Genomic DNA, 56618 nt, shown 5'->3' with positions numbered 1-56618 from the left:
CGGACGCCCCCGCGAGAGCCGGGTCGACACCGCGATCGCGGCGGCGGTGACCGGGGTACTGGCGGAGTCCGGGTACGCGGCGCTCACCGTCGACGCGGTCGCGGCGCGGGCCGGGGTGAGCAAGGCGACGATCTACCGCCGCTTCGCCACCAAGCAGGAGATGACGTTCGCGGTCGTGTTGCACGACCTGGACGAGGCCCCGCCCGCCGACACCGGCACGCTCGAGGGCGACCTGGGCGCGCTGATCGAGCGGATCGGCGAGCAACTGCGTCGCTCCGGCTCCGACGTGATGACCGGGCTGCTCGCCGATATCCGGGCCGATGCCACGCTGACGGAGCGCTTCACCACCACCTACCTGGCGGTGGAACGCTCCGTCATCGGTGAGCTGCTCGACCGCGCGATCGCCCGCGGCGACCTGACCCGGCGCCCCGATCCGGCGATCACCCAGGCATTGCTGCTCGGTCCGCTGTTCGCCTGGATCGTCGTGCTCGACGAAGATCCGGCGCGCGCACCCGAACTCGCGCGCATCGTCGCCCGGATGGTCAGCGACGCGCTCGTGGCGGGCGTGGTGCCCGCCGATCCGGCCTAGCGACGGCGCTCCGCTCAGCGGCGCGGGTGCTCCACCGACAAGCGGCCGCGCCGGATGAGATCGTGGCGGGTGGTGGCCGACATCGGCGGCAGCGGCTGCTCGCCGCCCGCCTCGTCGGGGTTCGGGCGCACGAGCAGGGTGACGGTCGCGGCGGGCACGAAGCCGGTGCTGGTCATCAGGGCGGCCGAGGCGCTGTTGCGGTCCTCGACATCGGTGACGATATGGCGGGCGCCGCGCGCGAACAGCGCCTCCGAGCACACGTTCACCAGCCGCCGCGCGATGCCGTGCCCCTGCATGTCGGGGGCGACCGCGATCCATTCCAGATAGGCCCAGTCGTCGCGGTGCTCGAATTCCATCGAGCCGAGCACGAAGCCGACGACCCGATCGGAGTCCAGGGCGACCCAGCAGGCGTTGTCGGGGCTGTCCAGATGCTCGGCGACCGCCGTGAGCGACCACGAGGTGTAGGGCTTGGTGGTCGTGTCGAACACCTGGTGGCCGAGGTCGAGGACTTGCCGCAGATGTCCCAGCCCCATCGGCACGACAGCGATCGAGGAGTCCATGCGGGCCAGTCTGCCCTATGCGCCCTTGCGCGCCGCGGTCTTGCCGTCCGTGGATTTCTTCGCCGCGGCTTTGCGTGGCGCCGCTTTCTTGGCCGGCGCTTTCTTCGCCGCCTTCTTCGCGGGCGCCGGCGTCGCGTCGGCGTCGCGGCGACCGCTGGCCTCGAGGCTGCGCTGGAGCGCCGCGACCAGATCGACGACCTCGGCATCGGGTTGTTCGGCGGGTTCGGCCGAGGCGGCGGTCTCGACCTTGCCGGATCCGCTGGCGATCGCCTCGTCGAGCAGTTTCTGCAATTCGATCTGGTATTCGTCGGTGTATTCGGTGGGATCGAAATCGCCCGACATCGACTCGACCAGGGTTTCGGCCATCTTCAATTCCTGCGGGCGCGGCGCGGGGGCGTCGTCGAGGGCAGGGAAGTCGACGGCGCGCACCTCGTCGGGCCACAGCAGAGTTTGCAGCACGAGCACGCCGTCGCGCACCCGCAGCGCCGCCAGCCTGGTCTTCTGCCGCAGCGTGAAGTGCACCAGCGCGGTCTTGTCGATGCGTTCGAGTGTGGCGGCCAGCAACTGATAGGCCTTGGGTGTGGCCGAATCCGGTTCGAGGTAGTAACTCTTGTCGAACAGCACCGGATCGATCTGCTCGGAGGGCACGAATTCCAGCACCGGGATCTCGTGTTTCTCCGCCGCCGGGAGTTTCGCGAAATCGGCGTCGGTGAGCACGACCTGGTCGCCGTCGGCGGAGACGTAGGCCTTGTCGATGTCGGAATACTGGACGGAATTGCCGCACACCTGGCAGACACGGTCGTATTTGATCCGGCCGCCGTCCTTGGCGTGGACCTGATGGAACCGAATATCGTGGTCCTCGGTCGCGGTGTAGACCTTGACCGGGACATTGACCAGCCCGAATGCGATCGAGCCCTTCCAGATCGATCTCATTTCCCCATGATGGCCGATAGATCGCGCGGGGGCGAGCCGACGCCGCCGAACCGGTGCGCGGCCGTGACGCGGCGGTGCTTGAAATCGTGGCGTCTGATCCAATCGACGGGTGCACGCCGAGGTGATCATCTGCGGACTCGGCCCCGCGGGCCGGGCGGTGGCCCATCGCGCCCTGGCCCGTGGCCTGCCGGTGACGGTGATCGACCCGCACCCAGAGCGCGGCTGGACGCCGACCTACGCGGCCTGGGCCGACGAACTCCCGGACTGGCTGGACCCCGCCGTCGTCGCCGCGACCGTCGCCCGGCCGACGGCCTGGGCGGTGGGGGAGCACCGGCTCGAGCGCGCGTACCAGGTGTTCGACACCGTGGCGTTGCAGCGCTCGCTGACCCTCGACGGCGCGCGGGTGATCGCCGACCGGGTCGTCGACCTGGACGCGCGCATCGTGCGCACGGCCGCCGGACGGACACTGACCGGCCGGGTGCTCGACGCGCGCGGCCTGGCCCGATCGCCGCGCCGGGCCGAACAGACCGCCTACGGGATGATCCTGCGCCGCGACACCCTCGCCCCCGATCAGCCGACGCTGTTCATGGACTGGCGCCGCGACAACGGCACCGGCCCCGACGATCCGCCGTCGTTCCTCTACGCGGTCCCGCTCGGCCCGGACACGATCCTGGTCGAGGAGACCTGCCTCGCGGGCCGACCCGCGCTCGATCCGGCGGTCCTGCGTGAGCGGCTGGAAAATCGTCTGCGCGCCCGCGGCATCCCGTTCGCCGGGACGGAACCGGTCGAGCGGGTGCGTTTTCCGGTGCAGGGCGGTACGCCCGGCCGGGGCCGGATCGGGGCGGCGGGCGGGATGATCCACCCCGCCACCGGCTACAGCGTGGCGGCCGCGCTGCGCGCCGCGGACACCGTCGCGCTGGGCGGCACGTCCTGGACGGCACAGGCGCGCGCCGTCGCCGCCCTGCGCCGGGCCGGGCTGCGCGCGCTGCTCGCGCTCCCGCCCCGCGACCTGCCGATCTTCTTCGAGGCGTTCTTCGCGCTCCCTGCCCCGCTGCAGCGCGCGTACCTGTCCGGGAACGCCGATCTGCGCGGTACCGCGGCGGCGATGCGGGGGCTGTTCGCCGCGCTCCCACCGCGTCTGCGCCGCACGCTCGCGACCTCGGTGGCCGGAGTCGGCGGGCGAGCAACCGCCTAGCGTCCGCGGGGTCGGCCCGAGGCCCGGCGGCGCCGCCACGAAGTTGCTACCATCGCCGAGCGAACGCGCCGACCCGCCAACAGATTCGGGCCGACGAGGCGGACCGGCCGGGAGTTCCCCCAGCCCCGCGCGTCGACGTGCGTGCCGCCCAGTTGCGTGACTAGTTAGGGGAATATCGGTGTTCGAATTCACCAAGCGGCGCAGCCGCTGGGTGCTCGGCGTGTTCGCGGTGCTCGCGGTGGTGCTCGGCGCACTCGGCGCCACGCTGTTCGAGCGGGTGGAGGGCGGCGGATACACCGACCCGGACAGCGAATCCAGCCGGGCGCTGGCGGTACTGCGCGACGAGTTCGGGCAGTCACCGCCGAACCTGCTGCTGCTCGTGGAGACCGAGTCCTCGGTGGAGGACCCCGAATCCACCGCGGCCGCCACGGCCCTGGTGGCCAACCTGCAGGAACGGCCCGGCGTCACCGATGTGGCCTCCTACTGGACCACCCACCAGCCCGCGCTGCGCAGTGTCGACGGCAAGCAGGGCCTCATCGTGGCCAGCGTGCTCGGCACCGAACGCGAGATCGACGACCGCGTCGCCACGATCGCCGACGAGCTCAGCGGCACCCACGGGACGCTGCAGGTCAGGGCGGGCGGCTTCGCCATGCTCATGCACGAGACCGTCGAACAGGGCAAGGCCGACATCGCCAAGGGTGAGGCGATCGCCTTCCCGCTCACGCTGATCGCGCTGCTGTTCGTCTTCGGCGGACTGGTCGCCGCGAGCCTGCCGCTGCTGGTCGCGTTCCTCACCGTGGTGACGACCATGGGGGCGCTGTGGGTGCTCACCCTGTTCACCCCGCTCTCGGTGAGCGCGACCAATGTGGCCACGCTGCTCGGTCTCGGTCTCGCCATCGACTACAGCCTGCTGATCGTCAACCGCTATCGCGACGAGCTGTCCGAGGGCCGCACCCCGGCCGGTGCGGTGGCGACCACCCTGCGCACCGCGGGCCGCACCGTCGCGTTCTCGGCGCTGACCGTCGCCGTCGCGCTCGCGGGCCTGCTGTTCTTCCCGCTGCTCGCCATCCGGTCGATGGGATACGCGGGCATCGTCGTCGCGGCGCTGGCCGCGACGGTCTCGCTGACCGTGCTGCCCGCCACCCTGCTGCTGCTCGGCACCCGCATCGACAAGGGCCAGATGGGCTGGTGGTTCCTGCGGGCGCCGCGCCCGGCCCCCGGCGAGGGCGCCTGGCACAAGCTGGCCACCGCCGTGATGCGCAGGCCGATCCCGATCGGCCTGGCCGTGACCGCGCTGCTGCTGATCCTGGGCGCGCCGTTCCTCGGCGTGCAGCTCGGCTTCCCCGACGAGCGGAGCCTGCCCGCGTCGATGCCGTCGCGCCAGGTCACCGAGATCGTGCAGGCCGACTTCGGCGAGAGCGATCAGAGCCCCCTCGTCGCCGTACTGCCCGAGAGCGCGTACAGCGCGGCCGGCGTGGACGCGATCGCCCGGCAGATGTCGGATCTGGCGCACGTGCGCCGGGTCGACACCGCGACCGGCAGCTACGCCCAGGGCGGTCTGCTCGCCGGTCCCACCGCGGCCAACGCCCGGTTCCGGGCGGATCGGGCCGTCTACCTGTCGATCGTGCCCGCCACCACCGAGAGCGCGGCGCTGGCGGACCTGGTCGGGCAGGTGCGGGCCGTCGAGACCCCGAGCGAGCTGCTGGTCGGCGGCGTACCCGCCGCGAATGTCGACTCCATCGGTGCCATCGAGGACGCGCTGCCCTGGGCGCTCGGCTTCGTGGTGATCGTGATGCTGATCGTGCTGTTCGCGCTCACCGGCAGCGTGGTGCTGCCGGTGCTCGCGGTGGTGCTGAGCGCGCTGAGTCTCACCGCGACCTTCGGCGCGCTGGTGTGGATCTTCCAGGACGGGCACCTGTCCGGGCTGCTCGGTTTCACCGTCACCGGCGATCTGGCCGCGACGGTGCCGGTGATGCTGTTCGCCGCGGCGTTCGGCCTGGCGATGGACTACCAGGTGTTCCTGCTCTCGCGTATCCGCGAGGAGTACGACCGGACCGGTAAGAACGACACCGCCGTCGCGCTCGGCCTGGAACGGGTCGGCCGCATCGTCTCCGCCGCCGCGGTCCTGATCTCGGTGGTGTTCCTCGGCTTCCTGGCCTCCGACATCACCTTCATGAAGGCCTTCGGCATCGGCCTGCCGCTGGCGGTCATCGTCGACGCCACCCTGGTGCGCGGGTTCCTGCTGCCCGCCGCGATGAAGGTGCTCGGCGACGCCAACTGGTACGCGCCGGAATTCCTGCGCCGCCTGCACGATCGATGGGGCCTGGACGAGGGCGGCGCCGGCCGGTCGCTGAGTCACGATGTCCCCGTGCGTGATCCGCTGGGCGTCACCACCGGCAGGCCGGTGGCCGAGGCCGAACCGCTGGTCAACGATCCGCTCGCGCGCGCCGAAGCGGCCCGCGCCGAGGAGGGCCTCGCCGCCGCCGGACGGGAGTCCACGGACTGACCCCGGCGACGTAGTTCCGCTGGGCGGCATCGGTTTCCGTGCGACACCGATGCCGCCCTCGGCGTGTGCGGGGGTGGGTCAGATACCGCCGGTGGCGAGCAGACCGCCGTCGACCCGGACGCAGTCGCCGGTGATCCAGGCGGCTTCGTCGGAGACCAGGAACGCGATCAGCCTCGCCACGTCCTCCGGGACGCCGAGGCGCTTGAGCGGATACACGCTGGCGGCGCGGTCCTCGTCGGCGGAGTACAGGGCGTCGGCGAACTTGGTCTTCACCACGCCCGGCGCCACCGCGTTGACGCGGATGTTCGGGCCCAGCTGCCAGGCCAGTTCCTCGGTGAGCCGGATCAGCGCCGACTTGGAGGCGCCGTAGGCGGAGATGACGCCCGAGGACCGGATCCCGGCCACGCTGGCCACATTGACGATCGCGCCGCCGTGCTCGGCCATCCACGCGCGATAGGCCTGCTGGACGTAGCCGAGCGAGGCCACCACGTTGACGTCGAAGATCTTGCCGACCGCGCCCAGGTCGGCGTCCATCAGCGCGCCGTAGACCGGGTTGATGCCGGTGTTGTTGACCAGGATGTCCAGCGAACCGAACTCCGCGACCGCCCTGGCCACGGCCTCGGCGCGGGCATCGGCGTCGCCCGCGTTGCCCGCGAGCGCGCTCACCTGCCCCGGGTGCCCGAGCGCCCGCAGCTCGGTCGCCGCGGCCTCCAGCGGTTCGGGCTTGCGCGCGGTGATCAGCACGTTGGCCCCCCGGCGCAGGAGTTCGGCGGCGGTGGCGAGGCCGATGCCGCGGCTCGCTCCGGTGACGAGGGCGGTCCTGCCAAGTAGATCGGTAGTCATGCGACGAGAGTAACCACGCTCACACCCGGCGGCGCCGGTTCGGCCGCCGCGTCGGCGGACGGTAAAATGGGTGGTTCTTGCCGAGGCCGACGGTGCACGATGGGTCGGTTCGGCGCTCACCATTCTGTGCGACACGAGGAGAAGCCCTGTGATCACGGCGACCGACCTGGAGGTCCGGGCCGGAGTCCGCACCCTGCTCGCGGCCCCCGGGCCGGCGCTGCGGGTGCAGTCCGGCGACCGGATCGGACTGGTCGGCCGCAACGGCGCCGGCAAGACCACCACCCTGCGCATCCTCGCGGGGGAGGGTGAGCCGTACGCCGGCAAGATCACGCGCTCCACCGAGATCGGCTACCTGCCGCAGGACCCCAAGGAAGGCGATCTCGACGTGATCGCCCGCGACCGGGTGCTCTCCGCGCGCGGCCTGGACACGCTGATCCGGGACATGGAGAAGCAGCAGGCGCTGATGGCCGAGGTGGTCGACGAGAAGGAACGCGAGAAGGCGATCCGCAAGTACGGCCGCCTCGAGGACCAGTTCTCCTCGCTCGGCGGGTACGTCGCCGAGAGCGAGGCCGCCCGCATCTGCAACAGCCTCGGCCTGCCCGACCGGGTCCTCGGCCAGCAGCTGCGCACCCTCTCCGGTGGTCAGCGCCGCCGGATCGAGCTGGCCCGCATCCTGTTCTCGGCCTCCGACGGTTCGGGCGGTCGCTCCGACCGCATCCTGCTGCTCGACGAGCCGACCAACCACCTCGACGCCGACTCCATCACCTGGCTGCGCGGGTTCCTGCAGAACCACGACGGCGGCCTCATCGTGATCAGCCACGATGTCGAACTGCTCGAGGCCGTGGTCAACAAGGTGTGGTTCCTCGACGCGGTGCGCGGCGAGCCCGACGTCTACAACATGGGCTGGAAGAAGTACCTCGACGCCCGCGCCACCGACGAACAGCGTCGCGTCCGCGAGCGCGCCAACGCCGAGAAGAAGGCGAGCGCGCTGCGGCAGCAGGCCGCCAAGCTCGGCGCCAAGGCCACCAAAGCCGCTGCGGCACACCAGATGGTGCGCCGGGCCGAGCGGCTGATGGCCGAGCTCGACGACGTGCGCGTGGCCGACAAGGTCGCCCGCATCCGCTTCCCCGAGCCCGCGCCGTGCAGCAAGACCCCGCTCATGGTGAACAACCTGACCAAGCTCTACGGGTCGCTGGAGATCTTCACCGGCGTCAACTTCGCCGTCGACAAGGGCAGTCGCGTCGTGGTGCTCGGCCTCAACGGCGCGGGTAAGACGACCATGCTCAAGCTGCTGGCCGGCGTCGAGACGCCGACCTCCGGCGGTGTCGAGCAGGGCCGTGGCCTCAAGGTCGGCTACTTCGCCCAGGAGCACGACACCCTCGACGATCAGGCGACGGTGTGGGAGAACATCCGGCACGCGTCCCCGGACGCGGGCGAGCAGGAGCTGCGCAGTCTGCTCGGTGCCTTCATGTTCACCGGCCCGCAGCTCGAGCAGCCCGCGGGCACGCTGTCGGGCGGTGAGAAGACCCGGCTGGCGCTGGCCGGGCTGGTGTCCTCGGCGGCCAACGTGCTGCTGCTCGACGAGCCGACCAACAACCTCGACCCGATCTCGCGCGAGCAGGTGCTCGAGGCGCTGCGCACCTACGCCGGCGCCGTCGTCCTGGTGACCCACGACCCGGGCGCGGCCGAGGCACTCAACCCCGAACGCGTCATCCTGCTGCCGGACGGCACCGAGGACCACTGGTCGAAGGAATACGCCGAGCTGATCGACCTCGCCTGAGCCGTCGGGGGCTTGCGGCGGTCGCGCCGATGCCGGGACAGCGGTGTGTCGCGCGTGAAACGCTGTGTCGGGAGGGAACTCGCGGCACTCGCGTGAGTTTCATCACTGTTTTCGTTGATCACCGACTCCGGAGTGTCTAGCCTGGAATCAGCTGCTCGGCGACTCGGAGGAAGCCATGAGCGACAGTGCGAGACAGGCCGCTAGGTCGGCCAAGGGCAAGACGACGATCGGCAAGGCCGCGCTGGGAAAGGGCACCCGGGTCACGGGCAAGTCCCGCGACCGGCTGCAGTCCCAGCTGAAGAAGCAGTACGAGGCGGGCGCGAGCATCCGCTCACTGGCCAGGGCCACCGGCCGCTCGTACGGCTTCATTCACAATGTGCTGGTCGAATCGCACGTCGAGTTGCGCGGCCGCGGCGGCGCCAACCGGCGCAAGAATCCGGCCGACTGAGGCGCGCTCACCAGCCGGGGACGGCACCGTCCCCGCGCACCAGCAGGTTCGCCAGGCTGGCGAACAGCGGCAGGCCCGTCTTGATCTCGAGATAGGCGAACTGCCCCTGCGGATTGACCTCGAGGAAGTAGTACTCCCCGTCGGTGCCAAGCCGCAGGTCCACGACGCCGAAGCTCAGCCCGAGGGCGCCCATCAGGGTGGCCAGCGACTTGCTGACCGGGGCGGGCAGCCGGTCGCGGGCGAAGCCGACCGAGGTGTCGAGCCGGGAATCGACCCGGCCGACGCCGGCCTGCGAATCGATGCGCACCGACCACTCGATGCCGTCGACCCACACCACCCGCAGATCGCAGCTGGCCTCGACGTAGTCCTGGAACGTGGTCGGGGTCGACCGGATCGTGCCGAGCCTGCTCAGCTCCGGCCTGGTGATGATCCTGGTCTCGGAGAACTCGCCGCGCCCGGTGCCGGTGCGCTTGTACACCACTGGGCCGGAACGGGATTCGACGAAACTGCGGGCCTCGTCCGGGTCGTTGGTGATCAGCGTCTCCGGGATGGTGAACCCGGCGCGCTGCGCGGTCTCGAGCTGGACGATCTTGCGGCTGGCGGTGCGCTCGGCGGCCGGATCGTTGACCCAGTACGCCGGGATCGACCACAGCATGCCCTGCAGGAACCCGTCGCACTCGGCCTGGCGGAACTCGTCGTCGGCGGCGCGCACGCCGTGCGGCACCTGGCACGGATGCGGCCTGCGCCACCAGACCGCGCGCACGTCGTCGAGTCCGTGGACATGGGCGAGCGCGCGGTTGGTGCCTGCCTTGTCGAGCCGGAAACTGCCTGTCTCCCTGGGGAAGTCGCGCAGATCGAGCCGGATCGGGTCGAGCCCGTGGTGTTCTCGCAACGTGGCGGCCAGCGCATCGGCGTGCAGGTCGTCTGTTTCGGAGACGATGAGCACCGCGTCGGTCGCGCGTTCCATGACCGTGGGCCGTTCAGTCGAGGCTGTCGCAGTTGAGGCCGTCGCGGAAGGTGAACGTGGCGCCGGTGACGCCGCCGCGCTCCGCGATCCGCAGCTTGGTCGCCCAGGTGCGGGTGGCCTGGGCCAGCAGATCGTCACCGAGTGCCTCGGACGGATCGGGCGCCAGCGTGATCGGCCGGTCGACCAGTTCCACCCGCATCCGGCGGGTGAAATCGGCGGTCGCGCCGGGCCGGATGTCGACCCGCACCTGCCGTTCCCCGGCGGCGGCGCGGTCCTCGGTGAGCCGTACGACATCACGCCGGTCGAAGGTCCACGTCCCACCGTCGACCCGGACCGAGATGTCGCGATCGGACTCGGCCACCAGCAATCCGCGCAAGGCGGGGCCCCGATCTCGGGACGACGCGGTAGCGGGGAGGTGGATGGCGTCGGTCATGGGCACTCACTCCGATCTTCTCGTCTGCTCGCGATTTGCCAGAACCCCCGAAGGTGCTACGGATCATAACGCGCGAGCGGGTCGCGCCGAGCCGGTTCGCGAGATTTGCGGAGCCTCGGGCAAACCGCCGAGCGGCGCGTGATCGCCTAGCGGGGAGAGAATTTCGGGCAACTCAGCCGGGGATCGCCCCGTCGCACCGGCAATCGATCAGCAAACGATGGTGGAGACGGCGACGGCCCGCATCGCCGCGAGATTGCCGGCGATCCGGGCCGTGTCGGGAGGTGTCAGAGGCCGAGGAGCTCCGGGCGCTCGGCCAGCCCGCGGAAGTGCTCGGCCGGGTTGGGGACCAGCTTGCGCGCGGTCAGATCCATCGCGCCCGCCACCACGGTGATCTCGGCCGACACCGTGCCGTCGAGTTTGATGATCTGGTGCTGGAAGCGGAAGACCTTGCCGCCGTCCCACTCGCAGGCGGCCGTCACGGTCACCTCGTCGCCGCCGCGCAGCTCGCGCCGGTACTTGATCGTCGACTCGAGCACGACCGCGCCGATTCCGGTGGCGAGGAACTTGTCCTGCGGGATGCCCGCCGCCCGCATCAGTTCCCAGCGGGCGTGCTCGCCGTACTGGTGGTAGACGGCGTGGTTGAGATGACCCTGGGTATCGAGCTCGTAGCCGCGGACGAGGACCGGTACGGAGAATGTCATACGGCGTATAACCGGCGGCTTCGCCGCGATTGTTCCCGCCGCGGCTGCAATCTGTGACACAGACCGGCAGGTTCGGTATGGCTGCTCGGTCAGCGGCGCTGCGCGGCGCGTTCGGCCCGCCAGGCGGGGGCGTCGACGAAGTGGTTGTCGAATTCGTCCTGGGCGGCGAGGAATTCGTCGTGCGTCGCCTCGCCGCGGATCAGGCGGTCGAGCAGGCGGAAGTACTCGAATCGCTGCACGCCGGGCATCAGCGCGATGAGGATGCGGGCGCCGCTGTCGGGAGTGGCGCCGAAGGCGTGCGGCATGTGCCGGGACACCACCAGGGAGCCGCCGGCGCCGACGGTGAGGATGCGGTCGCCCGCCAGGACCTGGAGTTCGCCGTCGGCGACGTAGAACAGCTCGTCGGAGCGGGTGTGGAAGTGCGGTGCCGCGCCGTCGGCGCCCTGGACCATGGTGACCTCCAGCGTGCTGACGGTGCCGTCGCTGGCGTCGGCGTCGGTGAGCAGGCGCATCCGCACGGCGTCGGTGCCGAGGGTCTCCGCGTCCTCGGGCAGGCAGAGGGCGATGTCGCGAGCGTTCGTCATGGCCATTCCATTCGCTGGTTGATAGTTCGCTGCCAAACTATATCGCAGCGAATAGAATCGTGTCCATGGATGATCCGGATGCCGTCGATGCCATCGCCGCCCAGTGGCGCCGCGAACGCCCCGACCTCGACCTGGCCGCGATGGCCGTCTTCGGACGGCTCGGCAGGCTGATGGTCGTGGCGACGGCCCGCATCGAGGCCGTGTTCACCGCGCACGGCCTGCAGCGCGGCGAGTTCGACGTGCTTGCGGCGCTGCGTCGTTCGGGCGCGCCGTGCGAGCTCAACCCCTCGGTGCTCGCCGATACCCTGATGCTCTCGCGCGCCGGGATGACCGGGCGGATCGACCGGCTGGAAGCGGCCGGGCTGGTGCGCCGGATCGCCGATCGGGCCGACCGCAGGGCGGTGCGGGTCGCGCTCACCGAGGAGGGACGCGCGCTCGTCGACGTGGTGGTCGCCGCGCACACCGAGAACGAGACACGCATGCTGTCGGTGCTCGACCCCGCCGATCGGGAATCGCTGGATCGCATCGCCCGCATCATGCTGAGAAGCCTCGGCGACTAGCCGATCCCGGATGGCGCAACCGTCGCCGCCCTGTTTCCCGCGCGCCGCAATCGGGGATGGCGAGTGTCGAAAGCTGCTGTGCCGGTGTCGGTTTCGTGCCTCAGTCGCGACGGCGGACCGAGGCTTCGACGAGATCGAGGACGGCGGAGAGGTTGTCGTCGGTGTGGCCGGAGGCGATCCGGGCGATCAAGCCGTCCAGCACGAGGTCGAGGTAGCCGAGCAGGACGTCGGTGGGGACGTCGTCACGCAGCGCGCCCGCGGCCTTGCGGCGTTCCAGGCGGGCCAGGGTGGCCGCGGTGAGCTCGGCCGAGCGCTGGGTCCAGCCCGCGCGGAACTCGGGGTCGGTGCGGACCCGGCGTGCGATCTCGAGCCGGGTGCCCAGCCAGTTGAATTCCTCGGGGCGGGCGAGCATGTCGCGCATGACCTGCACGATGCCCTGGTTGGCCGCGACCTCGGCCATGCGCTCGGCGTCGTCCTTGGCCAGGGCGAAGAACAGCGCGTCCTTGTCGCGGAAGTGGTGGAAGATGGCGCCGCGCGAGAGGCCGATGGCCTCTTCCAGACGGCGCACCGTGGCGCCGTCGTAGCCGTATTCGGCGAAGCAGCGCCGTGCGCCGTCGAGGATCTGGCTGCGGCGGGCGGCGAGGTGGTCGTCGCTGACCTTGGGCATGAGTCCTCCAACGGGGAATACACGGACCCCCGCCCCGGAATTCCGAGACGGGGGCTGTCGCGAACAGGGCATCCGTGACCGGATGCCCGTGTGGTGCAGCATCATTCGATACTGCACCACCGGACACCGAGGTGTTAGCCGCGGATCATGTTGCGCAGGACGTACTGCAGGATGCCGCCGTTGCGGTAGTAGTCGGCCTCACCGGGGGTGTCGATGCGGACGACCGCGTCGAACGTGGTGACCTTGCCGTCTTCCGCGGTGGCGGTGACCTTGACGGTCTTCGGGGTGACACCCTCGTTGAGGGCGGTGATGCCCTCGATGTCGAAGGTCTCGGTGCCGGTCAGGCCCAGCGACGCGGCCGACTGGCCGGCCGGGAACTGCAGCGGCACAACGCCCATGCCGATGAGGTTGGAGCGGTGGATGCGCTCGAACGACTCGGTGATGACGGCCTTCACGCCCAGCAGGCTGGTGCCCTTGGCGGCCCAGTCACGCGAGGAGCCCGAACCGTACTCCTTGCCACCGAGCACGACCAGCGGGATGCCGGCGGCCTGGTAGTTCTGCGAGGCGTCGTAGATGAACGCCTGCGGGCCGCCCTCGAGGGTGAAGTCGCGGGTGTAGCCACCCGAGACGTCGTCGAGCAGCTGGTTGCGCAGCCGGATGTTGGCGAAGGTGCCGCGGATCATCACCTCGTGGTTACCACGACGCGAGCCCAGCGAGTTGTAGTCCTTGCGGGCCACACCGTTGGCGTCGAGGTACTGCGCGGCGGGGGTGCCGGGCTTGATCGGGCCGGCCGGGGAGATGTGGTCGGTGGTGACCGAGTCGCCCAGCAGCGCAAGGACGCGGGCGCCCTTGATGTCGGTGACCGGGCTCGGATCCATCGACATGCCGTCGAAGTACGGCGCCTTGCGGACGTAGGTCGACTTCTCGTCCCACGCGAAGGTGTCGCCCTCCGGGGTGGCCAGGCCCTGCCAGCGGGCGTCGCCGTCGAAGACGGTGGCGTAGGAGTTGCGGAACATGTCCTGGCTGATCGACGCCTTGATGGTGTCGTCGATCTCCTGGGCCGAGGGCCAGATATCCTTCAGGAAGACGTCGTTGCCATCGGTGTCCTGGCCGAGGGCGTCGGTCTCGAAGTCGAAGTCCATGGTGCCCGCGAGCGCGTACGCGATGACCAGCGGCGGGGAGGCCAGGTAGTTCATCTTCACGTCGGGGGAGATGCGACCCTCGAAGTTGCGGTTACCCGACAGCACGGCGGTGACCGAGAGGTCGTTGTCGTTGATCGCGGCCGAGATCTCCTCGGGCAGCGGGCCGGTGTTACCGATGCAGGTGGTGCAGCCGTAGCCACCGACGAAGAAGCCCAGCTTCTCCAGGTAGGGCCACAGGCCGGCCTTCTCGTAGTAGTCGGAGACGACCTGCGAGCCCGGCGCCATGTTGGTCTTCACCCACGGCTTGGTCGACAGGCCCTTCTCCACCGCGTTGCGGGCGAGCAGGGCGGCGCCCAGCATGACCGACGGGTTGGAGGTGTTGGTGCAGGAGGTGATACCCGCGACCACGACGGCGCCGTGATCGAGGACGAAGTCACCGCGCTCCTCGGAGCGCACCTCGACCGGCTTGGACGGACGGCCGTTGGCACCCTTGGCGGCCGAGTGGGCCGGGGTGTAGGTGTCGTCGGCGGCGTTGGCGGACACGGCCACCGAATCCGACGCGGGGAAGGACTCCTCGCCCGCCTCGTCCAGCGCGGACAGCTCGCCCTCGCCGACGTAGTTGACGATGTCGGAGCGGAAGGCGGACTTCGAGTCGCTGAGCAGGATGCGGTCCTGCGGGCGCTTCGGACCGGCGATGGACGGCACGACGGTGCCCAGGTCCAGCTCCAGGTACTCCGAGTACGCGGGCTCGTTGTCGGCGTTGTGCCACATGCCCTGTTCCTTGGCGTACGCCTCGACGAGCGCGAGCTGCTCGTCGGTGCGGCCGGTCAGGCGCAGGTAGTTGATGGTCTCCTCGTCGATCGGGAAGATCGCCGCGGTGGAGCCGAACTCGGGGCTCATGTTGCCCAGGGTGGCGCGGTTGGCCAGCGGCACCTCGGACACGCCTGCGCCGTAGAACTCGACGAACTTGCCGACGACGCCGTGCTTGCGCAGCATGTCGGTGACGGTGAGCACCACGTCGGTGGCGGTGACGCCCGGCTTGATCTCACCGGTCAGCTTGAAGCCGACGACGCGCGGGATCAGCATGGAGACCGGCTGGCCCAGCATCGCGGCCTCGGCCTCGATGCCACCCACGCCCCAGCCCAGCACGCCGAGGCCGTTGACCATGGTGGTGTGCGAGTCGGTGCCCACACAGGTGTCGGGGTAGGCCTGGCCGTTGCGGACCATGACGGTGGGGGCCAGGTACTCGATGTTGACCTGGTGGACGATGCCCATGCCCGGGGGGACGACCTTGAAGTCGTCGAAGGCGCCCTGGCCCCAGCGCAGGAACTGGTAGCGCTCGCCGTTGCGCTCGTACTCGAGCTCGACGTTGCGCTCCAGCGCGTCGGCGCGACCGAAGACGTCCAGGATCACCGAGTGGTCGATGACCATGTCGGCGGGGGAGAGCGGGTTGACCTTGCTCGGGTCGCCGCCGAGGGTGGTGACGGCCTCACGCATGGTGGCGAGGTCGACGATGCAGGGCACGCCGGTGAAGTCCTGCATGATCACGCGCGCGGGGGTGAACTGGATCTCGACGCTCGGCTGTGCCGAGGGGTCCCAGTTCGCGATCGCTCGGATGTGATCGGCGGTGATGTTGGCGCCGTCCTCGGTGCGCAGCAGGTTCTCCGCCAGCACCTTCAGGGCGTAGGGCAGCTTCTCGGTGCCGGGAACAGCCGAGAGACGGAAGATCTCGTAGGAGTTGCTTCCGACCTCGAGCGTGCCCTTGGCGCCGAAGGTATCAATCTTCGTCACGTCAGCTCCACTCATGTGTGAGGGTGTGCCGCCGGCGGGGCTGTGCCGGCGACTCGCGTCTTCGGAGGGGGTTCCGGCGCCGTGAGATGCCGGTTTCCTCGCCGTACGAGCCTAACAGTACGCTTGTCCTATGAAATACGCGGGGGCGGTTGGGCGTGCCGTGCGAGCATGTCCGCGCGCACCGTCGGCTACTGTGCCAGTCGAGCGAGTCGGGGAATGACGCGTTGACGCTCACCCTGCAGTGTTGGATGCCCGTCGCGACGTAGGCGGCCGAGGCTCGACAGACCGGATGGAAGATGACCGTCTTGCACACCTTTGCGCCGATGGCCGCGGAACTGCCGCCGAATACCGTGCTGAGCAGTGTCCGGTCCGATCTCGCCGACAATCACGTCGCCGCTCCCAAGGGCGTGAACCAGGAGAAACTGGCGGCGATCGTCGCCGAGGCGCGATCCGAGGGGATCCCGCTGAGCGTCGTCGTCGTTCCCGGTAACCCCGGCCACGACTCGAGCCTACGTGACCTGGCCACCGAGGTGGGTAAAAGCACGCAGGGCACCGTCGCGGTCTTCAGCGACGACTGGGTCGGCACCTACAGCGACGGCATCAGCCGGGTGCGGCTGGAGTGGGCCGAGGACGCCGCCAAGTACAAGGGCAACCACCCCGAGGAGGCCCTGCAGGCCTTCGTCGGACGGCTCGAGGAGCCCGAGGGCGTGTCCTGGGGGCTGATCACGGCCGTGCTGCTGGTGCTCACCGCGCTGGTGATCGCCGGCCTGTACCTCGTGAAGGTCCGTCGCGGTCCCGATGCCGACGCGCGGGATTCGGTCGCCTCGGCGCCCCGCGGTGCGGGATCCCCCGAGTAACAGGTTTCCCTTTCGTCACATTTCCAGACCCCTGGTCTGTTTTTGGCGTGCAATCCTGTCGCCGATAAGGCTAACTCCGGGCTATCGGCAAATTACACCCCTGTCATCCTGTGGCTGATGTTTCCTTTGTGAACTATGTGTCGTACGGTTGCGGTGATCGCGATCGTGAAAGCAGTGGTACAGGGGGCATTGGTCGACTCCTGTGGTCGATGGGTGGGCTGATGCGCCGGTGGCGTAGGTCGAGTCGAGTCACTCGGAGGTGCCGTGCGCGGTGCGGGCAGGCAGGACGAACCAGGTCTATTACGGGTAGCGGCAGGATTGCTGATGGCGCTGGCCGTCCTCGCGAGTGCGGGACCGGTCGCGGCGGTGCCACCGCCGCCACCGAATCCCTCCGACGGTGAGATCGCGGGCGCGGGCGCCCAGGTCGACGCGCGAGTCGGCGAGATCGGCGTGCTGATCAATCGCGTCGCCGCGGCCGACCAGCAGTTACGGGCCCTCGACGATGTGCTCGCCGCCAAGCGCGAGGCGGTCAACCAGGCGCTGGTCGACCTGCAGACCGCGCGCGACGCCGCCGACGCGGCCGCGGCCGCGGTCACCGACTCCCAGGCGCTGCTGGCCGACGCCGGCGCGAAAGTCGGTGTGGCCCGCCAGGATTTCGATCAGCTCGCGACCCAGGCCTACGTGCGGCCGGTGAACAGCTCGGTCGTCACCTATCTGGCCTCCGCCACGCCGGACGCCGCGATGGATCGCGCGCAGGTGCTGAGCATGGTGTCGAAGAACCAGCGCCAGGTCCTCGACGAGCTGCGCCGCACCCAGATCGCGCAGGCCAACCAGAACGCCGCCGCCCGGCAGGTCAAGGCCGCCGCCGACAGCGCCGCCGATGCCGCCGAACAGCAGAAGAACGTCGCCCAGAACGCGGTGGCCGTCGCCAAATCCGAATACGACAGCCAGGCCGTCACCCGCGACAACCTGCAGCGCGATCGCGCCGCCGCGCAGTCCGCGCTCGACGTCGCCCGGCAGACCGTCGCGGGCCTGCAGAGCCAGCGCGAGGTGTTCCTGGCCTGGGACGACCAGCGCAAGGCCGAGGTGACCGCGCTGCTCGCCGCCGCCAACGCCGCCGCCCAGCGCGCGGCCGCCGACCAGGCGGCCCGCGACCGCGCCGCCAAACTCGGCGAGGGCCAGCGCCCGCACACCGAGCTCGAATCCACCCCGGCCGCGCCGCGCAAGACCCAACCCAAACCGACGAAACCGCAGGTCACCGGATCTGCCGCGATCGAGACGGTGATCGACCGGGCGATGTCGCAACTCGGCGTCACCTACGCCTGGGGCGGCGGGGACGAGGACGGACCCACCCTCGGCATCCGCGACGGCGGCACCGCCGACGCGCACGGCGACTACAACAAGGTCGGCTTCGACTGCTCGGGCCTGATGCTCTACGCCTTCGCCGGCATCGGCGTCTCCCTGCCGCACTACAGCGGTTATCAGTACAACGCGGGCACCCGCGTCGACGTCGAGGACCGCGAACGCGGCGACATGCTGTTCTGGGGACCGGGCGGCAGCGCGCATGTCGCGCTCTACCTGGGCAACGGCAAGATGATCGAGGCCCCCGAATCCGGTGACGTCGTGAAGATTTCGCCGGTCCGCGAGGACGGCATCATGCCCTACGCGGTCCGCATCGTCACCGAGTAGGCGCCATCAGTGCGCTGTGGCGCCGGGCCCGGTGGTGTCGATCAGCGTCGCGTAGACGATCACGTTCGACGAGTAGCGTCCCCGGCCTGGGTCGAACGCGCCGCCGCAGGTGATGAGCCGCAGCCGGGCCGTGCCGTCGTCGGCGAACACGCGCTCGGTGGGGAACGCGGTCTTGTCCACCGTCTCGGTGCGGTCGACGACGAAGCGCGCGGTACGCCCGTCCGCCCTGATCACCCGGACCTCGTCGCCGGCGGTGAGCTCGCCGAGCCGGAAGAACACCGCGGGTCCGCGCGTCGAGTCGACGTGTCCGAGGATGACCGCCGCGCCCGCCTCCCCGGGACTCGCGCCCGGCTCGAACCAGGACGTGCTCGCGAAATCCGCGGGTGCGGCGAGTGACCCGCTCGGGGTGGTTCCACTCCGGGCCGGGCGGGTGTCGAGGCCGATCCGGGGAATCTCGAGCCGGACCGGTGCCGATCGGTCCAGCGGGGTGGCCGCCGCGACCGGCCCGGGCAGCGCGGTGTCGACGGCGACGGGCGGGGGATCGGCCTGCTCCGGTCCGCGGGTGGCGGCGGCCAGGAAGAACGCCACCGCCGCCACCGCGAGGGTCACCGTCATCACGGCGGTGAGCACGGTTCGCCGCGCCGGTCCCGACTTGCCGATCATCGCCGGATCCGCTCTGTGCGTTGCGGATTCCGCGCCTCGTCGCGCTCGGGGCGACCGGTGTGCGGGTGGGGTCGACCGCGCCGGACGGGCTGGCGTGGACGCACCCGGGCTGGTCCCGTCCTGCCGATCATCGCCGGATCCGCTCTGCGCGTTGCGTATTCCGCGCCCCGCCACGATCGGGGCGACCGGTGTGCGGGTGGGGTCGACCGCGCTGGACGGGCTGGCGTGGACGCACCCGGGCCGGTCCCGATCGGCCGGTCATGCTGGGTTCCCGCGGGTGCGGCGCAGCTGCCGGGTCACGGTGACGGCGGCACCGAGCAGTGCCAGTACCCCGAAGCCCGCGAGCATCAGCCGGTCGTCGCGGAAGCGCCCGCCCGCGCCGGTCTCCGGCGCACCGGACGGCACACCGTAGCCGCGTGCGGTGGTCGTGTCCGCGGCGGCGCCGGTCGCGGTGCTGCCACCGAACCGTTCGCCCGCCGGATTCGCCGAGGTCCCGGAACCGCCCGGCGCCGTGGCCTTGCCCTGATCCCCGCCGCCGGGCGCCGCCGGACCCGGCTGCGCGGGTCCACGCTGGCCGCCGGGCGCTGTCGGACCTTGCGCCGATCCTCCGCCCGGCGTCGAACTGCCGAGCAGGGCGCCGCCGACGGCTGCGCTTCCGAGTGCGGCGCTGCCGACGGCTGCGCTTCCGAGTGCGGCTCCGCCCAGTGCCGAGCTGCCGAGCGCGGCCCCGCCGAGCGCTGCGCTACCGACTGCTGCGCTGCCAACGGCCGCGCTGCCGGTCCCGAGGAGCAGGGCCAAGGTGCCGACGCTGCTACCGAGGCCGAGCGCGCCCGCGCTTCCGGCGGCCAGCGCCCCGGCGCCCGCGCTGCCTGACGCGAGCGCTCCCGCGCTGCCCGTGGCGAGCGCGCCGGCGCCCGCACTGCCCGTGGCGAGCGCGCCGGCGCCCGCACTGCCCGTGGCGAGCGCGCCGGCGCCCGCACTGCCTGTAGCGAGCGCGCCCGCGCTGCCGGTGCCTAGCAGCGGGCTCAAACCGAGCAGGACACCCGTACCGCCGAGCGCGCTTCCGGTGTCGAGCAGTGCCGCGAGGGCGCCGAGTTCCACGGTGGAACTGCCGGTGGCGGCGCTTCCCGCGCCGAGCAGCCCGGCGCCGCTTCCGGTCGTTCCGGCGCTTCCTGTGCCCAGCGCGCCGCCGGTGGCGAGCCCGCTGCCGGAGCCGAGCGCCTCGGCACTGCCGGTCGCGAGTACGCCACCCGCGCCGAGGGTTTCGGAGCTACCGGCCGCGAGCGCGCTGCCGCTGCCGAGCACGTCGGCGCTGCCGGTCGACGAACCGGTGCCGAGGGCTCCGGAGCCGCTCGAACCGAGTTCGGCGCCGCCGCCGAGCGCTCCGGCGCTGCCGGAGCCCAGCGCGCTCCCCGTCCCCGGGAACTCGGTGCTCGATGCGCTCCCCGCGCCTGCGCTTCCGGTACCGAGCCCGAGTTCGGGGCCAACGGCGCTGCCACTACCTGTCGCAGGCCCGGAGCCCGCGCTGCCGAGCCCGAGATCGAGGCCCGCCGAACCGCTCCACGCACCACCGGGATCCAGGCCCGCCGAACCGGTATCGATCCCGATCGCGCCGATGCCCGGCAGGGACACCGGATTCGCTATGGCGGTGGGGGAGGCGGCGAGGCCGACGGCGGCCGCGGTCGCGAGCGCGGTGGACGACAGCAAACCACGAGAGAACCACAGGGGGAGAGAAAACCGCATGGAGATCACCTTCTATGGGTCGAAACAATCCGACAGGCCGGTATGTATCGGGAAATCGGAACGACATCAGGAGATAGTCCATGGAACGGCAAGAAAGTCCGCGAGATTGCCTCTGAGCAGTGTGTTCAGGAACACGCCCGAGGTGGCCGCCGCGCTCACCTGCGGGTTGCGCCACCGGTGAATCCGGATCGTTATCGCAGTGGGCCGGTGCGATCCGAATCATGTTGCCGAATGATTGCTGATGTGCGCGACGCGGCATCGGCGTGCCGATCACCGTCCGCGTCGCGCGGGCGACGTACCCGCGACATGCGTAGGGTGGCGGGCATACCGAGCTGGGCTGGGTAATACGACGAATTCGCGTCCACTCCTGGCCGGTTGCGGCGCGCCGGGCTATTACCTGGAATAGTTGGGGCGGCACGCACAGGACCAAAGCGAAAGCGGGGATGTTGGTGACTTCGACGGAAGGTGTGAGCGGGCCGAAGCTGGCGAAGGACGCCGGTACGGCTGCGCCGAGCACCCTGGAGCGTGACGTCCAGACTCTCGAGAAGGCGATCTACGAGGTCAAGCGGGTCATCGTCGGCCAGGATCGCCTGGTCGAGCGGCTGCTCGTCGGCGTGCTGTCGCGCGGCCACGTGCTGCTCGAGGGTGTGCCCGGTGTCGCGAAGACGCTCGCCGTGGAAACCTTCGCCAAGGTCGTCGGCGGCTCGTTCTCGCGCGTGCAGTTCACGCCCGACCTGGTGCCCACCGACCTCATCGGTACCCGCATCTACCGACAGGGCCGCGAGGAGTTCGACACCGAACTCGGCCCGGTCGTCGCGAACTTCGTCCTCGCCGACGAGATCAACCGCGCCCCGGCCAAGGTGCAGTCGGCGCTGCTCGAGGTGATGGCCGAGCGCAAGCTGTCGATCGGCGGCAAGACCTACCCGATGCCCGATCCGTTCCTGGTCATGGCGACCCAGAACCCGATCGAGAGCGAGGGCGTGTACCCGCTGCCCGAGGCCCAGCGCGACCGCTTCCTGTTCAAGGTCGTCGTCGACTACCCCTCGGTCGAGGAAGAGCGCGAGATCATCTACCGGATGGGCGTGACCCCGCCGGAGCCCAAGCAGGTCCTCGCGCCCGAGGACATCATCCGGCTGCAGAAGCTGGCCGCCAACGTCTTCGTGCATCACGCGCTGGTCGACTACGTGGTCCGGGTGATCACCGCGACCCGCACCCCCGCCGAGTTCGGCATGCCCGATGTCGCCAGCTGGATCTCCTACGGTGCCTCGCCGCGTGCCAGCCTCGGCATCATCGCCGCCGCGCGCGCCGTCGCCCTGATCCGCGGCCGGGACTATGTCGTTCCGCAGGACGTCGTCGAGGTGATCCCGGACGTGCTGCGGCACCGTCTGGTGCTGTCCTACGACGCGCTCGCCGACGAGGTCACCCCCGAAGACGTGATCAAGCGCGTGCTGCAGACCGTCGGCCTGCCGCAGGTCGCGCCCCAGGCCGTCGGTGGCCAGGCCGCGCCGCAGCCGCCCGCGGTGCCCCAGCCGCCCGCCCAGCAACAGCCCGTGCCGCAGCCGGTGAACGGGCAGCAGTCCCAGCCCGCCGGCCACGTCGCGCCCCAGTGAGTGCGCCGGAACCCGTTGTCCGCGTGCCCATGTCGTCCCACGCGCCGCCGTCGTTCCGAGCCGGTGAACTGACCGACCCGAAGCTGTCCGCCGCGCTCAAGACGCTCGAACTGACGGTGCGGCGCCGCCTCGACGGTGTCCTGCACGGCGACCACCAGGGCCTCATCCCCGGTCCTGGCTCGGAACCGGGCGAGGCGCGCCTGTACCAGCCGGGTGACGATGTGCGGCAGATGGATTGGTCGGTCACCGCCCGCACCACCCATCCGCACGTGCGGCAGATGATCGCCGACCGCGAGCTCGAGACCTGGCTCGTCGTCGACCTGTCGTCGAGTCTGGACTTCGGCACCGGCCGGGTGCAGAAGCGCGATCTCGCGATCGCGGCGGCCGCGGCGATCACGCATCTCACCTCCGGCGGCGGCAATCGCATCGGCGCCGTCGTCGCCACGGGCCAGGACCTGGTGCGCATCCCCGCGCGCAGCGGTCGCCTGCACGCCCAGACCATGCTGCGCGGCATCGCGACCACCCCGCACGCCCGCGACGGTGTGCGCGGTGATCTCAAAGCCGGCATCGAGTCGCTGCGCCGTCCGCAGCGCAAACGCGGTCTGGCCGTGGTGATCAGCGACTTCCTCGGTGACGTCGACTGGCAGCGCTCGCTGCGCGCGATCTCGGCGCGCCACGATCTGCTCGCGGTCGAGGTGCTCGACCCGCTCGACGTCGCGCTGCCCGACGGCGGTGACGTGGTGCTGCACGATCCGGAATCGGGTCGCACCCGCGAGTTCAGCGTCACCCCCACGCTGCGTGCCGATTTCGCGGCCGCCGCGCAGGCCCAGCGCGCGCAGGTGCAGCAGGCGCTGCGCAGCTGCGGCGCGCCGGTGCTGTCGCTGCAGACCGATCGGGACTGGATCGCCGATGTGGTCCGGTTCGTGTCCACCCGGCGCCACAGCCTCGGCGCCCCGAGCGGGCGGGTGCCTCGCCAGTGAGTATTTCGCATTTCACGGCCGTCGTCTGGCTCGGTTTCCTGGTCGTCGTCGCCCTGCTGGTGCTCGGCTATGTGCTGGTCCAGCGGGCCCGGCACAAGCGGATGCTGCAGTTCGGCAACATGTCCGTGCTCGAGCGGGTCGCCCCGTCGCGGCCCAGCCCGATGCGGCACGTGCCGATCGCGCTGATCCTCGCCGGCCTGGTGCTGCTGACCGTCGCCGCCGCCGGACCCACCGCCGTGCAGAAGGTGCCGCGCAACCGCGCGACCGTCGTGCTGGTGATGGACGTGTCGCTGTCGATGGAGGCGACCGATGTGGAGCCGAACCGGCTGCAGGTCGCGCAGAAGGCCGGTAAGGAATTCGTCGACGGTCTGACGCCGGGCATCAACCTCGGTTTCGTCACCTTCGCCGGTACCGCGTCGGTGATGGTGTCGCCGACGACCAACCGCGAGGCCGTCAAGCATTCGATCGACAACATCAAGCTGGCCGAGCGCACCGCGACCGGCGAGGGCATCCTGACCGCCCTGCAGTCGATCGACACCCTGGCCGCCGTGCTCGGCGGCGCGGAGACCCCGCCGCCCGCCCGCATCGTGCTGATGTCGGACGGCAAGCAGACCGTGCCCGACGACAAGGACGTCGACAACCCGCGGCACGGCTTCACCGCGGCCCGGCTGGCCAAGAACAAGAACATCCCGGTCTCCACGATCTCCTTCGGCACCGAATGGGGCACCGTCGAGATCCCGGATTCCGACGGCAAGGGTTCGCAGCGGGTGAAGGTGCCCGTGGACAACGCCTCGCTGCAGGAGATCGCCAAGCTGTCCGGCGGCGAGTTCTACACCGCCTCCTCGCTGGCCGAACTGCGCGCCGTCTACGACACCCTCGAGGAACAGATCGGCTACGAGACCACCCGTGGCGACGCGAGCAGGCCGTGGCTGCTGCTCGGTATGTTGTTCGTCGCCGCCGGCGTCGTGGTCAGTTTGCTCTATCGTCAACGCCTGCCCTAGCACGCCTCGCCCCGCGTTGTGAGCCGTCGCAGTGCCGCGACCCTGACGCGGGGCGCACGAACCGGAACAGATAGGTTGGACCCTATGTCGAACGTCACATCCCGCTCGGTCCTGGTGACCGGTGGTAACCGCGGAATCGGTCTCGCGGTCGCCCAGCGCCTGCTCGCCGACGGCCACAAGGTCGCCGTCACGCACCGCGGATCGGGGGTGCCGGAGGGTCTGTTCGGAGTGAAGTGCGATGTCACCGACAGCGAGTCGGTCGACCGGGCGTTCACCGAGGTCGAGGAGCACCAGGGTCCGGTCGAGGTGCTGGTGGCCAACGCGGGCATCACCGACGACACCCTGCTGATGCGCATGACCGAAGAGCAGTTCGAGCGCGTCATCGACGCCAACCTCACCGGCGCCTTCCGCTGTGCCAAGCGCGCCAACCGGGCCATGCTCCGCGCGCGCTGGGGCCGGATGATCTTCCTCGGCTCCGTCGTCGGCCTCGGCGGTGGCCCAGGTCAGATCAACTACGCCTCCTCGAAGGCGGGCGTGATCGGTATGGCGCGCTCCATCACTCGCGAACTGGGCTCGCGCTCGATCACCGCGAACGTGGTCGCGCCCGGTTTCATCGAGACCGACATGACCGCCGAGCTGCCCGAGGATCTGAAGGAAACCGCGAAGAAGTTCATCCCACTGGGGCGTCTGGGCCAGGCCGAGGATGTCGCCGCGGTGGTCAGCTTCCTGGCGTCGGAGGACTCGCGCTACGTCACCGGTGCCGTCATCCCGGTCGACGGCGGCATGGGCATGGGTCACTGACCCGCTAACGGATCGCACCGCGCCGCCGACAATCCGGTGGCGCACGAAACGACCACCAGATTTCAGGAGAACCGAAAACTCATGGGCGGACTGCTCGAAGGCAAGACCATTCTGGTCACCGGCATCATCACCGATTCGTCGATCGCGTTCAGCGCGGCGGCGGTCGCGCAGGAGCAGGGCGCGAAGGTGATCATCACCGGCATCCCGGAACGGCTGCGGCTGATCGACCGCATCGCCAAGCGCCTGCCGCAGGAGGTGCCGCCCGCCATCCCGCTGGACGTCACCAACGAGGAGAACCTGGGCGCGCTGGCCGACGCCCTGCGCGAGCTGGCCCCCGAGGGCATCGACGGTGTCCTGCACTCGATCGCCTTCGCGCCCAAGACCCTGATGGGTCCGGACGCGGTGCCGTTCCTGGAGGGCCCCGGCCCCGACGTGGCGAAGTCCTTCGAGATCTCCGCCTGGAGCTACGCCTCGCTGGCCCGCGCCGTGCTGCCCGTGATGAACGAGGGCGGCTCCATCGTCGGTATGGACTTCGACCCGCGCGTGGCGATGCCGTACTACAACTGGATGGGCGTCTCCAAGGCCGCGCTGGAGTCGGTGAACCGGTACGTGGCCCGGGAAGTGGGCTACGCCAAGAAGATCCGCTCCAACCTGATCGCCGCCGGTCCGGTGAAGACCCTCGCGGCGAAGGCCATCGCCGGTACCGCCACCGACGACGCCAAGCAGCTGCGTCAGCTGGACGAGTACTGGGACGGCGCGTCGCCGATCGGCTGGGACGGCGCCGACGCGCGCGCGGTCGGCAAGTCGATCGTCGCGCTGCTCTCGGACTGGCTGCCCGCCACCACCGGCTCGATCATCTACGTCGACGGCGGCGCCAGCCACAACATGTGGTTCCCCGAGGGCTTCACCGCCAACTGATGACCGACGGCCTCCTGCTGCTGTCCTTCGGTGGCCCCGAGGGCCCCGAGGACGTGATCCCGTTTCTGGAGAACGTCACTCGGGGCCGCGGGGTACCGCGCGCGCGGCTCGACGAAGTCGCCCAGCACTACCTGCATTTCGGTGGCGTCTCGCCGATCAACGCGCTCAACCGCGACATCATCGCCGCGGTGGAAACCGATCTCGCCGACGCCGGGATCGAGCTGCCGGTGTATTTCGGCAACCGCAACTGGCACCCGCAGGTGGAAGACACCGTCGCGCGGATGACCGCCGACGGCGTGCGCTCGGCCCTGGTCTTCCCGACCTCGGCGTGGGGTGGCTACTCGGGGTGCCGCCAGTACGACGAGGACATCGCCCGCGCCCGCGCCGTGGTCGGCGACGGTGCGCCCGAACTGGTGAAGCTGCGCCAGTACTTCGACCATCCGCTGCTGATCGCCGCGTTCGCCGACGCGATCACCGCCGCCCTCGCCCGGATTCCGGCCGATCGCCGCGACAGTGCGCGCCTGGTGTTCACCGCGCACTCCATCCCGGTCTCGGCCGACATCGCCGCCGGCCCACCCGCCGACGGCGGCCGCCTCTACAGCAGGCAGGTCGCCGAGGCGGCCCGATTGTGCGCCGCCGCCACCGGTTTCGCCGACTTCGACCTGGTGTGGCAGTCGCGCTCCGGCCCGCCGCAGGTGCCGTGGCTGGAACCCGACATCGTCGATCATCTGGAGGTGCTGCACGGCAAGGGGATCGACGCCGTCGTGGTCTGCCCGGTCGGCTTCGTCTCCGATCACCTCGAGGTGATCTGGGATCTCGACAACGAGGCCGCGCAGAAGGCGGCCGAGCTCGGCATGGCCTTCGCCCGCGCCGCGACACCGGGGACCGACCCGCGGTTCTCGCGCATGGTCGTCGAACTGGTCCAGGAGCGGATCGCCGGGGGCCCGGTGCGCGAACTCGGCGAGGTGCCCGGCTACGGCTGCACCGTCGACGGCGCCCTCTGCGCGCCCGGCTGCTGCGCACCGGCGGCGCGCCCGGCCAGGCCCTGAACACAACCGGATAAACATTCGCCGGGTCGACCGGGTCCGGGGAGTAGGCTTTGCGGAGTTGTGCTCGACTGATCGGAGGACTTCCGATGCGTTCGACTCTGCCCCGCCGCGGACGGCCCGCCGTCGCCCTGCTCCTCCTGGCCGTGACCGCGTCCGGCCTCAGCGGCTGCGGGAACGACTCCAGTTACGAGGACGCGGGCCCGGTTCCCACCGAACCCACCATCTCCCAGGACTCGGTGGACGAACTCTGTGGCATCCTCGACGGCCAGAAGGGCACCTGGAAGGCGCTGGGCCCCCAGGTCGCGCGCGTGGCGTTCACCGGCGCGATGAAACTGTGGACGGTGCAGGACACCGTCGCGAATGCCGCGATCTCCTGGAATCGCCACATCGTCGACACCGTCACCACCGAGACCTGTCCCGTCGTCCGTGACGACACGCTGGTCGTCCTCGACGTTCCCGACCTGAAAGCCGCCCTCGGCGGTTTCTGAACCGCGACGCAGCCCTGCGCCACGCCGCGTCGCACGTACACCGCTCTCGCCTAGTCGAGTAGTCGAGTACGCGCGTGCCCCCGTGCCTCTCCGGCGCATTCTCGTCCCACCTGCACGACAGGAGAGGACGATGCGATGCGATCCCGTTCGACCTGATCCGGCGCCCGGCGGCCACCGGACCGGCACCCGTCGGACCGCTGCGCGTACCCACCGGATGCTCGCACTCGCCGCGGTGGCGGCCGTCGCGATCCTGTCGGCGGGCTGCGTGCGGCCCGCCGCCGATTCGCTCGCACCGGCGCCCGCGGACCCCGGTGTCTCGGCGCCCACCGATCAGCGGTCGGCCACGGAGCCGGGAGACCGGTCAGGATCCGACGGTGGTTCTGCCGGGACGGCGCCGGGTGGCAGCCCCGATTCCGGTGTGGCACCGGAGAACAGACCCGACAGCGGCGCGGCACCGGGTGGACCGATCGGCGAGGCCGGTGGCGGCGGGAGCGCGCCGGGCGGCCCGGTCGGCCCCGGTGCGCGACCGCCCGGGGGTGGCGGCCCGGCGCCCGCCAAGAAGCCCGGGAGCGGGAACCAGGCCAAGGGCTCCCCGGTCAAGATCCCGTCGTTCACCGAGATCGGCAGCCCGTTCACCCCGGAGCTGAAGGGTCGCATCGAAGCCGCGTCGGCGGCGGCCTGCCAGGACGCCGGAAACGACGCGAACTGCCTCACCCTCTCCTTCGCCCTGACCACGCCGGACGAGCGCGTCTGCACCTTCAGCGGCCTCTCACCCTCCGGCGGAACCGCCGAGCCCGGCACCACGCTCACAGTGAACCTGTCCGGCACCGAGCCGTGCCCCACCACCGATGACAACGGCGGCACCGGGACCGGCGGCGGTGGCACAGGTGGTGGAGGCACCGCAGGCACCGGCGGCGCGACCGGCGGTGTCGCGGGTGGTGAGGGCGCGCCCGGCGGCGGAACGACCGGCGGTGCGGGTGGAGGTACGGGTGGCGAAGGCACACCCGGTGGCGGAACGACCGGCGGTGGCTCGGGAGGTGGAACGGGTGGCGAAGGCACACCTGGCGGCGGAACGACCGGCGGTGGCGCGGGAGGCGAGACCGGTGGCGACGGAACGTCCGGGGGCGGCGGGACCACGGGCGGAAGCAGCGGGGTCGGTGACGGTTCGACCGGTGGCAGTGCCGGAGGTACGACCGGCGGCGAAACAACGGTCCCCGGTCAGGGAACGACGGGCGGAACGCGGACAGGACCGTCCGGCGGCGGCGGGACCGCCGGAAACACCGGCTCCGACGGCAACACCGCGAACGGCGGCGCGGACACCAGCGGCACCGATGCCCCGCCGGGAACATCCGGCGGTTGACCGGTGAGACGAAGGACGACGACATGAGCACAAACACCGGCTCCACCGGTTCCGGCGCCACCCATCCACACAACGGCACGCCTCGACCCACCCCGGCCGCGGCGGCACCCACCGCCACGGCGCAGGGGACCGCGCCGGGATCGGACGCACTGACCGCCGCGACGGCAACGGCCACGTCGGGATCGTGCGCGCCACCCGCCGCGACGGCAGCGACCGCGCCGGGATCGGACGTACAGACTGCCGCGACGGCAGCGACCGCGCCGGGATCGGACCTACCGACCGCCGCGACGGCTGCGACCACGTCGGGATCGGACGCGCCACCCGCCGCCCCTGCGCCGGGCACCCCACCCGCCGCGCCTCCCGGCGAGACCGGTCTGTCCCGTCTCGGGCCCATGATCCGCAACTTCGCCGCGCCCACCACACTGGTGACCGCGCTGCTGTTCTTCTTCGGGTGGTCGCACGCCTACTGGTTCTTCGACTACTTCGGGGTGAACTCGACGACGATCGGGCTGACGACGCAGGACTATCTGATGCGCAGTCAGGATTCGCTGTTCATTCCGCTCGCGGCCGGGGCGTGCCTGTTCCTGGTGTATCTGCTGGGCCGCAGGGTGTTCCAGGAGTTCGTGGTGCCGCGGATGAGTGCGGCGCAGCGTCGGCTGCTGGTGCTCGCGACCCTGGTCGTCGGGAGCGTGCTGGTCGTCGCCGGACTGGTCAGCATCGTCGTCTCGTCGCCGTTGCGGTCGATCGTCGGCGCGCCGGGGCTGTGCCTGGTCGGCGGTGTCGTGCTGGTCGTCGCCGCGGTGCGGGTGCGGCGCGGTGACCAGGGTGGGGGCGAACCGGCCGCCGATGTGCTCACGGCGGGGGAGTGGGGCGCGGTGTTCGTGCTGGTGGGGGTCGGCTTGTTCTGGGCGGTGGCCGACTATTCGGCGGCGGTCGGCACCGGCCGGGCGATCGAGCAGGTCGAGCAGTTCGCGCACCAGCCGAGTGTCTCGGTGTACGCGGACAAGCGCCTCGGCCTGGCGGCACCCGGCGTCACCGAACTCACGTGCCCGGCGTCCGATGCCGCCTATCCCTTCCGCTACGACGGTCTCAAACTCGTTCTGCAGTCGGGGAATCAGTACCTGCTGCTGCCGGAGTCGTGGAATCGCGACGGTGGGGTGGCCTTCCTGCTGCCGCGCTCGGATGCCAACCGGATCGATTTCTTCCCGCCCGGAGCCGTCCCGCCCGCCCACGATTGCCGCTGAGCGCGGGGTGCGCGGATTCCGAACCGGCGCTTGCCACTTCGGCCTGCCGCTGCGCTAGCATCTGCGCGCAGACCTTCGAGGGAAGGTGGTGTTCGAGACGGGGAGGCCCGATGATTCATGCCGCAATGCCGGCGACCGCACTAACACTCGCGTCCGCGCCGGACGCGGTGCTGGCCCGCCGCGGCGGCGGGGGAACGAGCGTCGGCATCGGCCTGCCCGATTGGTTGTGGATCACGATCCTGATCATCGTCGTGGTGATCGTCGCGATCGTGGTGATCCGCAAGCTCAGCAGCGGCTCGAATGCCGGTGCGCCGCAGCAACTGCCGCCTCGGCAGTACCAGCAGCCGTACCCACCCCAGCCGTATCCGCAGCAGCAGTACCAGCAACCGCAGGGATACCCGCAGCCGTATCCACCGCAGTACCCGCAGGCGCAGTACCCGCAGCCGTATCCGGCCCAGCAGCCGATGCCGTATCCGCAGCAGTACGCGCCCTACCAGGGCCAGCCGCAGTACCAGCAGCCCTACCGGCGCTGACCGGCGGCTAGCGCGGGGGGCCGGCGGCGGCGTGCACCGCCACCAGCCGGGCCTCCCTGATCGTGTTCCACAGCGGCCGCAGCAGCGACTCGTGCGCGCCGATCGCGCTGGCCGAGGTCGGCGCGGAGGCTGGTTCGTGCTGGGCGACGGTGAGGATCGCCGCCACATGGTCGGCGGTGTCGAGAATGCGCTTGGCGCGCAACGGGATCGAGTCGGGGTAGGCGTGCCGGGAGTACGCCGCCAGCTGCGCTTCGATCTGTTCGCGCGGGTCGGCGTCGCCGGTGCCGACAGCGGTGGTGTGTAGCTGCATCAGGGCGTCGGCGGCGTCGCGGACGGCCTCGCGCATCGTGTATTCGGCTTCCCCCAGCGACATGTCGGGCCCGCTGACGTGCGGGACGTCGACGCTGTACACGGTCCACTGGAGCGTCTCGTCGTCGTCCCACTGCGGGATCAGGCCGGTGCCCTGCGCGCCGGGCACGCCGAGCAGCAGGCCCTCCTCGGCGTCGATCGCGTCGGCGGCGAAGGCGGTGCCGACCGGCAGGCCGCGCACGTCACCGGGGGCGGGCAGCACCAGGCGCAGCTGCGCGCCCTCGGGCGCCATCGCTTCGCGGATCACCTTGAGCAGCGGCATGACTCCGGTGCCGGCGGCTTCGCCACGCGAGGTCCACGGCAGGTCGGTGCGCCCGCCGGTGACCGGGTCGCCCGCGGCCAGCGTGTGCCGTGCCGCCCAGGCGTGCAGTGCCTCCAGGAGGTCGTCGGGCGCGCTGGTACCGGCCAGCCAGGAGCCGGCCCACAGCGTCAGCGTGGCACTGGGAGAGCACATAATCATCGAGCATAAAGGTTTGCCCGGAATCGTGTGCGGGCACTGAGGGCCTGTCTGACCTGCGGGTGGACTTACTCGGGCTCGGTGACGAAGTCGATGAGCCGTTCGACGGCGCCGATCAGCGGCGCCTCCAGATCGCGGAACGAGCCGACCGCGTCGTAGACGCGGCGCCAGCCCTCTTGCGGTGTTCCCCAGCCCAGGCGCGCGCAGATCCCGGTCTTCCAGTCCTCGCCGCGCGGCACCGTCGGCCAGGCCTCGATCCCGACCGCGGCGGGCCGCACCGCCTGCCACACATCGATGAACGGATGCCCGGTCACCAGCACGTGCGGGCCGAGTCCGGTGGTCAGCTGGGTCTCCTTGGATCCGGTCACGAGGTGGTCGACGAGCACGCCCACCCGGGCGCCGGGGCCGGGCGCGAACTCGGTCAGTTTCGCGCCGAGGTTGTCGAGGCCCTCGAGATGCTCGACGACGACGCCCTCCACCCGCAGATCGTGGCCCCACACGCGCTCGACGAGGGCCGCGTCGTGCACGCCCTCCACCCAGATCCGGCTGGTCCGAGCCACCCGGGCGCGCAGTCCCTCGACCCGCGTCGATCCGGAGGCCGACCGGGTCGGCTGTGTGGGCGCGGTCGCGGTGGGCCGCACCAGGGTGACCGGTTTGCCGTCGATCAGGAACGCCGCCTCGCGCAGCGCGAACAGCCGGACCGCGCCACGCCCGTCCTCGAGTTTCACGAAGTCGCCGTCGTAGCTGCGGTCGAAACCGACTACGGCGCCGCAGAATCCGCTCGCCGCGTCCTCCACGACCAGATCGCGGTCGGCGCTCACCTTCGGCACCGGTGTCTTCCTGGTTCGCTGGTGCCCGGAATAGATATCGCCGCCGTACATGTCACGCCCACTCACCCGGCCGAGCTTAGAGGCGCGGGCCCCGTGACGGCGGCAGCGGCGCGCGAAAGCGATTGAACCCCATGATCGCGCCCAGGGTCGGCGAGCCCGCCCGGAAAGCCGTGATCGCGGCTAGTCTGGGATGGTGGCCGCAATAGTCTGGCTGATCGCGGGCATCGTCCTCGCGGCGGCGGAAATGCTCACCGGGGATCTCACGCTGCTCATGCTCGGTGTCGCCGCGCTGGGAACCGCCGGCATCAGCGCCGCGGCCGACCTACCCCTGTGGGGCGACGCGCTGGTGTTCGGCGCGGTCGCGGGCGTGCTGTTCCTCGGGGTGCGCCCGGTGCTGCGGCGCAAGTTCGGTTCCCCGCCCCCGATTCCGACGAATGTCGATGCGCTGCCGGGAAAGTCGGCGCTCGTCCTCGAACAGGTCGCGGCGCATTCGGGTCAGGTGAAGCTCGGCGGTGAGGTCTGGACCGCGCGCCCGCTGGACCCGAGCGAAGTGTACGACGCCGGCGTGACCGTCTATGTGATGAAGATCGACGGCGCGACCGCCGTCGTCTGGAAGGGTCCCTAGTAATGGTTGCCTTGATCGTGGCCGCTGTCCTCGTCCTGCTGGTCGTGGTGGTGGTCTTCAAATCGATCGCTCTCGTTCCGCAGGCCGAGGCGGCGGTGATCGAACGGCTCGGGCGCTATTCGCGCACCGTGTCCGGTCAGCTCACCTTCCTCGTCCCGTTCGCCGACCGCGTCCGCGCCAAGGTGGACCTGCGGGAGCGGGTCGTGTCCTTCCCGCCGCAGCCGGTGATCACCCAGGACAACCTCACCCTGCAGATCGACTCGGTGGTGTATTTCCAGGTCACCAGCCCGCAGGCGGCCGTCTACGAGATCAGCAACTACATCGCCGCGGTCGAGCAGCTCACCGTCACCACGCTGCGCAACGTGGTCGGCGGCATGACGCTGGAGGAGACGCTGACCTCCCGCGACCAGATCAACAACCAGCTGCGCGGCGTCCTCGACGAGGCGACCGGCCGCTGGGGCCTGCGGGTGGCCCGGGTCGAGCTCAAGTCCATCGATCCGCCGCCGTCGATCCAGGAATCGATGGAGAAGCAGATGAAGGCCGACCGCGAGAAGCGGGCGATGATCCTCACCGCGGAGGGCACCCGCGAATCGCAGATCAAGACGGCCGAGGGCGCCAAGCAGGCCCAGATCCTGGCCGCCGAGGGCGGCAAGCAGTCGGCGATCCTGTCGGCCGAGGGCGAGCGGCAGAGCCGCATCCTGCGCGCGCAGGGTGAACGGGCCGCCTCGTACCTGCAGGCGCAGGGTCAGGCCAAGGCCATCGAGAAGGTGTTCGCGGCCATCAAGAACGGCAAGCCGACGCCGGAGCTGCTGGCCTACCAGTACATGCAGACGCTGCCGATGGTGGCGCGCGGCGACGCCAACAAGGTGTGGCTGGTGCCCAGCGATTTCGGCAAGGCGCTCGAGGGCTTCGCCCAGAACTTCGCCACCAAGGGCGAGGACGGGGTGTTCCGCTACGAGCCGTCCACCGAGGAACACCCGCCGGTCAAGATCGAGGACGACTCCGATGTCGCCGACTGGTTCGAGACGGCGTCGGACCCGAAGATCGAGCAGGCCGTGCGCGCCGCGGAGGCCACGGCCCGCACCCCCGTCGAGGGTTTCGAGCCGCCGCGGCCGAAAACCGTTGCGCCGGTAGAACCCCCGTCGCTGCCGACCCCGCCGCCGAACGTACCCCAGCAGCAGCCGCCCGCGCCGCGCCCGGACGATCCGTACGGTCGCCCCTGGCAGCCGCCGCAGCACAGCTGAGGTCGGGGACCGCCTGCCCGCGAGTGTGCCGAAAGCCGCCACCGGGCTCGGCGCGCGTGCGAAAGTAGCGGGCGTGGGCAGGCGTGTGTCCGGGAACCTCCCGGCGGAAGTGACCAGCTTCGTCGGCCGCGATGACGATGTCGCGGCGGCCAAGCAGTTGCTCGCCGGTACCCGGTTGCTCACGCTGACCGGGGTGGGTGGGGTCGGCAAGACCCGGCTGAGCAGGCGGGTCGGCGAGACCGTGCAGCGCGCCTTCCCCGACGGGGTGTGGCTGGTCGAACTGGCCCACGTCAGCGATCAGAACCTGGTCGCCTCGACCGTGGCACGGGAGCTCGGCCTGCGTGACGACACCAGCGCGCCGCTGGCCGTCCTCACCGATTTCCTGGCCGACCGGGACCTGCTGCTGATCCTCGACAACTGCGAGCACGTGATCGGCGCGTGCGCGGCGCTCGCGGACCGGATCATTCCCGCGACGACCGGACTGCGCATCCTCGCCACCAGCCGTGAGCCGCTCGGTGTGCCGGGCGAACAGGTCCTGCCGGTCGCGCCGCTGTCGGTGCCCGACCCCGCCTCCGGCGACCTCGACAGTCCCGCGGCCCGGCTGCTCGTCGACCGCGCGACCGCGGCGGACCCGGCCTTCCGGCGGACCCCGGCCAACGCGGCGACCCTCGCCGCCATCTGCCTGCGGCTCGACGGCATCCCGCTCGCGCTGGAACTGGCGGCGCTGCGGATGCGGATGTTCACCCCCGAGCAGGTCCTCACCCGGCTCGACGACGCGATGGGCCTGCTCACCACCGGATTGCGGACCGCGCCGCACCGCCAGCAGACCCTGGCCTCGGCGATCCGCTGGAGCTATGACCTGTGCACGCCCGACGAGCAGCTGCTGTGGGAGCAGCTGTCGGTCTTCGCCGGCGGCTTCGACCTCGACGCCGCCGAGGCGGTCTGCCTGCTCGACGCGCCGCACGCGCTGCTGGCCGCGCTGACCGGGCTGGTGGAGAAGTCGGTGCTGGCCTATGGTCCCGGGGTCGACGGGGCGGGGCGGTATTCGATGCTCGAGCCGTTGCGGCAGTTCGCCGGTGACCGGTTGCGGGCCCGGGGTGCCGAATACGCGGTCCGGGTCGGTCACCGCGAGTACTACTACCGGCTCGCGTGCCGCGGGCGCACCGACTACTGGAGCGGCACCGACGTCGACTGGTTCCGCGACCTCAGCCGGGAGCATGCGAATCTCCGTGCGGCACTGCAATTCTCACTCGGCGATCCGGCCGGTGCCCGGCGCGCGCTGGAGATCGCGACCGAGCTGTGGCCGTTCTGGGAGCACTGTCATTTCCTCCTGGAGGGGTATCGCTGGCTGTCCGAGGCGCTGGCCAAGGACACCGAGCGCACGGTCGACCGGGCCAGGGCACTGACCGTGAGCTCGGTGATGGCGGCGATGCTGTCCGACACCGAGACGGCGGCGGAGTTCGCCAGGGCCGGGACCGAGATCGCGGCCGAATCCGGGTCGGCCGACGTGCGGGCCGAGGCCGCGATGGCGGGGGCGGTCCTGGCCTTCGGCGCGGGCGAGCTGCGCGACGCGCTCGACATCTCGGTGGCGGCGTCGGTGAGCGCGCACGAGTGCGCGCACCCCCGGGTGGAGATGGAGAGCCTGGCGTTCGCCGCGGTCTGCGCGCTGGCCCTGGACGACCCACTCGCCGGTGCGATGGCCGAGCGGCTGCTGGCGCTGACCACCGAACACGGCTCGCACCTGCTCGGCGGTCTCGCGTACTGGGCGGTCGGCACCCAGCAGTGGCGCGACGGTGACCAGCGCGGCGCCGTCGCGTCGCTGCGCCGGTCGATCGAGTTGTTCCGGCTCTTCGATCGGTGCGCGTGGCTCGCCACCAGTGTGGACGGTCTGGCCTGGGCGGCCGCCGCCGACGGCGACCCCGTGCGCGCCGCCCGCCTGATGGGGGCGGCATCGACTGTCCGCCAGGGCAGTTCGCAACGGCTGGCGCACGCGATGACCCAGCTCATCGGGCAGCGGGTGCGCGATCAGGTCCTCGCCGCGCTGGGGGAACAGGAGTTCGCCGCGTGCTTCGACGCGGGCGCCGCGCTGAGTCTCGACGACGCCGTGGACTACGCGATGGACACCGCGCCGCCCCCGGTCCCGGCGGCCGCGCCCGGCGGGCTGGACGTGCTGACCCGGCGGGAACGCGATGTCGCGCGCCTGATCGCGAAGGGCTACGGCAATCGCCGGATCGCGCAGGAGCTGGTGATCTCGATCCGTACCGCCGAGAGCCACGTCGACCACATCCTCACCAAACTCGGCTTCACCTCGCGCACCCAGGTCGCCGCCTGGGTCAGCCGGAACACCCTCTGACGGTGGCATCTCCGCGGTGACCGGGGACGGACCATCCCGCTGGGCGGCCCCGGCGGGCCACTGAGTGGGACCGGATCCCGGCGAGCCCGGAAACATCCGTAGTCGACGGGAGATCTCCGTAGTTTCCGCGATTCCCGCGCGTCGCCGGGACGGCACTGTGATGGGGGACACCATCGCTAGGTAAATGAGGTGACCCATGACGGTCGACGTGCTCGTCCAGCCCCGGTCCGCGCAGCAGAGCGGTCCGCCGCCGTCCTCCATGATCGATCGGATGACCTTGATCCTGGACGCGTTCGACGGGCCGGAGCCGGTCCGCACGCTGCTCGACGTGGCCGACCGGACCGGGCTGCCGCGCTCGAGCGTGCACCGCATCATCGATCAGATGGTCCGGCTGCGCTGGCTGGCGCACGCGCCGGGCGGGTACCGGCTCGGGACGCGGGCGCTCGAGGTCGGCGGGCTCGCCGTCGAGCACAACGAGATCAGGGACGCGGTGAGCCCGCTGCTGCACGAAGTGTGTCAGCGGACCGGGATGGTCGGGCACCTCGGCGTGCTCGACGGTCCCGAAGTGCTCTACCTGGACAAGGCGGCGGGCCGGTCCTGCGACAGCATCCCCACCCGGCTCGGCGGCCGGATGCCCGCGCACTGCACCGCCGTCGGGAAGGCGCTGCTCGCGACGCTGGATCCGAGCGTCGTGGAACTGGCCTTCCGGGAGCGGCTGCCGCAGCGGACACCGCGCACGATCGGCACCCGTGCCGAGTTGCATCGGGAACTCGATCGCGTCCGGACTCATCAGGGGGTCGCCGTCGATCGCGAGGAGTCGGTCGTCGGGGTGGCGTGCGTGGCGGTGCCGATCCGGGGCCGGGTGCCCGGCGCGGTCGCCGCGCTGTCCCTGTCGGGCCGGCTCGGTGGGGCGCGCGCGCCCGGGACGAGCCGGTTGGCGCGCATTCTCGTCGAGGTCGCCGACGAGGCCGCGCGGGCGGTCTTTCCCCGGTACGGCCGCTGGCACTAGGGATCAGTAGGGGAGCGGCAGCAGTTCGACCAGTGTGCCCCGGCCGGTGCCGGGCGGGAGGACGGCGAGTGCCTGGCAGCCGATGAGCCCGGCCAGGTGGGGGGTGTGCGCTGGACCGGTACTGCGCCACACGCCCCCGGTCTGCTGCTGGATGGGGACCAGCCGGGTCGAGGCGCCCTCGAGCACGCCCGCGTCCGAGAGCCTGCCCCACATGGTGGGTCCGGGGGTGCGCTGGGTGAGGGCGTCGACGACGGCGGGGCCGATGGCGAGCAGGGCCGCGATCGCCGCGAACGGGTTGCCGGGCAGGCCGAGCAGCACCCGGCCGTCGGGGAGCTGGGCCACCAGGGTGGAGCCGCCCGGCCGGATGGCGGCGCGCTCGACCACGATCCGGGCGCCCAGGTCGGCCAGCAGGGCGCGCAGATGGTCGGCCGCGCCGCGCCCGGTCGCCCCGACCATCACCACCAGGTCGGCGTGGGATTTCAGGGTCAGCCAGGAGCGCAGCAGGTCTTCGCCGTCGGCGAGATGCCACAGCCCGGTGCTCTCGATATCGCAGCAGCGCAGGAACTGGGGCAGCACCGGGCCGAGCGAGTCCCTGGTCTCGTTCGCGCCGAGCGGGCCGACCGCGCGGATCTCGTCGCCGGTCATCACCACGTCGGCGCGCAGCGGACCACGCACCGTGACGGTCTCGGCTTCGGCGCTCAGCGCCGCGGAGGCCAGCGCGGCCGAGACCCGCGTGCCCGCGCTCGCCAGCTGGACCCCGCTGTCCCAGTGCTCGCCCTGGCGGCGGGTGTCGTCGCGGACGGGGGCGCCGGGCGCGCGCATGACCACCGGCTTGCCGGAGACGGTGGTCGTCACCACGTGTTCGTCGCGCAGGGTGGCGGTGGTGCCGAGCGGAGTGGCGGCGCCGGTGGCGATGCGCACCGCCTCACCGGGCGCGAGCACCACCGAGCAGCTGCGTCCGGCGTACCTGACCTGCTGGTGGAGGCTCCACCACGGCCCAGGGCCCGCGACGGCGTAGCCGTCCATCGCCGCGCTGTCCACCCGGGGGAGCGGGCCGCCGGTCGTCAGCGCGGTGGCCAGGGTGGCGCCGATCGCGTCGGCCACGGGTAGCTCGCGCACGCCGATCGGCAGCAGGCGCGCGGCGATCCGGGCCCGCACCTCGGCCAGCCCACATCCCACGGCCGGAACAACCACGCCCGCTCGCGCGCTCACCACCACGTCCAGCCTCCGCCCACAATTCACCGGCAATCCGACACATCGTCCGCATCAGCCATTGCCTGCGATTTTCTGGGCAGTTGCCCCACGATGACGTTGTGCTCACCCGGTCCGGGCCACGCTCGTGCGGATTCGGACACATCACCGTCGGACGGACCGTCATCGACCCGGGCGTTCCGCGGCCGGGCTCGAGCGCATCGTAGCGACGCGACGCCGACGGCGCCGGGTGGTTCAGGGGCGGACTCCCCGGGCGTCCAGGAGCATCCCGAGGTAGCCCATCTCCTGGCTCTGGGACTGCGCCATGGCGCGGGCGGCCTGTTTCACCGGACCCGAGGTGAGCAGGGCGTCGGCGGCGCGGGCCATGGTGACGCCGCCCGAGTGGTGCCGATACATCAGTTGCAGGAACAGGGTTTCGGCGTCGGCGCCGCGCGCGGCGGACAGGGCGTCGAGGTCGGCGGTGGTGGCCATGCCCGGCATCGCCGCCGTCGAATCATGGTGGTGTCCGCCGGAATTCGCCATCCAGGCCATCGGTCGCGCGGAGGTCGGGGCCGCGCCGGCGAGCTGGGTCCAGCCGAGCAGGGTGCCGATCTCCACCCGCTGGACGTCGGCGATCTGCTCGGCCATCTTGCGCACGGACGGATCGGCGGCGGGGTCGAGCCGTTCGACCAGGATCAGCGCCTGCTGATGGTGGGCGGTCATGTCCTGGACGAAACCCAGCTCGACCGCGTCGAGCACCGGTGCGGGCGTGGCGGTCTCGGCGATCAGCAGCGGCCGCAGGGCCGCGCCGAGCACCAGCAGGAACAGCGCGGCGGCGGCGAGCGCGGCGACCCGCAGCACGCGACCCGTCCTCACGACCCCACCGTGGACTGCTGATCCGCCGGCGGCGAATACACCGCGTTGTCGAGCTGCAGCACCATGAACCCGTTGTCGGAGCAGGTGACATAGAGCTGGTCGCCCCGCCATTCCGGCGGCGAGAAGCACCAGTCGCTCGACATGTCACCGAAGGCGATGTCGCCCGCGCGCGAGGTCAGCACCTGCGCGGGATCGAACAGCCCCTCGGCCATCGCCCGCAGCGCCGCGGGGGCGCTCATCACCGGAACGCCGACGATCGAGGCCAGCGCGTGCGGCGAGTTCCAGACCTCCAGGTTGCGGCCGGTCCTGGCGGGCGGATTGAAATACGCGATCTCGCGGATCGCGTCCGGGTCGCGCACGTCGAACACCCGGATTCCCGAGGAGATCCACCCGCACGCCAGCGCCGTCGGATCGTCGGGCCGATCGGCCGCGCAGTAGTGCGATTCGTAGGAGAACGCCGAACCACCCATGGACGACCCGACATTGGCGTCGATGTTGTGCGGCAGGTTGATCTCCAGCTTGATCTTCGCCCTGATATTCGGGTCACCGTCGACGGACACGTCGATGAGCTTCACGCCGCCGGAACCCCCTTCGTCGACGGTGAAGACGTGCGGGACGCCGTCGTAGGTCACCGGCACGCTGTGCTGGGTGGCCCACCCGTCGGTCCAGAACGTCCGGCCCAGGTGGGGCACCTGCGGATTCGGGTCGCGCCGCTGCACGGCGCTCACATCGAGCACGGTGAAACCACCGAGCGCGGAGATGTAGAGCCGGTTGCCGTCCGGGCTCACCCCGAGGCCGTGCGCCTCGATGCCGGTCAGTCCCTGCCAGACCACCCGTGGCTGCGCGGGGTCGGTGAGATCGATCGCGCTCAGGAATCCCGGCGCGATCCCGGAGGCCCAGTAGGTGCGCCCGTCGGGGGAGAAGCCGCCCTCGTGCGTCGTGATCGGCAGCGGCATCAGCAGATTCGAGCCGGTGCCGGGATTGAGCAGGCGCGGGTGCGCGCAGTCGGAGATGTCGTAGACCGACAGGTAGCCGGCGCCGATCCCGACCGGGACCCCGGTGCCGACCAGCAGCTTGCGAGTGGTGTTGACCTTCAACGTCTCCCAGGTCCCGGCCAGCATGGCGGGTTCGGTGAGCGTCGCGGTGCGCCGGGGATTCGCCGGATCGGACACGTCGAGCACCTGCACGCCCTGCTGTTCGCTGAGCATGTTGCCGGGGAAGAACGTGCCGACGTAGGCGCAGTGCTCGAAACTGGTCGAGGTGATGCCTGCGCCGCGCCCCTGATAGTTGCCGACCATCGACATATTGCAGCGGTACCCCTGGGTGCTGCGTCCACTGTCTCGGTCACCGGCGGGCACGTCGCCCTGCATCCCGGTCTCGGGCAGCGAGCCCGGCCCACAGTCGGCGCGTGGCACCGACGTTCGCCCGACATCGAGGAATTCCTGCACCGCACCGGTGAGATCCGCGAACGGGTCCGCTGCCGAACCCGCGGGCACCCCCATCGCCACCAGCACCGCGACCGCCGCCGACGCCGTGAATCGCAGGACCGACCGTCCCGACCGTGCGCGCATCCTTGCCTCCCGATCATGCCCCGCGACCCGAACTGACTCAGACAGTAGTTCGCTGCTTTGGATGGTAAGTCGGGCGACCCCACCGCGGGGGCGATTTCGCCGAACGGCCGCTCGACCGGCGAGTCGGGTCCCCCACCCGGGCGGAGGAACGCTGTACGGTTGCCTGCGTTACGACTGCGTGTCTGTCAGGGCCGTCTTCCGCGACCGGAAAGGACTCGGATTCCATGTCGAACGATGTCGTAGGCAGGTCCGGTGACGCGGACGCGGACGGGAGCCCGGTAGCCGGTCGATCGCCGGGGAAGTCCCGGATCGATCTGTTCGTCTTCTGCGCCACCGCGATCGGCGCCCTCGCCTTCGTCGCCTGGGGTGTGCTCGACGACGAGAGCCTGGCCTCGGCGGCGGGCACCGCGCAGAAATGGGTCATCACCAATACCGGCTGGTTGTTTGTCCTGGTGGCCACGACTTTCGTCGTCTTCGTGATCTGGCTGGCGGTCAGCCGCTACGGCCGGATCCCGCTCGGCGCCGACGACGAGAAGCCCGAATTCCGCACCGTCTCCTGGATCGCGATGATGTTCAGCGCGGGCATGGGCATCGGCCTGATGTTCTGGGGCGTGGCGGAACCGTTGTCGCACTTCGTGACTCCGCCGCCGCACACCGCCGAGCCCGGTTCCCCGGCCGCCGCCGAGGTCGCCATGGCCACCACGCTGTTCCACTGGACGCTGCACCCGTGGGCGATCTACGCGGTGGCGGGCCTGGCCATCGCCTACGGCACCTTCCGGAAAGGCCGCTCGCAGTTGATCTCCGCGGTGTTCCGGCCCCTGCTCGGCCGCCACGCCGACGGAATCGGCGGGCGCGCCATCGACATGATGGCGATCTTCGCGACCCTGTTCGGCTCGGCGGCCTCGCTCGGTCTCGGCGCCCTGCAGATCGGTGCGGGCATGGAGTTCAACGGCTGGATCGACGGCATCGGCAAGGTCGGCCTGGTCGCTATCATCTCCGGCCTGACCGTCGCGTTCGTGCTGTCGGCGGTCTCCGGGGTGGAACGCGGCATCCAGTGGCTGTCCAACATCAATATGGTGCTGGCGCTGGCGATCGCGGCGTTCGTCTTCGTCGCCGGGCCGACCCTGTTCGTCCTGAACATGGTGCCGACCTCCATCGGCGACTACGTGGAAATGCTGCCGACGATGGCCTCGCGCACCGGCGCCGGTGACGAGGCGATGCAGCAGTGGCTGTCGAGCTGGACGATCTTCTACTGGGCCTGGTGGATCTCGTGGACCCCGTTCGTCGGCATGTTCATCGCGCGGATCAGCCGCGGCCGCACGATCCGCCAGTTCGTCACCGGCGTGCTGCTGGTACCGAGCGCGGTCAGCCTGCTGTGGTTCGCGATCTTCGGCGGCGCGGGCATCGCCGAACAGGCCGAGCACGGCGATCTCACCGAACCCAATGGCACCGTCGATTCGGACTTCGCGCTGTTCCACCTGCTGGACCAGTACCCGCTCACCTCGGTCACCACGGTGGTCGTGATGATCCTGGTCGGCATCTTCTTCGTCTCCGGCGCCGACGCGGCCTCGATCGTGATGGGCACCCTGTCCGAACGCGGCAGCATCGAACCGTCCCGCCCGATCGTCATCTTCTGGGGCGCCGCGACCGGCGCCGTCGCCGCGATCATGCTGGTCATCGCCGATTCCGACGACCTCGGGGGCGCGCTCACCGGCCTGCAGGCCCTGACCACCGTGGTCTCGCTGCCGTTCCTGGTGGTGATGGCCGCGATGTGCGTCTCGCTCTACAAGGACCTGCGCGAAGACCCGCTGATCGTCCGCGCCGACCGTGGCATCGAACTCGTCGAGATCGCCGTGGACAAGGGCACCGAACAGCACGACGGCGACTTCGCCCTGGTCACCGAACCCACCGAGGACGACGAGCAGGGCGGCGTGGCCGCGCGCTGACCCGATCAGTCCGGCAGGTTGCCGACCTGCCACAGGTGGGTCGGCCCGGCACCCCCGGTCGCGAGGAGGGTGCCGTCGGGGCTGAACGCGAGCGTGTCGGCCGGACACAGCAGAGGCGCGCGGTACGGCTGCACCGTCCGGACATCCCAGAGCCGGACCAGCGCGTCGTCGCCGCCGACCGCCAGCAGGGCGCCGTCCGGGCTGAAGGCCACCGATTGCACCGTGTCGGTGTGCGAGTGGATCCAGGTCTGCTGGACTGCCCGGACCGAGGGGTCGAGGTGGAGGAGGCAGACGGTGCCGTCGCCGCCGCCGACGGCGAGCAGCGCTCCGTCAGGGCTGAAGGCCACCGAGGTGACCTTCGACGGGAGCCCGGGCAGGGCCCGGCTGTCCGGTTCGCCGATCGCCGGTCGCCACACCTGCACCGGCCTGCGTTTCCACACCGGGGAGGTGCCCCCGATCGCGAGCAGCGCGGCGTCGGGACCGAACGCCACGGAGTTCACCTCGGTGATCCGCCCGGTGATCGGCGGCCCGATCGGGCTCGCCGTCCGGGTGTTCCACAGCTCGACGCGCCCACGGCAGGTTCCGATCGCGAGCACGGTGCCCTCGGGTCCGAACGCGAGTGCGGTGACCAGGTCTGGGCGGTGCACCATCGGTCGCTGCACGATGTGCCCGGCGCGCGGATCCCACAGCTGAACACCGTCGCCGCCGGCGGCGAGCAGCGTGCCTTGCGGGCTGAAAGCCAGTGCCTGGATAGGGATGTCGGTGTCGCGCAGCAGCGCACCGATCGGCGCACCGGTGCGGGTGTCGGAGAGCTGGAGGTGACCGTCGCCGTCCGGCCCGTCGGCGGTGGTGGCGAGCACAGCGCTGTCGGGGCTGAACGCGACCGCGTTCACCGGAGCGCTGAGCCCGGGGCGCGGGCGGGCGACGACGATGGGCGCCGTCCGGGTGGTCGCGACCGGTCGGGCGGTGCTCGCCGTGCCGCGCCGCGCGGTGCGAGCCGGTGGCCGCGGTGTGGTCCGGGCCTCGCCGCGGACCACGGTCGGCGCCGCCGGAGCCACCGCCCGCGCCACCGCGTCGGCGAAGGCGAGGCACGTCGGGAATCGATCGGCGGGCCGCTTCGCCAATGCCGTGGTCAGGACGGCGTCCAACCCGGCCGGGAGGTCACCGCGACGGTCGCGGGGTGGCGTTGGCTGCTCGTTGAGATGTGCCCCGATGAGCGCGTAGTCGTCGCGGCCGTCGAACGGCTTCTTCCCGGTGAGGAGCTCGTAGAGGGTGCAGCCGAGCGAATAGATGTCGGCGCGATGGTCGGTCGGCTCGGCGGAAAACCGTTCCGGTGCGACATAGGCGAGGGTCGCCGACACCCCCGATCTGGTCTGGGTACCGTCCAGCGACCTGGCGATGCCGAAATCGGTGAGCAGGGCGCGTTCCCCGTGCCGCGGATCGTGTTCGACCAGCAGGTTCGCCGGTTTGACGTCGCGGTGCAGCACCCCGTTGCGGTGCGCGAAATCGAGGGCGTGGGCGGCGTCGGTGAGCAGCCGCACCGCCCGGTCGACGGCGATGCCGCCCGGCGCGGCGTCGATCACCGCGGCGACGTCGCCACCGTCGACATAGCGGATGGCCAGCCACAGCGCGGCATCGTCCGGGGCGCTGCGGTCGTGCACCGCCACGATGTTCGGGTGATCGAGGCCTGCCGCCACCGCGGCCTCGCGGTCGAAGGCGGCCCTGGCGTGCGGGTCGGCGGCGAACGAGTCGTTGAGTACCTTCAACGCGACCCGGCGGTCGAGCCGGGGATGCCGGGCCAGGTACACCACGCCCATGCCGCCCGCGCCCAGCATGCGCTCGATGGTGTACCCGGCGAATACCGCCCCCGCTGCCAACGGCACGTCCCACTCCTTCGATCGCCGTCCCCGCCACGCCACGCCGCGACCGAGAAAGAATGTAGTACACCGGCATTGCGCGCGACGGCCGCCGGCCGCGCGGCGGCGGCGATCAGTGCGGCGTGCGCGTCTCCAGCGCGGTCGACAGCTCTGCGCAGGCGCGCCGCAGCCGGGTGCGCAGGAGGTCGGCCGCTTCGGCCACGGCGGCCTGCGCCCGCACGTAGTCGGCGCGGCCGCTGGGTGTTTCGATGCGCACCGGCTCGTAGCCGAACGCGCGCAGATCGTACGGGCTGGCGCGCATATCGAGTTCGCGTGCGGTGCAGGCGAGTTCGAAGCAGTCCAGCAGGAGATCGGAGGGGATCAGCGGAGCGAGCTTGAAGCTCCACTTGTAGAGATCCATGTTGGCGTGCAGGCAGCCGGGTTGTTCCCGCTGCACCTGGTCGGCGCGGGTGAGGGGTTCGGCGTTGCGGCCGACGGCGTCGGGGGTGAAGAAGCGGAACGCGTCGAAGTGGGTGCAGCGCAACGACATCGACTCGACCACTGCGTCCGTACCCGCGTGTCCCAGACGCAGCGGCACCTGCTGATGGCGGACATCGTCGGTGCGGTAGACCATCGCCCACTCGTGCAGTCCGAAGCACGACAGGTGCGTGGGGCGCTGCGCGGTCGCGCCCAGCAACCGGTCGACAAACGCGATCGTGTCGCGTCGTTTCGCCAGGTACTCCGGATCGGCGGTATAGGTATCGACGCCGACCTGGTGATAGCCCCGGGCCCCCGCGTAATCGCGCGCCTCACCCAGCGCGATGCCGAAGCCCGGATGCCAGCGCCGCAACTGCGCGGGCTTGTTGCCGTAGTACGTGAACAGAAAATCGATGACCGGATGCGTGGTGCCCGCCGCACGCCGTTCGAGGTAGGGTCCGACCAGCCGGTCGAGGCGTTCCTCATGTGCCCGCGCGGCTGACTGCCACTCGACCCGCGGCAATACCCGCAGGTCGAGCGCGTAGTCGAGGTCGTCGTGCGTGCTCACGTAGTCATTGTCCCGTACCTCAGAGTAGCCATCGACCCACCCCGGTGTGGGACCATGATTCACCTCGCCCACCCGGTACCGGGATGCTGAGAATCGACTTTCGACACTGGTTCGACACGAGTTCAACTCAGTGGGTCGTCGAGAAGGTCTGTGTAGTCGGCTCCGTCCCGTCGCTGCGGCAGTGAGCTGCCATAAACGCGCTGACCACGACAACCCACAATGTGTCATCTGCTCCGGTACCTCAAATAGGTACCGCGCTAGCCCACTTCGGAGGTCCACTTCACCCTGGTGTGCATCGAGTATTACCTATCGAGAACGGTTCCTTTGATAAGGGTTCGCGCGATTGAATTGGCGCGCCGCAGGGCCATGTACCGTGCCGATGCTTTGCCTATCACGGCGCCAACCACAGCGGTCGACAAGACCGTTTTCCATGCACTCTTTCGGCCTCTCAACCGCCACGCCGCTCCAGATCCGATCGCGAGGCCTGCCAGCGAAGCCTTTTCGCCCCCTCTGCAACCGCATTCCGAGAGGAGGGAGTTGAGGAGCTGGGCCGAACCCGCAGGTATGTCGCAGCTTCCCTCGGTCACGATTCGATCGGATCGGGTCAAGGGCATAGCCGAATCCAATTCGGACAACGACCCGATCGCTCGTCCGTCTGACGTCGGTTGGGTTCCTGCGCTCCTCGCCGTTTGCACATCCGTGAGGCGCCTGAGTCTCGACCTCTCCCACCGGTTGTAGGGCCCATCGAGCGAGCCGATCCCTACCGCGTTCTCGGCCGCGGACCGGCCTGCACGGTTCATGGCAGGTATCCGACGAATCGGGAAGCGCGGAACTGGCACACTTGAAACCTCGTGACATTGTTGTCGGTCACGTGGGAGTGCATCAGGTTGGCCTCATCCGATGAGTGCCATAGGGTGCCGGCGTGTCCGACCTCATGTGCAAGTACTAATCCGCTGGAGTCGTGATCGACTATCACATAGTCGGTCCCGGGCAAATGGCATCCAGCGTCGTTGCCCTCGATAATTGAACGTATGAAGATCATGTGAAGCGTGGGATATATCAGTCCAGTCAGCCCCCACCGGCCAACATCCTCGATGATGTCGCCGAACACTTCTCCTGAGCCTTCATTCGTGAGATCGATCGCTTCTGATGAGAAGAGTTGTCCAGAGTCGCATGCGGTTACGTCAAGCCGATCTTTCGGAACTTGAACAATCTTTGTCGAGCCGATCGACAATCTGACATCGAAGCTCTGGCGAATCAACTTACGCGCCTCGCTGACTACGTCGTCGACATGGGCCATATCGGCAACCGGCTGTCCATCCGGCCCGGCGAGTACAGTGACAGTTGCATGCATATGCTTCAGTGGTCCGATTCCGAATGCCATGCAGAGCAAAAAGTCTACAATATTGATCAGGAACGACAAGATGATCAGCGCCCAGTTCGTGAGGAAGTCGACGACGAAGCATGCGGGTTCGACCACCCATGTTATCGTCCGGATCGTGTGACGCACGATGGAACAGACTGTCTGAACCACGATTTCGATAATCTTGACGGAGACGCTGACCACGGTGCAGACAATTTCTGTGACCCAATCGCACACCTCCGATATCGGCCACGGAAACCAGCTGCATACGCTGTGACCGACTTCTTTGCATTGCTGCTCGAACCTTTCCTCCCATCGCTCGATGGTCTCGGATACTTCGCTGCACACGCGTTCGGTATAAGTATCGATGCGTTCGACCGGTTTCAGCACCAGGTCCGTGATTGACTTACAATTGATCATGACTCCTCGATTCAAGGTTATCTCAGCCTGAGATGATGATGTCTAGAGGAGGTGGTTATCAATCTCGGAGTCAGGTGACCAATACATGATTCTTGTCGCAACCATCCTCGGCTAGTTCGTCATCGGCCTCGCAGAATCCGTACGGGCCCGGGATTCTGGCGCGTCCGTGCAGCGCTGTCGTGAAAATCCGCCACGTGACATCGGCGGAACTGACTTCGCATGAACGATGCGCGCTGCCTCGGTCCGTGGCGTAGCCGTTTCTCAGAACCGCCCGCCACGCTCCGTAGCGAGGTTGCCGCGCATAGTGTGCTCCTTCCTCCGGCCGAGCGTTGCCGCCCCGCGAGCCGGCTCTCGATCTCTGCACTGCTTACAATTGCGCGCCCCGACAAGCATCGCGCGAGTAGCCGGCTACCTCACCTCGAGGTTTGCTAGTTCAGGTGATGGCGGGGCCGATGATTGCGCCTGAGTGCGAATGATTCGGCGCCGGGATGCCCAAGGTGGTGGCGAGCCGGCCGACGCTTGTGCGGCTATCAGCTGGTAGCGGCTTTGGCCGTCGCTCGCCATCGCGCGACGATGGTGTCGGTGCGCTCTGCCCCGTAGCGGGAATGGTTCCAAAACATCCTGGTCGATAGCGGTAAGGCGGTGGTGAACTCGCCTGAGCACTACACCCTCAGCTACCAGCCCATGCGACCCCGGCAGCGGCGGCCATCTCGTCGATAACGACTTCCGGAACCCGCGTATCGTGAAAGCCCACAGCGGACCGCGGATGAATCGAATGTATGTACGCGTAGTCGGTTAGGCACGTGTGTGCGATGACCTTTTCGTACACTCCCCGCTCAGCGAACACCGCGCACTCTGGGCCATCCACGCCGTGGTTGCGGGCGACGATGCACAGAATGGTCTCGTCCGGTGGGATGTCGAGATACTGACGCGCAGCGGCTTCCTTGGCGGACGGAATGTTTGGAAAGGTCTGGATTCCTGGGTATATGCCGAACTGCCACAGCGCCTCGGCAGTACGCAGCGCCGTTGGGGAAAGCGGTGGGCCTGCGAACGGCGGGCGGCGAAGTGGATGGAAGGAGTGGTTGTAGATCTCGCATCCGTCTGCGATCAGAATGATTCTTCTGAACGCCCCCCATCGATCCTTCATCTCCCCCCGATCGACGACCAGTCGAAACATTGATCCTGCTATCCGAACGTCGTAGTACAGGCGAGTGCGGTGATAAGGTGCCAGCCTCAATTCCCTTGTCATATCGGGACGTTCGCCACCTTTGACGTTTGCCCGCAGCTTGCCGCTCAATCCGGTTGTAGCCGTGAACGTGAACCTCACGGCGTCATTCGTGCGATCTCTTACTGCGAGGCGCACAGTATTGCCTTCGACCTCGAAGTTGGCAAACCACTTCTGCTGGCTGGCCCACGTCCGCAATTGTTGGTAGATCTCCTGGTGGTTGTTGGGAGGTGATCCCATCGGTTCGGTGCCAGGGCGCCGCGCTCTACCTGCGTTTGGTGTGACCGGAATCGGCAGTCCCTGCGTTGTGGTGCGTGCAGGTGAATTGGTTGGTCCGCGCCGCTCGGTGAGTGGTGGTGTCGATCGGACAATCTTTTCGAGAGTGTCGAGCAGGATCGTGGCGTCGGAGCGGAATGACTCGTGTCGAAGGCGAACCGCATTGCGATACGCCAGCGCTTCCACAGCTGCCGGAAGCTCTGCTCGCCGGGGCATCACGGCGTCGTCGACCAGCACCGGGATCACCCGAATGCCTCGTGCCAGCGCTGCCGCGATCTCGGCGACGACAAGATCGTCAGGAGAGTCGAGCCGACGGCGGCCTTCCGCGTCTGTCGCTGAAACCCAGCGCTTTCCTACGAGCGCAAGAAGTACGCTGCAACGTCCGATGGCGTCTGCAACTGTCTCGGTGAAGTCGACGCCCGGTTCGATGGAGTCGATGTCCATGAAGACCTGGTCGGCGCCCAATCGATCGGTCAAGCGGTCGAAGAGACGGCCGGCGACATGCTGGGTATCCTCGCGCCGGTAGCTCAAGAACACCCTGGTTGTGGGTAGCATCGACGCCATACTGTCCCCTTCGCCCGAGCCCCTTCCCATCCAAATTATGACCGACCCATACCTGGCAGAGAAGGGTCGCCTGGCAGTGCCGGTGCAGTCCGAGGGAGTTCGGTTTCTGTTGGGAACATGACGGCCCCGAGCGCCATCACGCAGTCGAGCACGGGTGACGATGTCCAGGACTGCAGCGCCGACTTCGTGGCGACATGGCCGAACTCGCGGCGGCGGAGCGCTCAGCTACACAAGGGAAACTACGAACGCTATTAGGTGAAGAGGCAATCGACGACCGGGCCGCGACGGGCTGGCCGCCGCCCTCGCCGTAGGGCTCCGGGTGGTGCTTCTGGTCGTCGTGCCCGCGGTGTTCGTCTACCGCGTCGTGACGTCGGCGATGGCCCACCTCTTGCTCGGCGGTCGGACAGGAGACGCCGAGGTAGCCGGTGACCCGGGAGCCGGTGGTCAGGCGGTGAGGCCGAATTCCTTGCGGTAGTGCTCGGACAGGGCAGGGAAGTAGTCGTCGAAAAGGACGGTGGCCGGATCGCGGTCGGTCTCGGCGGCGACCAGGCGGTCGAGGTAGTAGTCCCAGCCGGGGCCGACACCCTCGGCCATCGTGGGGTCGGGGACGTTCTGGGCGAAGGTGAGGGTGGTGACGCCCCCTTCCTCGGTGAGATCGAGGCGCAGCTGCCAGTGTTCGGGGTTCTCGGCGTCGTAGGGCATGGAGGTGGTGATCCGCAGTCGGCGCGGGGCGTCGCATTCGTCGATGTGGAAGCGTTCGGCGGGCATCTCGCCCTCGAAGAGCATCTGGAACTTCACCTCGCCCTCGGCCGGGTCGCCGGTCCAGGTGCCGAGCCAGCGCGCGAGGCGTTCCGGTTCGGTGACGGCCGCCCAGACGTCCTCGATCGGGGCGCGGAAGGTGCGTGTCCATTCGCAGTAGGTGCCGTCGGCGTAGTCGCGGCGGTGGCCGGTCGCGGTGGGAATGGTCATGCTGTCTGCTCCTTGTCGGTAGCGGCGCCGGGGGTGGCCCTGCGCTCGCGGGTCGTGCGGCGGACCTCGAGGTCCAGGCCGTCGAGCGCGTGTTCCGGGATCGGCAGGCGGGCCGGGCGCAGCTGTTCCAGGTAGGTCCACAGCGGGCTGAGTCCCGCCGGGGCCAGGCGGTAGTGACGTTCGCGGCCGTGTGGTTCGGCCTCGACCAGGCCCGCCTCGGTCAGGGCACGCAGGTGCTTGCTGATCGCGGGCCTGCTGATGGGGTGGTCCGCGGCGAGGTCGACGACGCGCGCCGGGGAATCGGCGAGCCGTACGAGCAGGTCGCGGCGTACCGGGTCGGCCAGAGCCTCGAACACATCCACTCCTTATTGGTAACCCATGGGTTACCAATAAGTCAAGGGTCACGAGGTCCGGTGGTGGAACGGAAAACGGCCCGACCGAATGGTCGAGCCGTGTCCGAGTGACCTACTTGTGCGCGAGATCCGTTGTCACGGAACTCATTCGGCGAGGCGGTGGGTACCGTCGCGCACCGTGCCGACGAACTCCTCGATCAGATCCTCGAGTGCGACGACGCCGACGGTGTTGCCCCGGCTGTCCACCACCCGGCCCAGGTGGCTGTTGGTGCGGCGCAGGCGGGCCAGCGCCTCGTACAGCGTGGTGCCGGAGCTGACCGTGGGCAACGGGCGGATATCGGTCCGCGGGATCTGCGTCTCCGGTCCGGCGGTGTCGTCGGCGACTTTGTCCAGCACGTCCTTGACGTGCAGATAGCCGACCAGCGACCCGTCGGTGGCGCGCACCGGATAGCGCGAGAACCCGGTCTCGCCGACCGCGGCCTCGATGTCGCCGAGGGTGGTGCCGTTGCCGCGCAACGGCACCGAGCGCGCCTGCGCCAGCGGCACCATCACATCGCCGACGATCCGCTCCGAGGTCCCCAGCGCCTGGGTGAGCCTGCGGTGCTCCTCCTCGTCGAGCAGCCCCTCCGAGCGGGACTCGCCGATCATCTCGGCCAGCTCCACCGTGGAGACCGTCGCGTCGAGCTCGTCCTTCGGTTCCACCCGCAGCATGCGCAGCGAGAGGTTGGCGAGGTAGTTGTACAGCGCGATGAGCGGGCGCGCGATCCGCAACCACACCAGGTGGATCGGCACGAGCAGCAGCGCCGAGCGTTCCGGCCCGGCCAGCGCGATGTTCTTCGGCACCATCTCGCCCAGCAGGATGTGCAGGATCACCACCAGCGACAGCGCGAGCGTGAACGAGATCGGGTGCAGCAGCTGATCGGGCATGCCGAGCAACTCGAACGGGCCCTCGAGCAGATGCGCCACCGCGGGTTCCCCGACCCGGCCCAGCAGGATCGAGCAGATGGTGATGCCGAGCTGGGCCGCGGCCAGCATGATCGACAGGTTCTCACCGGCCTCGATGACCGTCTTCGCGTTCTTCTTGCCTTGTGCGACAAGCGCTTCCAGCCGGTCGCGGCGTGCGGAGATCAGCGCGAACTCGGCGGCGACGAAGAACGCGTTGGCCGCCAGCAGGACCACGGTGAGCACGATTCCGAACAGGTCACCCATGGTTGTGCTCCCGTGCCGCCAAGTTCGCCGCGTCGACCGGGATCAAGCGAACCCGGTCGATGCGCCGCCCGTCCATCCGTTCCACCCGGGCGATCCAGCCACCGCCGGAACCGCGGGATTCGGGCAGAACCACCTCGTCGCCGGTGGCCGGGATCCGGCCGAGCTGGGTCAGCACGAGACCGCCCAGCGTTTCGTACTCGCCTTCCGGCGCTTCGTATCCGGTCGCGCGCGACACCTCGTCGATGCGCATCAGACCCGAGCAGTCCCAGCCGTCGGAGACCCGGCGGACATCGCGTTCCTCCTCGTCGTGCTCGTCGCGCACGTCGCCGAGGATCTCCTCGATGAGGTCCTCCATGGTCACCATGCCCGCGGTGCCGCCGTACTCGTCGACGACCAGCGCGACCTGCATGCCGTCGGCGCGGACCCGTTCCATCACGTCGTCGCCGTCGAGACTCGCGGGCACGATCGGCACGGCGACGGCCAGCTTGCTCAACGGGATCTGCTTGCGCAGATGCGCCGGATGGGTGAACGCCTGTTTGACGTGCACGACGCCGAGCGCGTTGTCCAGGTCGCCGTCGATGACCGGGAACCGGGAGTAGCCGGTGCGGGCGGAGGCGGCGATGAGGTCGGCGATGGTGTCGTCGCGGTTGAGCGATTCGACCTTCACCCGGGGTGTCATCAGGTCTTCGGCGCTGCGCTCACCGAATTCCAGCGAACGGTCCATGACCTGCGCGGTGCGCTGATCCATGGCGCCGCGCAGCGCGGAGGTGCGCACCAGCGAACCGAGTTCCTGCGGTGAGCGGGCCGAGCGCAGTTCCTCGGCGGGTTCGATGCCCAGCCTGCGCACGATCCAGTTGGCGGCGCCGTTGAGGAACCGGATCAGCCACTTGAACATGGCCGAGAACCAGATCATCGGGCCCGCCGTGAGCCGGGCGGTGGCCATCGGCTTGGCGATGGCGATGTTCTTCGGCACGAGTTCGCCGTAGATCATCGACAGCGAGGTCGCCAGGACCAGCGCCACCACCAGGGCGACGCCGTGCGCGGCGTTCGGGCTCAGGCCCGCCGCGTCCAGCACCGGATCGAGCAGCCGGGCCAGCACGGGTTCGGCGATGAAGCCGGTGATCAGGGTGGTGATGGTGATGCCGAGCTGCGCGCCGGAGAGCTGGAAGGACAGGGTGTGGTGGGCCTGCTTGACCAGCCGGGAGCGGACATCACCTTCGCGGGCCGCGGCCTCGACGGTGCTGCGTTCCAGTGCGGTGAGGGAGAACTCGGCGGCGACGAAGAGCGCGGTGCCGAGGGTGAGAGCGATGAAGCCGAGCAGGCTGAGCACGGTCAGAACGATGGACATCCTCAGCACCACCCGGGTGATGCCGTGGGGAGATCGAGAGATCGAACGGACGCTGCGGAAAGGAGGACGCCGGGTTGGTCACCCGGCTCCGTAGAGGAACCCTCCTGTGTGGCGCCCTTGGACGCGGGTGACAACTGGATCCTTTCGGGGTGGGGAAGAAAGCGCTGCCGAGATCGGCAACTCCATAGTAATCGGTCCGCATCGATGATGTGTCAGCGGCGCGGGGCGAAGCGACGGCGGCCGACCGGAACCGGAGTCCCGATCGGCCGCCGTCGGTCGGTCGTCACCAGCCGCTGGGCAGCGGGCGTCCCTCCGCGAATCCGGCCGCGGACTGCACGCCGAGCACGGCGCGCTCGTGGAACTCCGGCAGCGAGCGGGCGCCCGCGTAGGTGCAGGAGCTGCGCACGCCGGAGCAGATGTGGTCGATGAGGTCCTCGACGCCGGGCCGCTCGGGGTCCAGGCGCATCCGTGAGCTGGAGATGCCCTCCTCGAACAGTGCCTTGCGGGCCCGGTCGAAGCCGCTGTCGGCGGCGGTGCGGGCGGCCACGGCTCGCTTGGAGGCCATGCCGAAGCTCTCCTTGTAGGCATTGCCGTCGCGGTCGACGCGCAGGTCGCCGGGGGATTCGTAGGTGCCGGCGAACCAGGAGCCGATCATCACGTTCGACGCGCCCGCAGCCAGCGCCAGGGCGACGTCGCGCGGGTGCCGCACGCCACCGTCGGCCCATACGTGCACGCCGAGTTCCGCGGCCGCCGCGGCGCATTCGGCCACCGCGGAGAACTGCGGGCGGCCGACGCCGGTCATCATGCGGGTGGTGCACATGGCGCCGGGGCCGACGCCGACCTTGATGATGTTCGCGCCCGCCGCGGCCAGGTCGCGGGTGCCCTCGGCGGACACGACATTGCCCGCCGCCAGCGGCACGCCGAGCCCGAGATCGGCGACCGCGCGCAGGGATTCGAGCATCTTGGCCTGGTGGCCGTGCGCGGTGTCGATGACGAGCACGTCCGCGCCCGCCTCGGCCAGCGCCTTCGCCTTGGCGGCCACGTCACCGTTGATGCCGACCGCGGCGGCGACCCGCAGCTTGCCGTTCGCGTCGACCGCGGGGGTGTAGATGCCCGCCCGGATCGCGCCGGTGCGGGTCATCACGCCGGCCAGGGTGCCGTCGGTGTGGGTGAGCACGGCGAGCTGGGCGTGCGCCTCGGCGAGTCGGTCGAAGATCTCGCGCGGCGACTCGTCGACGGGGGCCTGAACGAAATCGGTGTACGCCACCTCGCGCAGCCGCGCGAACCGGTCGACATCGGCGCAGGCGGCCTCGGTGACCACCCCGACCGGCTTGCCGTCCTCGACGATCACGACCGCGCCGTGCGCGCGCTTGTGCATCAGCGCCACCGCGTCGGACACCGAGTGGTCGGGGTCGAGGGTGACGGGGGTGTCGGCGGTGAGCGAGCGGCTCTTCACGAACGCGATGGTGTCGGCGGCCGCGGGGATCGGCAGATCCTGGGGGAGGACGACGAGACCGCCTCGGCGGGCGACGGTCTCGGCCATCCGCTTGCCCGCGACGGCGGTCATGTTCGCGACCACGAGGGGGATGGTGGTGCCGGACCCGTCGACGCTGGCCAGGTCCACATCGAACCGGGACGCGACATCCGTCCGGTTCGGGACGAGGAAGATGTCGTCGTAGGTCAGGTCGTACGGCGGCTGGGGTCCCGGAAGAAATCGCACTCGTTCGATGATAGCCGTGTGAGGTGTGTCGTGGGCGGCACCTCAGTGCGCGGTGTCGGCCGCTCCCGCGAGCGGCGCCGCCTGCGACCGGCACAGCACGACGGTGGCCACGCACATCACGACGACGCAGGTCACGACGGCCACCAGGCCGAGGCCGTCGGTGCGCAGCTGCTCGTTCAGCGCGGTCAGGCCGAGGAACGCGGCGGCCAGCGGTTCGGCCACCGCCGCCGCGGGCAGCGAGGCGGACAGCGGCCCGGCCTGGTAGGCCCGCTGCTGGAGATAGAAGCCGAGCAGCCCGGACCCGACCAGTGCCCAGGTCTGCCAGCCGGTGAGCACGCTGCCCGGACCGTCACCGAACAGGGTGACCACGCGGTCGGTGAGCGCGGCGGCCAGTCCGAACAGCGCGCCGCCGGCGAGTCCGAGGGCCAGCGCCCGCTCGGCCGGGCTGCGGACGAGGAACCCCGCCAGCGTCGCGACCGCGACGATGCCGAGCAGAATCGCCAAGGGCACCAGCCACTCTCGCAGCGGTGCGGTCTGCTCGCCCGCGGTCGGATCGCCGATGACGAGGAACAAGACGAGCGCGGTCACCAGGACCAGCGCCGTCGCGGCGGCCCGCCCGGTGATCCGCTGATGGTTCAAGCGCGCGGACAGCGGCAGCGCGAAGACCAGCGAGCTGACCAGGATCGGCTGGACCACCAGCACCGCGCCGAAGGCGAGCGCGAGCACCTGCATGCCGTACCCGCCGATATCGCCGACGATCGCCGCCCACCACCGCTTGTTCCGCAGCAGCGAGCCCACCAGCGACGCGTTCCCCGGGACCGCGGCCGCCGCCCGCTGCTGCGCCACCGACGACACCGCGAACAGCATCGCGGCGACGACGGCGCACACGATCGCGGCGATCGAACGGTTCGTCACCAGGTCAGTGTGGCAGCCGGACCGCGGTGACGCCGGGAGGCGCCCGGCCCGACGACCGCATCGACCGGCCGTCGATCAGCCGCGTGACCGCGGGCCGAGTCGCCCTCGGGACGACGGTGTGAACACGCCGTCGGCGCCGATCACCGGGTCGACGAGGCCGCCGGAACGACGCGCCCCGAACAGCAGCGTGGGGGGGAGGAAAAAAGGTACGGCCGCCCCGCAGGGAAAGTTTAGGGGCGGTTGGGGCGC

The 56618-nt window shown here is 70.0% G+C and carries 49 protein-coding genes (1 of these 49 running past the window's edge); 23 read left to right on the top strand and 26 right to left on the bottom strand.

Annotation, left to right across the window (positions count from 1 at the left end; all coding sequences use genetic code 11):
* Positions 1-589, top strand: partial view of a TetR/AcrR family transcriptional regulator gene (locus ACFVW6_RS28805; RefSeq protein WP_378830187.1) — the 3' portion only. The gene continues 23 nt to the left of window position 1, outside the view; only the last 589 of its 612 coding nucleotides appear in the window; its start codon lies beyond the left edge, outside the window; its stop codon occupies positions 587-589.
* A gap of 14 nt (positions 590-603) precedes the next feature.
* Here the strand turns inward: ACFVW6_RS28805 and ACFVW6_RS28800 are convergent, their stop codons facing one another.
* Both ACFVW6_RS28800 and ACFVW6_RS28795 read right to left on the bottom strand, forming a co-directional pair.
* Positions 604-1149 carry a GNAT family N-acetyltransferase gene (locus ACFVW6_RS28800; protein ID WP_218718217.1) on the bottom strand — a complete coding sequence of 182 codons (546 nt, stop codon included), beginning with the start codon at positions 1147-1149 and terminating at the stop codon, positions 604-606.
* Positions 1150-1164: 15 nt separating this feature from the next.
* Positions 1165-2082 (bottom strand): Ku protein, encoded by a 918-nt coding sequence (locus tag ACFVW6_RS28795; protein ID WP_378830189.1) that lies wholly within the window; start codon positions 2080-2082, stop codon positions 1165-1167.
* 109 nt (positions 2083-2191) lie between these two features.
* On the opposite strand from ACFVW6_RS28795, the gene ACFVW6_RS28790 reads away from it, so the two are divergent.
* The gene (locus ACFVW6_RS28790; RefSeq protein ID WP_378830190.1) at positions 2192-3277 is read left to right on the top strand and encodes a lycopene cyclase family protein; all 1086 of its coding nucleotides are present in this window, start codon (positions 2192-2194) and stop codon (positions 3275-3277) included.
* 178 nt (positions 3278-3455) lie between these two features.
* Positions 3456-5783 (top strand): MMPL family transporter, encoded by a 2328-nt coding sequence (locus ACFVW6_RS28785; RefSeq protein WP_378830191.1) that lies wholly within the window; start codon positions 3456-3458, stop codon positions 5781-5783.
* Positions 5784-5861: 78 nt separating this feature from the next.
* Here the strand turns inward: ACFVW6_RS28785 and ACFVW6_RS28780 are convergent, their stop codons facing one another.
* On the bottom strand, positions 5862-6626 hold the full coding sequence (locus tag ACFVW6_RS28780) for an SDR family oxidoreductase (RefSeq protein WP_378830192.1): 765 nt from the start codon (positions 6624-6626) through the stop codon (positions 5862-5864).
* A 148-nt stretch (positions 6627-6774) separates the two neighbouring features.
* Between ACFVW6_RS28780 and ACFVW6_RS28775 the strand changes: the two genes are divergently transcribed.
* A complete protein-coding gene (locus tag ACFVW6_RS28775; protein ID WP_355275979.1) occupies positions 6775-8406 on the top strand; it encodes an ABC-F family ATP-binding cassette domain-containing protein in 1632 nt (543 codons plus the stop codon).
* A 175-nt stretch (positions 8407-8581) separates the two neighbouring features.
* On the top strand, positions 8582-8854 hold the full coding sequence (locus ACFVW6_RS28770) for a helix-turn-helix domain-containing protein (RefSeq protein WP_019047730.1): 273 nt from the start codon (positions 8582-8584) through the stop codon (positions 8852-8854).
* Positions 8855-8861: 7 nt separating this feature from the next.
* Here the strand turns inward: ACFVW6_RS28770 and ACFVW6_RS28765 are convergent, their stop codons facing one another.
* From ACFVW6_RS28765 to ACFVW6_RS28750, 4 genes are all read right to left on the bottom strand, one after another.
* The gene (locus ACFVW6_RS28765) at positions 8862-9821 is read right to left on the bottom strand and encodes an MvdC/MvdD family ATP grasp protein (RefSeq protein ID WP_355275975.1); all 960 of its coding nucleotides are present in this window, start codon (positions 9819-9821) and stop codon (positions 8862-8864) included.
* A 13-nt stretch (positions 9822-9834) separates the two neighbouring features.
* Entirely contained in the window at positions 9835-10254 is a 420-nt protein-coding gene (locus ACFVW6_RS28760) for a hypothetical protein (RefSeq protein ID WP_355275973.1), read from the bottom strand.
* 284 nt (positions 10255-10538) lie between these two features.
* Entirely contained in the window at positions 10539-10955 is a 417-nt protein-coding gene (locus ACFVW6_RS28755; protein ID WP_357345209.1) for an acyl-CoA thioesterase, read from the bottom strand.
* An 89-nt stretch (positions 10956-11044) separates the two neighbouring features.
* Complete coding sequence (locus tag ACFVW6_RS28750) at positions 11045-11539, bottom strand: cupin domain-containing protein (RefSeq protein ID WP_378830195.1); 495 nt, start codon at positions 11537-11539, stop codon at positions 11045-11047.
* A gap of 65 nt (positions 11540-11604) precedes the next feature.
* Between ACFVW6_RS28750 and ACFVW6_RS28745 the strand changes: the two genes are divergently transcribed.
* Positions 11605-12099, top strand: a complete 495-nt coding sequence (locus ACFVW6_RS28745) for a MarR family transcriptional regulator (protein WP_355275969.1) — start codon at positions 11605-11607, stop codon at positions 12097-12099.
* A gap of 100 nt (positions 12100-12199) precedes the next feature.
* On the opposite strand, the gene ACFVW6_RS28740 is transcribed toward ACFVW6_RS28745, so the two are convergent.
* Positions 12200-12766, bottom strand: coding sequence for a TetR/AcrR family transcriptional regulator (locus tag ACFVW6_RS28740; RefSeq protein ID WP_019047713.1), 567 nt, complete (start codon positions 12764-12766; stop codon positions 12200-12202).
* Between the two features lie 134 nt (positions 12767-12900).
* Positions 12901-15714, bottom strand: a complete 2814-nt coding sequence (gene acnA, locus ACFVW6_RS28735; RefSeq protein WP_378830197.1) for an aconitate hydratase AcnA — start codon at positions 15712-15714, stop codon at positions 12901-12903.
* Between the two features lie 281 nt (positions 15715-15995).
* Between acnA and ACFVW6_RS28730 the strand changes: the two genes are divergently transcribed.
* A complete protein-coding gene (locus tag ACFVW6_RS28730; RefSeq protein ID WP_365013586.1) occupies positions 15996-16556 on the top strand; it encodes a DUF6676 family protein in 561 nt (186 codons plus the stop codon).
* A gap of 324 nt (positions 16557-16880) precedes the next feature.
* Positions 16881-18245: an NlpC/P60 family protein gene (locus ACFVW6_RS28725; protein ID WP_378830198.1), complete on the top strand. Its 1365-nt coding sequence runs from the start codon at positions 16881-16883 to the stop codon at positions 18243-18245.
* A gap of 6 nt (positions 18246-18251) precedes the next feature.
* Here ACFVW6_RS28725 and ACFVW6_RS28720 read toward each other — a convergent pair whose 3' ends face one another.
* Both ACFVW6_RS28720 and ACFVW6_RS28715 read right to left on the bottom strand, forming a co-directional pair.
* Complete coding sequence (locus tag ACFVW6_RS28720) at positions 18252-18908, bottom strand: class F sortase (RefSeq protein WP_378830199.1); 657 nt, start codon at positions 18906-18908, stop codon at positions 18252-18254.
* 258 nt (positions 18909-19166) lie between these two features.
* Positions 19167-20651, bottom strand: coding sequence for a hypothetical protein (locus ACFVW6_RS28715; RefSeq protein WP_378830201.1), 1485 nt, complete (start codon positions 20649-20651; stop codon positions 19167-19169).
* 443 nt (positions 20652-21094) lie between these two features.
* Between ACFVW6_RS28715 and ACFVW6_RS28710 the strand changes: the two genes are divergently transcribed.
* From ACFVW6_RS28710 to ACFVW6_RS28665, 10 genes are all read left to right on the top strand, one after another.
* On the top strand, positions 21095-22261 hold the full coding sequence (locus ACFVW6_RS28710) for an AAA family ATPase (protein WP_378830202.1): 1167 nt from the start codon (positions 21095-21097) through the stop codon (positions 22259-22261).
* Positions 22262-22290: 29 nt separating this feature from the next.
* Positions 22291-23241: a DUF58 domain-containing protein gene (locus ACFVW6_RS28705; RefSeq protein ID WP_355276014.1), complete on the top strand. Its 951-nt coding sequence runs from the start codon at positions 22291-22293 to the stop codon at positions 23239-23241.
* Positions 23238-24242 carry a VWA domain-containing protein gene (locus tag ACFVW6_RS28700; RefSeq protein WP_218716512.1) on the top strand — a complete coding sequence of 335 codons (1005 nt, stop codon included), beginning with the start codon at positions 23238-23240 and terminating at the stop codon, positions 24240-24242. Before ACFVW6_RS28705 ends, ACFVW6_RS28700 begins: the two co-directional genes overlap by 4 nt.
* Before the next feature lie 84 nt (positions 24243-24326).
* On the top strand, positions 24327-25043 hold the full coding sequence (fabG1, locus tag ACFVW6_RS28695) for a 3-oxoacyl-ACP reductase FabG1 (RefSeq protein ID WP_365013578.1): 717 nt from the start codon (positions 24327-24329) through the stop codon (positions 25041-25043).
* Positions 25044-25124: 81 nt separating this feature from the next.
* Entirely contained in the window at positions 25125-25961 is an 837-nt protein-coding gene (gene inhA / locus ACFVW6_RS28690; RefSeq protein WP_218716513.1) for an NADH-dependent enoyl-ACP reductase InhA, read from the top strand.
* A complete protein-coding gene (locus tag ACFVW6_RS28685; protein WP_378830203.1) occupies positions 25961-27010 on the top strand; it encodes a ferrochelatase in 1050 nt (349 codons plus the stop codon). The genes inhA and ACFVW6_RS28685 overlap by 1 nt, the downstream gene beginning before the upstream one ends.
* Positions 27011-27096: 86 nt before the next feature.
* On the top strand, positions 27097-27498 hold the full coding sequence (locus ACFVW6_RS28680; protein ID WP_365013573.1) for a hypothetical protein: 402 nt from the start codon (positions 27097-27099) through the stop codon (positions 27496-27498).
* Between the two features lie 214 nt (positions 27499-27712).
* Positions 27713-28858, top strand: coding sequence for a hypothetical protein (locus ACFVW6_RS28675; protein ID WP_378830205.1), 1146 nt, complete (start codon positions 27713-27715; stop codon positions 28856-28858).
* A gap of 23 nt (positions 28859-28881) precedes the next feature.
* Positions 28882-30102 (top strand): hypothetical protein, encoded by a 1221-nt coding sequence (locus ACFVW6_RS28670; protein ID WP_378830206.1) that lies wholly within the window; start codon positions 28882-28884, stop codon positions 30100-30102.
* Positions 30103-30212: 110 nt separating this feature from the next.
* Positions 30213-30635 (top strand): hypothetical protein, encoded by a 423-nt coding sequence (locus ACFVW6_RS28665; protein ID WP_378830208.1) that lies wholly within the window; start codon positions 30213-30215, stop codon positions 30633-30635.
* A 7-nt stretch (positions 30636-30642) separates the two neighbouring features.
* On the opposite strand, the gene ACFVW6_RS28660 is transcribed toward ACFVW6_RS28665, so the two are convergent.
* Together ACFVW6_RS28660 and ACFVW6_RS28655 are read right to left on the bottom strand one after the other, a co-directional pair.
* A complete protein-coding gene (locus tag ACFVW6_RS28660; RefSeq protein WP_378830209.1) occupies positions 30643-31458 on the bottom strand; it encodes a hypothetical protein in 816 nt (271 codons plus the stop codon).
* 71 nt (positions 31459-31529) lie between these two features.
* Positions 31530-32342 (bottom strand): DUF3097 domain-containing protein, encoded by an 813-nt coding sequence (locus ACFVW6_RS28655; RefSeq protein ID WP_355276012.1) that lies wholly within the window; start codon positions 32340-32342, stop codon positions 31530-31532.
* A 142-nt stretch (positions 32343-32484) separates the two neighbouring features.
* Between ACFVW6_RS28655 and ACFVW6_RS28650 the strand changes: the two genes are divergently transcribed.
* From ACFVW6_RS28650 to ACFVW6_RS28635, 4 genes are all read left to right on the top strand, one after another.
* Positions 32485-32916 carry an NfeD family protein gene (locus ACFVW6_RS28650; protein ID WP_378830210.1) on the top strand — a complete coding sequence of 144 codons (432 nt, stop codon included), beginning with the start codon at positions 32485-32487 and terminating at the stop codon, positions 32914-32916.
* A 2-nt stretch (positions 32917-32918) separates the two neighbouring features.
* Positions 32919-34160 carry an SPFH domain-containing protein gene (locus ACFVW6_RS28645; protein ID WP_357345229.1) on the top strand — a complete coding sequence of 414 codons (1242 nt, stop codon included), beginning with the start codon at positions 32919-32921 and terminating at the stop codon, positions 34158-34160.
* Positions 34161-34233: 73 nt separating this feature from the next.
* Complete coding sequence (locus ACFVW6_RS28640; RefSeq protein WP_378830211.1) at positions 34234-36513, top strand: ATP-binding protein; 2280 nt, start codon at positions 34234-34236, stop codon at positions 36511-36513.
* Between the two features lie 196 nt (positions 36514-36709).
* Entirely contained in the window at positions 36710-37522 is an 813-nt protein-coding gene (locus ACFVW6_RS28635) for an IclR family transcriptional regulator (protein ID WP_378830213.1), read from the top strand.
* Positions 37523-37525: 3 nt separating this feature from the next.
* Here the strand turns inward: ACFVW6_RS28635 and ACFVW6_RS28630 are convergent, their stop codons facing one another.
* From ACFVW6_RS28630 to ACFVW6_RS28620, 3 genes are all read right to left on the bottom strand, one after another.
* Complete coding sequence (locus ACFVW6_RS28630) at positions 37526-38734, bottom strand: molybdopterin-binding protein (protein WP_378830214.1); 1209 nt, start codon at positions 38732-38734, stop codon at positions 37526-37528.
* 234 nt (positions 38735-38968) lie between these two features.
* Entirely contained in the window at positions 38969-39589 is a 621-nt protein-coding gene (locus ACFVW6_RS28625; RefSeq protein WP_378830215.1) for a DUF305 domain-containing protein, read from the bottom strand.
* A complete protein-coding gene (locus tag ACFVW6_RS28620) occupies positions 39586-41160 on the bottom strand; it encodes an LVIVD repeat-containing protein (RefSeq protein ID WP_378830216.1) in 1575 nt (524 codons plus the stop codon). Before ACFVW6_RS28620 ends, ACFVW6_RS28625 begins: the two co-directional genes overlap by 4 nt.
* A gap of 224 nt (positions 41161-41384) precedes the next feature.
* On the opposite strand from ACFVW6_RS28620, the gene ACFVW6_RS28615 reads away from it, so the two are divergent.
* Complete coding sequence (locus tag ACFVW6_RS28615; RefSeq protein ID WP_378830218.1) at positions 41385-43106, top strand: BCCT family transporter; 1722 nt, start codon at positions 41385-41387, stop codon at positions 43104-43106.
* Positions 43107-43111: 5 nt separating this feature from the next.
* Here the strand turns inward: ACFVW6_RS28615 and ACFVW6_RS28610 are convergent, their stop codons facing one another.
* The 10 genes from ACFVW6_RS28610 to ACFVW6_RS28565 form a co-directional block, all read right to left on the bottom strand.
* Positions 43112-44989: a WD40 repeat domain-containing serine/threonine protein kinase gene (locus ACFVW6_RS28610; protein ID WP_378830219.1), complete on the bottom strand. Its 1878-nt coding sequence runs from the start codon at positions 44987-44989 to the stop codon at positions 43112-43114.
* A 106-nt stretch (positions 44990-45095) separates the two neighbouring features.
* Positions 45096-45971 carry a 3-methyladenine DNA glycosylase gene (locus ACFVW6_RS28605; protein WP_378830515.1) on the bottom strand — a complete coding sequence of 292 codons (876 nt, stop codon included), beginning with the start codon at positions 45969-45971 and terminating at the stop codon, positions 45096-45098.
* A gap of 832 nt (positions 45972-46803) precedes the next feature.
* Positions 46804-47790 (bottom strand): hypothetical protein, encoded by a 987-nt coding sequence (locus ACFVW6_RS28600; protein WP_378830220.1) that lies wholly within the window; start codon positions 47788-47790, stop codon positions 46804-46806.
* A 670-nt stretch (positions 47791-48460) separates the two neighbouring features.
* Positions 48461-49855 carry a toll/interleukin-1 receptor domain-containing protein gene (locus ACFVW6_RS28595; protein WP_378830221.1) on the bottom strand — a complete coding sequence of 465 codons (1395 nt, stop codon included), beginning with the start codon at positions 49853-49855 and terminating at the stop codon, positions 48461-48463.
* Positions 49856-50299: 444 nt separating this feature from the next.
* The gene (locus ACFVW6_RS28590; protein WP_378830222.1) at positions 50300-50824 is read right to left on the bottom strand and encodes an SRPBCC family protein; all 525 of its coding nucleotides are present in this window, start codon (positions 50822-50824) and stop codon (positions 50300-50302) included.
* On the bottom strand, positions 50821-51186 hold the full coding sequence (locus ACFVW6_RS28585) for an ArsR/SmtB family transcription factor (RefSeq protein ID WP_378830223.1): 366 nt from the start codon (positions 51184-51186) through the stop codon (positions 50821-50823). Before ACFVW6_RS28585 ends, ACFVW6_RS28590 begins: the two co-directional genes overlap by 4 nt.
* Positions 51187-51321: 135 nt before the next feature.
* On the bottom strand, positions 51322-52386 hold the full coding sequence (locus ACFVW6_RS28580) for a hemolysin family protein (RefSeq protein WP_355275890.1): 1065 nt from the start codon (positions 52384-52386) through the stop codon (positions 51322-51324).
* Positions 52379-53734 (bottom strand): hemolysin family protein, encoded by a 1356-nt coding sequence (locus tag ACFVW6_RS28575; RefSeq protein ID WP_378830224.1) that lies wholly within the window; start codon positions 53732-53734, stop codon positions 52379-52381. The genes ACFVW6_RS28580 and ACFVW6_RS28575 overlap by 8 nt, the downstream gene beginning before the upstream one ends.
* 283 nt (positions 53735-54017) lie before the next feature.
* Positions 54018-55454, bottom strand: coding sequence for a GuaB1 family IMP dehydrogenase-related protein (locus tag ACFVW6_RS28570; RefSeq protein ID WP_378830226.1), 1437 nt, complete (start codon positions 55452-55454; stop codon positions 54018-54020).
* A gap of 42 nt (positions 55455-55496) precedes the next feature.
* Positions 55497-56369, bottom strand: coding sequence for a DMT family transporter (locus ACFVW6_RS28565; protein WP_378830227.1), 873 nt, complete (start codon positions 56367-56369; stop codon positions 55497-55499).
* Between the last annotated feature and the right edge of the window lie 249 nt (positions 56370-56618).

Origin of the sequence: Nocardia sp. NPDC058244 (assembly GCF_042882065.1) — a bacterium.
In the GTDB taxonomy this organism is placed as follows: Bacteria; Actinomycetota; Actinomycetes; order Mycobacteriales; family Mycobacteriaceae; genus Nocardia.
Note: the sequence above shows the minus strand (reverse complement) of the source record. Positions and strands in the feature narration are given on the sequence as shown.

Excerpts from the sequence above, each read along its gene's own strand:
- ACFVW6_RS28600 (WP_378830220.1), bottom strand. The coding sequence starts at position 47,790 with ATGATCAATTGTAAGTCAATCACGGACCTGGTGCTGAAACCGGTCGAA.
- ACFVW6_RS28620 (WP_378830216.1), bottom strand. The coding sequence starts at position 41,160 with ATGCGCGCACGGTCGGGACGGTCGGTCCTGCGATTCACGGCGTCGGCG.
- ACFVW6_RS28725 (WP_378830198.1), top strand. The coding sequence starts at position 16,881 with ATGGCGCTGGCCGTCCTCGCGAGTGCGGGACCGGTCGCGGCGGTGCCA.
- ACFVW6_RS28715 (WP_378830201.1), bottom strand. The coding sequence starts at position 20,651 with ATGCGGTTTTCTCTCCCCCTGTGGTTCTCTCGTGGTTTGCTGTCGTCC.
- ACFVW6_RS28740 (WP_019047713.1), bottom strand. The coding sequence starts at position 12,766 with ATGCCCAAGGTCAGCGACGACCACCTCGCCGCCCGCCGCAGCCAGATC.
- ACFVW6_RS28705 (WP_355276014.1), top strand. The coding sequence starts at position 22,291 with ATGTCGTCCCACGCGCCGCCGTCGTTCCGAGCCGGTGAACTGACCGAC.
- ACFVW6_RS28710 (WP_378830202.1), top strand. The coding sequence starts at position 21,095 with ATGTTGGTGACTTCGACGGAAGGTGTGAGCGGGCCGAAGCTGGCGAAG.
- ACFVW6_RS28580 (WP_355275890.1), bottom strand. The coding sequence starts at position 52,386 with ATGGGTGACCTGTTCGGAATCGTGCTCACCGTGGTCCTGCTGGCGGCC.
- ACFVW6_RS28645 (WP_357345229.1), top strand. The coding sequence starts at position 32,919 with ATGGTTGCCTTGATCGTGGCCGCTGTCCTCGTCCTGCTGGTCGTGGTG.
- ACFVW6_RS28720 (WP_378830199.1), bottom strand. The coding sequence starts at position 18,908 with ATGATCGGCAAGTCGGGACCGGCGCGGCGAACCGTGCTCACCGCCGTG.
- ACFVW6_RS28615 (WP_378830218.1), top strand. The coding sequence starts at position 41,385 with ATGTCGAACGATGTCGTAGGCAGGTCCGGTGACGCGGACGCGGACGGG.
- ACFVW6_RS28795 (WP_378830189.1), bottom strand. The coding sequence starts at position 2,082 with ATGAGATCGATCTGGAAGGGCTCGATCGCATTCGGGCTGGTCAATGTC.
- ACFVW6_RS28750 (WP_378830195.1), bottom strand. The coding sequence starts at position 11,539 with ATGACGAACGCTCGCGACATCGCCCTCTGCCTGCCCGAGGACGCGGAG.
- ACFVW6_RS28755 (WP_357345209.1), bottom strand. The coding sequence starts at position 10,955 with ATGACATTCTCCGTACCGGTCCTCGTCCGCGGCTACGAGCTCGATACC.
- ACFVW6_RS28685 (WP_378830203.1), top strand. The coding sequence starts at position 25,961 with ATGACCGACGGCCTCCTGCTGCTGTCCTTCGGTGGCCCCGAGGGCCCC.
- ACFVW6_RS28770 (WP_019047730.1), top strand. The coding sequence starts at position 8,582 with ATGAGCGACAGTGCGAGACAGGCCGCTAGGTCGGCCAAGGGCAAGACG.
- ACFVW6_RS28660 (WP_378830209.1), bottom strand. The coding sequence starts at position 31,458 with ATGTGCTCTCCCAGTGCCACGCTGACGCTGTGGGCCGGCTCCTGGCTG.
- ACFVW6_RS28675 (WP_378830205.1), top strand. The coding sequence starts at position 27,713 with ATGCTCGCACTCGCCGCGGTGGCGGCCGTCGCGATCCTGTCGGCGGGC.
- ACFVW6_RS28635 (WP_378830213.1), top strand. The coding sequence starts at position 36,710 with ATGACGGTCGACGTGCTCGTCCAGCCCCGGTCCGCGCAGCAGAGCGGT.
- ACFVW6_RS28575 (WP_378830224.1), bottom strand. The coding sequence starts at position 53,734 with ATGTCCATCGTTCTGACCGTGCTCAGCCTGCTCGGCTTCATCGCTCTC.
- ACFVW6_RS28655 (WP_355276012.1), bottom strand. The coding sequence starts at position 32,342 with ATGTACGGCGGCGATATCTATTCCGGGCACCAGCGAACCAGGAAGACA.
- ACFVW6_RS28760 (WP_355275973.1), bottom strand. The coding sequence starts at position 10,254 with ATGACCGACGCCATCCACCTCCCCGCTACCGCGTCGTCCCGAGATCGG.
- ACFVW6_RS28590 (WP_378830222.1), bottom strand. The coding sequence starts at position 50,824 with ATGACCATTCCCACCGCGACCGGCCACCGCCGCGACTACGCCGACGGC.
- fabG1 (WP_365013578.1), top strand. The coding sequence starts at position 24,327 with ATGTCGAACGTCACATCCCGCTCGGTCCTGGTGACCGGTGGTAACCGC.
- inhA (WP_218716513.1), top strand. The coding sequence starts at position 25,125 with ATGGGCGGACTGCTCGAAGGCAAGACCATTCTGGTCACCGGCATCATC.
- ACFVW6_RS28665 (WP_378830208.1), top strand. The coding sequence starts at position 30,213 with ATGATTCATGCCGCAATGCCGGCGACCGCACTAACACTCGCGTCCGCG.
- acnA (WP_378830197.1), bottom strand. The coding sequence starts at position 15,714 with ATGAGTGGAGCTGACGTGACGAAGATTGATACCTTCGGCGCCAAGGGC.
- ACFVW6_RS28800 (WP_218718217.1), bottom strand. The coding sequence starts at position 1,149 with ATGGACTCCTCGATCGCTGTCGTGCCGATGGGGCTGGGACATCTGCGG.
- ACFVW6_RS28745 (WP_355275969.1), top strand. The coding sequence starts at position 11,605 with ATGGATGATCCGGATGCCGTCGATGCCATCGCCGCCCAGTGGCGCCGC.
- ACFVW6_RS28595 (WP_378830221.1), bottom strand. The coding sequence starts at position 49,855 with ATGGCGTCGATGCTACCCACAACCAGGGTGTTCTTGAGCTACCGGCGC.
- ACFVW6_RS28730 (WP_365013586.1), top strand. The coding sequence starts at position 15,996 with ATGACCGTCTTGCACACCTTTGCGCCGATGGCCGCGGAACTGCCGCCG.
- ACFVW6_RS28680 (WP_365013573.1), top strand. The coding sequence starts at position 27,097 with ATGCGTTCGACTCTGCCCCGCCGCGGACGGCCCGCCGTCGCCCTGCTC.
- ACFVW6_RS28765 (WP_355275975.1), bottom strand. The coding sequence starts at position 9,821 with ATGGAACGCGCGACCGACGCGGTGCTCATCGTCTCCGAAACAGACGAC.
- ACFVW6_RS28670 (WP_378830206.1), top strand. The coding sequence starts at position 28,882 with ATGAGCACAAACACCGGCTCCACCGGTTCCGGCGCCACCCATCCACAC.
- ACFVW6_RS28780 (WP_378830192.1), bottom strand. The coding sequence starts at position 6,626 with ATGACTACCGATCTACTTGGCAGGACCGCCCTCGTCACCGGAGCGAGC.